The following is a 57,671-nucleotide window of genomic DNA, read 5'->3' as shown; positions in this document are numbered from 1 at the left end:
GGTATAATACTGTTGTGTGAGCTTTACCAAAACACTGCTCGTTTCAGTACTGGTGTCCAATGAAAAATTACCACTTACCTTAGTGGTTAAATTTGAAAATTTTAAGCCCATTTCTAATGCCAATTCTTCTTTAGAATTTATGGCGACAACATCAAGTGTAAAATTTGCAGGAGTAATATCACCGCTTTGCGCTATAATATTGTTCATGGCCTGTTGCACGGTTCCTTGGTCCACAACATCAACATCTACTGTAGCTACAGGGTTACCAGTAACCAAGTTATAGGTAATTGTACCACCAGCACGTTTTACGACGATATCCGATGGGGTTGCATTATCCAAGGTTTTTCCTTGTAAAAGGTTACCAGGCCAAATGACTGATGCATTTGTGTTGTATAATGGAAAGGTATGGGTTCCACCGGTAATGTCTACTTCTTTTTCTGTACAGACCCAACGTTGTTCGATAGTAGGTCCTTCGGCACTTTCTTTTCTATCATAGTCTTCGTTTTCAGTCGTTTCCGTTCCGACAACCTCATTTTCGGTTGTATTAGGTGGAAAGTCTTCAAAGGCATCTCCACTTGCTACTACCTGGGCTAGGGTAAGTCCAGATGCATCTTCTGGGCATCCGTTATTACTTGCTGGACCTGATTCATTTGGGCAACTATCATTTGCATCTACGATACCATCACCATCAGTATCTAATACCGGGTCGGTAGTTGGGTCGTCTTTACTACATGCTATCGCTATAACTAACAACAGCAATACAAAAATTCGATTTAATAATTTAAAATTTGTTTTCATCACTTTTTGTTTTGTGGTTAAACTTTAGATTTTGTTTTGTGTGACCTACTCGATTTAGATCTGCAGTATCGAACCGAGCAAGACCACAAAACTTGATTGTTGAACTAACAACACCACAAACCTAGGCCCTTGAATTCAGGCCATAAAAAAAGGATGGGGTACAAAGGGGGTACAGCCTATGAAACTAATGTTTATAGGTGTTTCAAGAAGATGTTTAAATTGGATTAAATCGCTAAAACCGTATTTTCAAGCGAATCATCGGGTGTTAACCTCATCTTTTTACGGAGTCTTTGCCTTGCTTTTTTGATACCGTCGAGCGAAATATTCAAGATAGTAGCAATCTCTTTTGAAGACATATTCATTTTTAGCAAGGCCATAAATCGGAGTTCATTTTTAGTAACCTCAGGATACTTGTTTTTGACGTTTTTGGCAAAATCTTTATGTACCTGTTCAAAGTATTGGGTAAAGCTCTCCCAGTTTTTATCATCTTGCTGGTCAAAGTTAATGGTCTTAATCAGTTCTTGATAGCCTTTAGTATCACCTTGCAATTTTAAGTCTTTGGCCTTTAGTTTTACGTTTTCCAGCACCTCGTTTTTTTTGGCCAGATGTAGGGCGTGAGTAGTGAGTTCTTTCTTTTTAAAAGCCAATTCGGCTTCTACCTTATCTTTTTCGAGTTGATTGCGCTTTGTTTTTTGGCGAAAGCCATAAAAACCAAAGCCAAGTGCTAGTATTGAAAGTGACATACCACCACCTAAAAGTAATTTTTGTTGGTTACTGATTTTGACTTCTTGCTCCAATACCGTAATCTCTTTATCTTGAAGTGCTAATTGCTGTTCTTTCTTTTCGGTTTCGTAGATGGTGCGTAATTCTTCTATTTGCCTAGATTTATTGGTGTTAAAAATGGAATCATTTAGAATCTGAAATTCTTTTTGATCGGCAAATGCTTTATTAAATTCACCTAATTTTTCATAAACCAAAGCTCTACTTTCATATCCGGTTTTTAATTCATTTATACTCCCAATAGAATCAGATATTTTAATGGCATAGGTGTAGTTTTCAATTGCCTGTTTATAGTTATTTTTTGCATTGTAAGCATCTCCTATTATGGTATAGATGTTTGATTGATTGGATTTTGAATTTTCATTTAGTTTTAGACTTTTATTTAAATAATCTAACGCTTGTTCGGGATTGCCATTTTCAACCAATACCATACCAATATTGGCATACGAGATTGCAATAAAATTATCACGTTCCATCTCTATAGAGAACTCCAAAGCTTTTTTAAAGTGCTCTAAGCTCTTGTCATATTCTTTCATTTTAAATAAGGAAAGTCCAATTTCAGTATTTGTGATACATTCGTAAGTGGTATTTTTTTCAGCAATAAAAATTTCTAACGCCTCGTTTAAATAATCTACGGAAGTATCATAATTTTCTCTTAAGCCCTCTATTCGACCAATACCTATTAAAACATCGCCTTTCTGTTTTTGATTATTTCCTTCTAAAGTATCTAAAACCTTTAAGGAGAAAAGAAATTCTCTGAGTGCTAATTCATAGTTACCCTTTTCCATATAAACAGTTGCCTTATCTCTTTTTGCCCAAAATAATTCTATACCATCACCAATTTCCATAGCCATTTCTATAGCTTCATCATACATTTCTAATGCCTTATCATAATTTCCTTCAAGTTGCTCAACCTTGATTAAACTATTTTTCATAGAAAGTAGCTCTCCTTTATCACCTAATTTTTCCCATAGTTTACATGATTTTTCATAGTAATATCTGGCAGAGTCAAGTACATAAGTACTATTATATATAATGCCTAAATTGCCTAAAGCTTTTGCCTTACCTCTTTCGCTATTCAATTTTTCAGCTAGTTTTAATTGAATTTTCACATAGCGTTTGGCTTCACTAATTTTACCATTACGGAGCTGTTGTATAAATATTTTATGAAGCGTTGTGAGTTTATCAATATTGTCAGCTTGTGTTTCATAAGACTGAATTAAACTATCAAGTTTTTGATTTTCTTGCCCCCAAGAGTAGAAGGAAATACAAAGAAAAAAGAATACGAATATGGTGAGGATTTTGGTTTTCATCTGGTTTGGTTTGTGGGGGGATGTGCTTCTAAGATACTATTTTTTGACAATTCTCGATCTTGTTAAAAACATATCGTAAATATCCCTCTAGAAATCTTTCTCAATTTTTCGATTTTCCTATTTTTGCCCATGCAAAACAAAGTCCTAATTCTAGACTTCGGCTCTCAGTATACTCAACTCATTGGTAGACGTGTTCGAGAGCTGAATATTTTCTCTGAAATTAAACCTTTTAACAACCCCCCAAAAGACCTCTCTGAGTATAAGGCGGTAATACTTTCAGGCTCTCCTTTTTCTGTTAGAGCTGATGATGCACCGCACCCAGATTTGTCGGAAATACGTGGTAAAAAACCATTGTTAGGTGTTTGTTATGGAGCTCAATATTTGGCCCATTTTAATGGTGGAAATGTTGAAAAATCAAACACTAGAGAATATGGTCGCGCAAATCTATCGCATGTAGAAATTGGCAATCCGTTTTTAGCAAAGGTCAATACCGGAAGCCAAGTATGGATGAGCCATGCGGATACCATCAAACAACTTCCTGAGAATACCCAGCTTTTAGCAAGTACGCATGATGTAGAAAATGCCGCTTTTAAATTTGATGGGGAAGAAACGTACGGTATTCAATTTCATCCTGAAGTATACCATTCCACCGATGGAAAACAGTTGTTAGAAAATTTTCTAGTCAACATCGCGGGAATCGAACAGACTTGGACTCCTGATGCTTTTGTAGAAACTACAGTTGCTGATCTTAAAGAAAAACTTGGAGATGATAAAGTGATTTTAGGCTTATCTGGAGGCGTCGATTCTTCGGTTGCTGCAGTTTTGCTTCATAAAGCTATTGGCCCCAATTTGCATTGCATTTTTGTAAACAATGGCTTGTTGCGTAAAAATGAGTTTAGCGGAGTATTAAAACAGTACGAAGGCATGGGTCTTAACGTTAAGGGTGTTGATGCTTCGGCACGCTTTTTGGATGAATTGGCAGGGGAGAGCGATCCCGAGAAAAAACGTAAGATTATCGGTCGTGTTTTTGTTGAGGTATTCGATGATGAATCGAAATTGGTTGATGGTGCTACATGGTTGGCCCAAGGAACTATTTATCCTGATGTGATTGAGTCGGTTTCGGCCACAGGTGGCCCTTCGGCAACAATTAAGAGTCATCATAATGTTGGTGGATTGCCCGATTATATGAAATTAAAAGTAGTGGAACCTTTAAAAATGTTGTTTAAAGATGAAGTGCGAAGGGTAGGAGCTAGTATGGGATTGGATAAAGAACTTTTAGGAAGACATCCCTTCCCAGGACCTGGTTTAGCAATCAGAATTTTGGGTGACATTACTCCAGAAAAGGTGTCTATTTTACAAGAGGTAGATGCTATTTTTATTGATGGTTTAAAAAGTAATGGCCTTTATGATAGCGTTTGGCAGGCAGGTGCTATGCTTTTACCCGTAAATAGTGTGGGCGTAATGGGTGATGAACGTACTTATGAAAAATGTGTAGCTTTAAGAGCTGTTGAAAGTACAGATGGAATGACGGCAGACTGGGTGAATTTACCCTATGAATTTTTGCAAAAAACGTCAAATGACATCATTAATAAAGTCCCTGGAGTGAATCGTGTCGTATATGATATTAGTTCAAAACCTCCAGCGACTATAGAATGGGAATAATGAAAAGATTAGTTTTTAAGATAGTTTGTGTATTTGCCGTAGTATTTTTTATCAGTAACAAGGTTGCCGCACAACAAAAATACACTACGCATAATGTAAAGAAGGGAGAGACTTTAACCAGTATTGCAAAGCAATACCGCGTAACACCATATTCTATACTTCAACTAAACAAAGAGCTGAAAAACTCTGAGGATATCAAGCCAAATACAATTTTGGTAATACAGGTTGCCGGTAAACCCATTGTTCAAAAAGAAGAACCAAAAGAAAAAACCAAAATAGAACAAGAAGCTCCTATCGGATACGAAAGACATCGTGTTAAAAAGAGAGAGACGATGTTCGGGCTCACCCAGCGCTATGGGGTTACCGAAGAACAAATAAAAAAGTACAATACCCAATTATATTCGGAACAGCTTAAAAAGGGAATGGTACTGCAGATACCACAGTACCCTGAAGTTGAAGAGGAAAAGGAACTGGAGGCTGAAATTTATACCGTAAAAGCAAAAGAAACACGGTGGAGTATTGCCAACAAATATGGTATTACAGTAGATAGCTTGGTAATTTTGAATCCTGAACTGCCTAAAAACACGACCTATTTGGCCAAAGGGCAAGAATTAAAACTGCCCAGACCTAAAGGTGATGGACTTAATGAGCAAGAAGTGGTGCTGTTTGAATCATACACCGTGCCTAAATCTATTGGTATTTTTAGGATAAGTCAAAACTATGGAATTTCAACTGATTCGGTTATCAAGTTGAACCCAGAGATTAATGAGCTAGGTGGTTTAAAAGAAGGGATGGTACTGCGTTTGCCAAAAAAGAAGCCTGCTACCGAGATCGTAAACACGGATAACTATGTTTTTTATGAAGTAAAACCAAAGCAGAATATTTTTAGGCTAACACAAAACCTTAAAATTTCACGTGATTCGCTTTTCGCCCTAAACCCAGAGTTAGAAAATGGCTTAAAAGCAGGCATGGTGATAAAATTGCCTAGAGTTAAGGCCAAACAATTGGACGTAAAAAACTCACTTGTTCTTGATAAAATAAGCCTTGTTGATAGTATAAATATTGAAAATAGGCCAAGTCTTCTTTTTTTATTGCCATTTCGATTAGATAGGGTTGATTTTACGAACACAGCGATGACAAAAAATCAATTGAAAAGAAAAGATTGGAAATCTGCTTTGGGTATGTATACTGGGGCTATGATTGCTTTTGACTCGGTTAAGAGAATGGGGCTTTCCGTTGATGTGAAAATTATAGATACCCAAAGAAACTTTGAAAGAACCAAGATGATGTTACAACAACAATCGTTGGCCAATTTTGATGCTATTGTAGGTCCAGTTGATTCGAGGTTGTTGGGAGAGGTTGCTTTACAGGCATCTAATTATAATGTTCCTGTTGTCGCTCCTTATGCCTCTAAAAGTGATTTAAGTTTGAGCAACGTCTTTTTCTCAATGCCAGATGATGAAAGTTTGCGTAAACGTATTTTAGATTATGTGGCAAAGGAAAAAACAAAAGAAAGAGTATTGGTTATTGCCGATGACAAACATCAAGCGGCAAAAGATTCTATTATTTCTAGGTTTCCTAGCGCAAGGGTAGCCAAAATGAGTAAAGACGGTTCGTTACATCTCGAAGATTTTTTACTCATGCTTTCTGAGAACCAAGAGTATTGGGTCTTTGTAGAAACAGAAGATAAAAATCTAGTCGCGAGTATAAGTTCTATTCTTAATGCCGCAAACTCAGAAAAAGACTACACGGTGCGCATGTTTACGACCAATCATAATAGTGCTTTTGAAGGTGATGAGGTTTCGATGCCCCATTTATCCAATTTAAAGTTTACGTACCCATCTGTTTACAAAGAAACTTTAGGTGATAGTTTTACAGAAGCTTATCAAAAAAAGTTTGGCCATGAGCCTGACCCTTATGCAACACGAGGTTTTGATTTGACCTTAGATTTACTTTTAAAGTTGGCATACAAAAAGAATTTAGAAGCTACCGCACAGTTAATTGGTTTAACCGAGTACAGTGGTAATAAGTTCAACTACTACAATAAATGGACAAAAGGTTACTTCAATAATACTTCTTATCTTATACAATATGATCAATTGCAAATAAAACAAATCGAAGAATAGCAATGATGTCTAAAGTTACTTATACCGGTGAATTGCGAACTACATGTCACCATACACGTTCGGGAAACGAGTTTATTACTGATGCCCCAGTAGACAATAATGGTCTGGGCGAAGCATTTTCCCCAACGGATACGGTCGCTACAGGTTTGGCAAGCTGTATGCTTACCGTAATGGGAATAAAAGCAAGAGATTTGGGTGTTGATTTGACCGGGGTTACTGCAGATGTCACAAAACATATGGCTTCAGAGCCTAGAAGAATAGCTAAAATAGAAGTGCATATAGAACTTCCTTCGGCTGTTTCTGATAAACATAGAACTATACTAGAGCGCACGGCAAATACCTGCCCAGTGCATCATAGTCTGCACCCCGATATCGAAAAAGAAATTACCTTCAATTGGACAAAGGCCTGATTATAACATATATTTTTCTAGTTTTTGGGATAAGTTGTTTTTCTCAAGATTTAGAGGAGTCTTATGTCTGGAATGCCAATAAAAAACTTACCTGGAAAGATTTTAAGGGAGAAGTGCCTCCTGATGCTGTACCGGCCGCTACAACTGCAAGCGGTATCAGCTATAAGTATTCTGCGAATTTTTTACATCATGAAGTAAAACTTGATTTTGAGGTCAATGCATTTTTCTACCCCAATGAATCATGGTATAAGCCTTCGGTTTGTAATAATCTCATCTTGAGTCATGAACAGCTTCATTTTGATATTTCAGAATTGTTTGCAAGAAAAATGCGGAAACGGTTAAATGAAACTTCATTTTCTGATAATGTGAAAGCAGAGGTTCGAGCGATCTATAAAGAGACCCTGAAAGAACTTTCAGATTTTCAAGACCGTTATGATTGGGAAACCAGCTTTTCAAGAAATCGAGAACAGCAAATTCGTTGGAATGAGCAGATAGCGCTGGCTTTGGCTAAAGAAAATTAGACATCACAGCGTAAAAAGGCATCTTTTAAAGCCGCTATTTTATCTTCCCAAGTCACGATAAATTCTTGCGCTACATACCCCTTAAATCCGGTATCCAAGATGGCTTTCATAATGGCAGGGTAGTACAGCTCTTGGGTTTCATCAATCTCGTTTCGCCCTGGTACCCCGGCAGTATGGTAATGCCCAAAGTAAGGATGATAATTCTGAATACTTCTGATAATATCACCTTCTTGAATTTGCATGTGATAAATGTCATAAAGCAACTTAAAGTTTTCGCTACCAAGATGTTTGCAAAGTTCTATTCCCCAAAGTGAGTTGTCGCACATATAATCTGGGTGGTTCACCTGATTAAAAAGTTCCATTTGAATTACAACGCCATGTTCTTCGGCCAAAGGAATAATTTTTGAAAGTCCATCTACACAATTTTGAAGACCTACATAATCGTTCATGCCTCGTCTATTGCCGCTAAAACAAATTAGGTTGGTATAACCCGCCTCCGCCACTTGGGGTATAATATCAGTATACTGCTTAATTAATTGTTCATGATATTTTGGGTCGTTCCATCCTTCTGTCAAACTGATTTCTGCACCATTGCACATTGAACAGTGAATATCATATTTTTTAAGCAGCGGCCAGTCTTTTGGTCCAATGAGATCTATGGCCTTAATGCCTAATGTATTCAACTCTTTTAAAAAATCCTCTAGGGGAATATCCCCAAAACACCATTGACAAACACTATGGTTTATATTGTTCTTGAGTTCAAAATCTTTTTCTACGGTATTTGTTTGTGCTAAACCAGATGTGGTGACCATACCTGCTGCACCTATTGCTGAGGCAGCTACAAAATCTCTTCTTTTCATTAGTGACTTTTCTAACATGAAAGATAGTATTTTTAGCGAAATAAATGGAAATTAAACCAGACAAACAAGAACTGCTAAAGTTGGTGCATTACAAAATGCCCTTTGGTAAATACAAGGATAGGTATTTGGTCGATTTGCCTATTCCCTACCTAGTATGGTTTAAACAGAAAGGGTTTCCTGAAGGAAAATTAGGTGACTACCTACAGACCATTTTAGATATAAAATCAAACGGTTTAGAACCCATGATCAGAAAGCTGAGAAAAGAATTCCCGAAGGATTAGCCGAAATATCTACCTATAATACGTACCTTTATGCCCCGTAATAGTAGATACAATCATGTCACAAACCAAGTACATTTTTGTTACGGGAGGCGTAACATCTTCATTAGGTAAAGGTATTATCGCCGCTTCTCTGGCTAAATTACTTCAGGCTAGAGGTTACAAAACAACCATACAAAAATTAGATCCTTATATCAATGTCGATCCAGGTACATTAAACCCTTATGAGCATGGGGAATGTTATGTAACCGATGACGGTGCGGAAACAGATTTGGATCTTGGGCATTATGAGCGTTTTTTAAATGTAAAAACATCTCAGGCCAATAATGTTACCACGGGTAGAATTTATCAAAGTGTTATAGAAAAAGAGCGAAGAGGGGAGTTTTTGGGCAAAACCGTTCAAGTAGTGCCCCATATTACTAATGAAATCAAAGAGCGTATCCAAATTCTTGGTAACAGTGGCGAATATGATATTGTAATTACTGAAATTGGAGGTACTGTTGGTGATATTGAATCTTTACCTTATATAGAAGCGGTTCGCCAACTTCTTTGGGAATTAGGGGATAACAATGGTATCGTTATACACCTCACTTTGGTACCTTTTTTATCGGCAGCAGGAGAGTTAAAGACCAAACCTACACAACACTCGGTAAAAACCCTGATGGAAAGTGGAATAAAAGCGGATATTTTGGTCTGTCGTACCGAGCATGAAATATCAGATGATATTAAAAACAAGTTGGCACTTTTCTGCAATGTAAAAAAAGAAGCCGTAGTTCAATCAATTGATGCATCTACTATATATGACGTACCTATTCTAATGCAAGAAGAAGGTTTAGATACCGTTGCGCTTCAGAAACTGGCTCTGCCCGATAATTCTAAAACCGATTTAGACAACTGGAAGCAGTTTCTTCAAAGACATAAAAATCCAAAAAGTGAAGTTACCATTGGTTTAATAGGTAAATACGTTGAACTGCAAGATTCTTATAAATCCATTTTAGAATCATTTATTCATGCAGGTGCGGCAAATGAGGTTAAGGTAAATGTGCGGTCCATACATTCAGAACATATTACTTCGAAAGACTTAGCTAAAAAGATGATGGGCCTCAACGGTATTTTGGTGGCACCTGGTTTTGGAGAAAGAGGTATAGAAGGCAAAATTCTTGCCGTGCAATATGCTAGGGAGAATAACATTCCATTTTTAGGTATTTGTTTGGGTATGCAAATGGCGGTCATTGAGTATGCAAGAAATGTTTTGGGTTATACCGATGCAAATTCGACCGAAATGGATGAGCAAACTCCAAATCCAGTAATCAACTTAATGGAAGAGCAAAAGACCGTGACCAACAAAGGAGGTACGATGCGTTTAGGTGCATGGGACTGTAATTTGAAAAACGATACACTTGCCAAAGAGATATACAACGGCAAAACAGAAATATCGGAACGTCATAGACACCGCTTTGAATTTAATAACGAATACAAAGAAGAGTTAGAAGGTGCTGGGCTTATTGCCTCGGGTATAAATTCAAAAACCAATTTAGTAGAAATAGTAGAGATACCTTCGCATCCTTGGTTTGTAGGAGTGCAATATCACCCAGAATATAAAAGTACTGTTGCCGACCCGCATCCACTGTTTATCGGATTTGTGAAGGCGGTCTTACAACAGAAACTGCAACAAACTAATGCCAGTTTGGCATAAAAACCACATTTGGATATATATTTGCCAACCTAAGTTCGTAGATAAGCACCACTAAATAACTTTCATGGAAGAAAAGAAGTTTGATATTAATACGGTTATTGGCTTTGTATTAATTTTTGCCGTAATGATAGCGATGTTCTACTTCAATCAACCCACACCTGAGGAAATTGAAGCGGAAAAGGCCAAACAAGAGCAAGTAGCAGCAGAGGCTAAAACCAACCAAGTTGAGAAAATCGAAGAACAAAAACCAGCTGTTATCGATTTGCAAGATTCCACAGCAGTCGCGAATTATAAAAGTGCTGTAGGGGCATTTGGTTTTACAAAAACTTCAGAAGGAACTACTAAATTGGAAAACGAAGTTTTATACTTAGAAATTTCCAATAAAGGTGGGCAGATTGTTGAGGCAAAGATGAAAGACTTTGTTACTTATGACTCTATACCCGTGCATTTGATAAAAGATGGTAACGCGAACTTCGCCATTTCTTTTTCAACAAACGACAACAGGGTTTTAAGCACGGCGGATTTGTTTTTTGAGCCTATACTTAGCAGTAGTGGTGATAATCAGATTCTTTCTTTAAAGGCCAAAGTTTCAGATAACCAGTATTTAGAATATCGGTATGAAATGAAACCAAAAGATTATTTGGTAGATTTTACCGTAAGGTCCCAAGGTTTAAACAGGGTTTTGAATTCTTCGAAACCGCTAAACCTGGAATGGAAACTGAAGGGTATACGACATAACAAAAGTGTACAGTACGAAAGTCGCTACACTGAAATGATGTACAACTATGAAGACGGGAAGATAGATTATCTTTCAGCTAATAGTGATGATGAAGAAACTGAAGAAGATGTGCAATGGCTTTCTTTTAAACAACACTTTTTCACTTCTATTTTAGCGACAAAAAAGAACTTCAAAACCGCCGAAATCAGCTCGGTTAATTTAGTCGAAGAAGAAAGTAAAGAAGTGAAGTTCACTAAAGATTTTTCTGCAACTATCCCCTTGGCCCTCGAGGGTGGTGAAATTTCTGAGAGTTTAGATTGGTATTATGGCCCTACTGATGTTAAAGTACTAAGCCAGTACGATGAATATCAGTTAGAAGATACCATTTATTTTGGATGGGGTATTTTTGGTTGGATCAATAGGTACGTTTTTACGCCTTTTTATACTTTTTTAAGCTCTTTCTTACCATATGGTATCGCTATTATCATAATGACTATTATTGTTAGATTGGCATTATCACCTGTAACATACAAGTCATACCTGTCACAGGCAAAAATGAAAGTATTAAAGCCGGAGATAACGGAAATCAACGAGAAGTATAAAGACAATGCCATGAAAAAACAGCAAGAGACCATGAAGTTGTATGGCAAGGCTGGGGTAAGCCCCATGAGTGGTTGTGTGCCGGCATTGTTACAATTGCCCATTTTCTACTCACTGTTCATGTTCTTTCCTACGTCATTTGCCCTAAGACAGAAATCCTTTTTATGGGCGGAAGACCTAAGTTCATACGATACTATTTTTAATCTTCCATTTACAATTCCTTTTTATGGGGATCACGTGAGTCTATTTCCAATATTGGCCTCGGTGGCTATTTTCTTTTATATGATGATGACAACTGGCCAAAGCATGCAAATGCAACAGCAACCTGGTATGCCAAATATGAAATTCATCATGTATTTGTCGCCATTAATGATGTTGTTCTTCTTTAATAACTACGCGAGTGGGTTGAGTTTGTATTATTTTGTTTCCAACCTAATTACGATTGGTATCATGTTAGTCATCAAGAACTATATTCTAGATGATAAAAAGATACATGCCCAAATACAAGAGAATAAAAAGAAGCCTAAAAAAGAGAATAAGTTCCAGAAAAAGATGCGTGAGATGATGGAGCAAGCTGAAGCTCAGAAGAAGGCTGGGAAAAGGTAGGGATTAAACCTTTTTGGGGTAGTGAGGTCTAAGAGTTATATAAACCATTTCTTATATATATTATGAGACTTTTAATACTTGTATTTTTTGTTTTATTTCTTGTTCCAACGTCAAACATTGAAGCCCAAACTGCTCGTCAAAGTGAGATTCGAAAATCCAGAAAAGAACGACGTGTAAAACGAAGGGTAGTACGTCGTGTGAACAAACGGGTGGCCCGAAGAACCTTACGCCGTCTTCCAGCCAATACCAGACCTTTGGTGTACAGGAACACTACTTTTTATCCTGTTGGTAGTATGTATTATGTGCAGAGAAATAGGTCCTACGTTAGGGCATTTCCACCAAGGGGATTCCGTTTAAGACGATTGCCCGCCGCTGCCATAGCCTTAACAGTTAAAGGAGTTCGTTACCGATATGCTGCAGGGGTTTTTTATAGGGCTCAAGAAAATGAGGAATTTGAGGTGACCGAAGCCCCAATAGGTGCCGTTGTTCCGGAATTACCGGAAGATTCTTTGGAAATCGATTTTGAAGGAATCCCTGCTTATGAACTTAACGAAGCAGTCTATAAAGCCGTAGAGGATGGATATGAGGTTATTGATGTTGTTCTTGAGGACAAACCGTAAACTTTTTATTGCAATGTAATGCAGCGCAACAGCGCTAGAATAAGAAATCCTTAGGGGAACTTTTGTTAAAAAAAACTTCCTCCTTTCGGAGGAAGCTTTCGCCATAATAGGCATAGTTTGGAAAGATTCGGGACTCCAAAGATGCGACCTAATTCCTTTCAAAAAAATTAATAGTTGTCAAGCGGTGTTTTTTGTATGGTAAAGGATACCCTTTTGATGTCTCATCGACGAACGGTTAATACCATAGACGAAAAAAGCCTTTCATTGTATAATGAAAGGCTTTTTTGTAGTCCTTAACCTACTAATAGCTAAGCTTTTTTTAGTGTAGTGCGTCCAAAACTTCTTGTGGAAGTAAAACTTTGTTGATAACATGTACTATACCATTGCTAGCTACATTATCAGCACCAACAACTTTAGCATCAACATGTGTTTTATCCCTAATAAATACTCCGTGGTTCAGTATTGCGAAAATTGACTCACCCTGTAAAGTTGTAAACTCTTGGTGATTGCTTAAATCTCCGGATGCCACAGCGGCGCCGGCAACAACATGATAGGTTAGAATTTTCGCAAGAAGTGCTTTCTCTTCTTCGGTATCAAAATCTTCTAAGCTATTATAGTTACTACCTAAGGCATGTAATAAATCTGTAAATGCTTGATTGGTCGGGGCGAATACGGTGAAAGGACCTTCGCCGCTCAAAGTTTCCACCAATCCAGCGTTAGCGGCAACAAGTGCATCGACAAGAATGCTCAAGTCATCGGTGGCGATAGCGAGCTCTACAATATTTTTCATCTGAAGGCTAGCTACAAAATCAACAGCTTCCTGCGGTAACAATACTTTGTTGATTACATGTACAACTCCGTTGCTGGCATCCACATCAGGAATTACGACGGTAGCATTATCATCGGTAGCGTCAATAATGTGAACAGTATGGTTTGTAATATTGATGCCTACTGAAGCTCCATTTACCGTTGTGATGGACTGCCCATCGGAAAGGTCTGCTGCGAAAGCTTCGGTTCCCGCCACTACGTGGTAGGTAAGTATTTTAACCAAAAGGTCTATTTCTTCCTGAGTATCGAAATCTGAAAGCGCGTTATAGTCATCACCTAGGATATCCAATAGACCAACAAAAGCCTCGTTGGTAGGAGCGAATACGGTGAAAGGACCTTCACCGCTCAAGGTTTCCACCAATCCGGCGTTAGCGGCGACAAGTGCATCGACAAGAATGCTCAAGTCATCGGTAGCGATAGCGAGCTCTACGATATTTTTCATCTGAAGGCTAGCTACAAAATCAACAGCTTCCTGTGGTAACAATACTTTGTTGATTACGTGAACGACTCCGTTACTGGCATCCACATCAGGAATCACCACGGTAGCATTATCATCGGTAGCGTCAATAATGTGAACGGTATGGTTCTTAATGTTTATCCCAACGGAACCACCATTTACCGTTGTTATGGACTGTCCATCGGAAAGGTCTGCTGCGAAAGCTTCTGTTCCCGCCACTACGTGGTAGGTAAGTATTTTGACCAAAAGGTCTATTTCTTCCTGAGTATCGAAATCTGAAAGTGCGTTGTAGTCATCGCCCAAAATATCCAATAGACCGACAAAAGCTTCGTTGGTAGGAGCGAATACGGTGAAAGGACCTTCACCACTTAAGGTTTCCACTAATCCAGCGTTAGCGGCAACAAGTGCATCGACAAGAATGCTCAAGTCATCGGTAGCGATAGCTATTTCAACAATGTTCTTAAGCTCAAGGGTTGCCAAAAAGTCAATGGCCGATTGAGGTAATAACACTTTATTGATGGTATGTGCTACACCATTAGTAGCTATGATGTCCGTACTCGTTATTGCAGCATTGGTATCAGAAGCATCACCAATCACAAAAGTTTCACCTTCGGCAATAATTTCAATAGTATTTTCAGCTAAAGCAGTTGCAACGCTACCTTCAGCTAGATCAGCAGCCAACACTTTGGCGGGAACAACGTGGTATAAAAGAATATCTTTTAGTAATGCGATTTCTTCTTCAGTATCAAAATCCTCTAAAGAGTTATAGTCATCTCCCAAGGCCATAAGAAGACCTGCAAATGCATCATCGGTTGGAGCAAAAACGGTAAAAGGACCTTCGCTCTGCAAAGTCTCAACTAAATCTGCTTTTATAACAGCTGCTTCAAGAGCGGATAAAACTTCAGTCGCTACTACTAGGTCTACCAAATCTTGAGGCGGACTAAGTATATTAAGAACCTCTTGGGGCAATAATACTTTATTAATAACATGTACTATACCATTTGAGTTAGGTACATCGGCAAGAATGACCTTTGCATCATCTTCGGTAGCATCACCGATAAATACGCCACCATCAAGGCTAACCGAAACACTTTCTCCTTGTACAGTGGTTATGGTCTGACCTTCTGACAAGTCTGTAGATGCTGCGGCAACACCGGCAACAACATGATATTGTAGAATCTTGGCCAATAATGTCTTTTCTTCTTCGGTATCAAAATCTTCAAGAGAATCAAAACCTTCTAAACCTTGTAAAAGCGCTGTAAAGGCTTCATTTGAAGGAGCAAATACGGTAAATGGACCATTACCGCTTAATGTGCCGATTAAATCTGAGTCTTCATTCTCATCGGCCTTAGATAGAGCTGCCACAAGGGAACTTAAACTTTCTTCACTTTGTGCAGTTTCTACAATAGTAGTTTGGCTTTCCATCGAAGCCATCAATTCTTCTTTGTCATCATCGCAGGATACTGCAAATACCGACAGTAGCAGTATAAGAAATACGTTTTTAAATGTGAGGTTTTTTTTCATTTTTATATAGTGTTAAAGGTTAATTAGAAAAGGGCCACCGATTAAGATGGCCCTATTTGTATTAATTTGTAGTGTCTGGCACTAGAACAGTATTTAAAACATGGATTACTCCATTTTTAGCTTGTACATCTACTGCAATAATGCCTATTCCGTCGTTACCTGCACCGTCGGTCACATCTGCGATATTACCATCTGTTCCTGGTAAGGTGATTGTAAACGTATCTCCTTCTAAAGTTGCAGGAGTGGTTGTTGTGCCATCTGCAGTTAAATCACTAGAACGAATATTAGCTCCGGCAACAACATGATGTTGTAAAATTGGGATTAAATCCTCTTCAGCAGGAATAGCACTCAACGCAGCAAAAGCATCATTTGTAGGGGCAAAAACCGTAAACGGATCATTACCATTTCCATCTTGGGCAGAAAGTACTTCGACAAAATTTACACTAGGCGTAAGATCTGTCAACGCCTGAACCAGTGTTGAGAAATTGGGGTCAGCAGCAGCAAAAGTAACTACCGATGGTAAGTCTATTACTGCATCTACCGCATGTACTACGCCATTTACAGCAACGATGTCTGCAATGGCAACATTACTGCTTGCATTAATACTTACACCATCATCGGTATTAATATACTGGCTTAATGCATCACCGTCTGCATTGGTTGCAGCTGTAGAAACATACATGTTCATTAATTCATCGGAAAAAGCTGCGTCTCCTGAAATTACATGATATGATAAAACATCATTGATATCATTACTATTTGGGTTTGTGTACGCCCCAAATGCCGCATTTACAGGTGCAAATACAGTAAAGTCTGTAATAGTGCTGGAAAGAAGTGTAGTAAATGTAGTATTGTTATCAGCAGTTAAAGCTGTTACCAAAGAAGACAACTCACTATTGGATACTGCATGGTCTACAATTGTAGGCAGCCCGATAACAGCATCAACAATATGCACTACTCCATTGTCTGCCTGAATATCTTCAGTTACGACATCGGCAACTCCATTAATGGTAACTCCAGTTGATGTATTGATATAAAGACTTAAGTTTCTACCTTCAGCTCCAGCTGTTGATAAGCTAGAAATATAACCTGTAGAAAGTGAAGAAGATAAATTTTCTCCGCTTACTACGTGATTTAATAACACTTGCGTTAAAATGTCATTGGGTACTTCTTCTAAAGATGCAAAATCATTTGCTTCCAAAAATGCTTCAAAAGCGCTGTTGGTAGGGGCAAATACTGTAAAAGGGCCATCACCTTCCAGGGTTCCGGCGAGATTGGCACTGGTTAGGGCATCGACCAAAATACTTAGGTCGTTAGTAGCCACTGCAAGGTCAACAATAGTTGTGGTTTCCATGTCAGTTCCACCTCCGTTGTCGTCATCCGAGCAAGAAGCTAGTACGAATGCAAATAGGACTAAGCCGATTTTAAAGAAATTTGTTAGTTGTTTCATGAAAATTGATTTAGAATAATTGTTTAACAAAAATTGATAAATTTTAAACCTTTTATTGTTTGAAAATCAGACACTTATACATCCTTTAAACATAAATAACTGATAATCAGTGTGTTTTTAATTACTTCCTTAAGATATTTTGTTTGATAAAAGGTTGCTTTGGTTAAACACTTTTTAATAAATGTTTAACATTTGTGTTAAATTTTGAAACAATATTTACAATACAAAGCCCAATTGCTAATACCCTGATTACCTGATTGAAGAGCACTGGTATTGCCTATTTTTAAAGCCTATTTTGTACTTTTGCAACTGAGATTTAAAATGATGAAAAAGAAAGTTATTGTTGGATTATCTGGTGGAGTAGATTCAAGTGTTACGGCATATCTGCTTAAACAGCAGGGATATGAAGTAATCGGACTTTTTATGAAGAACTGGCATGATGATTCCGTTACGATTTCAGATGAATGCCCGTGGTTGGAAGATAGCAATGATGCCTTGATAGTAGCGGATAAACTAGGTATTCCTTTTCAGACTGTTGACTTAAGTGTTGAATATAAAGAGCGTATCGTAGATTATATGTTCAATGAATATGAAAAAGGCAGAACTCCCAATCCTGATGTGCTGTGCAACCGCGAAATTAAATTCGATGTTTTTTTAAAAATTGCTTTGGGTCTCGGTGCCGATTATGTGGCTACCGGGCACTATTGTAGAAAGGGGACAATTAAAAATAGTGATGGAACGGAAACTTATCAACTTTTGGCGGCAGCTGATACTAATAAGGACCAGTCTTATTTTTTGTGTCAGCTTTCACAAGAACAGTTGGCAAAAACACTTTTCCCTATTGGAGAGCTAACGAAACCAGAAGTGCGTAAAATTGCTGCGGATAATGATTTGGTAACGGCCGATAAAAAAGACTCCCAAGGATTATGTTTTATAGGTAAAGTACGTTTACCAGAATTTTTACAACAAAAATTAAAGCCAAAAAAAGGTGTAATTGTAGAGGTGCCGGCTAGCGCGGAGTATTACGTAAACGGAACGAAAACTTTTACTGAGAAACTAGAAGAACTTAAATATCAATCAGAAAAAATTGCCTATTCAAAAGATAAAGGGAAAATTGTTGGAGAGCATTCTGGAGCCCATTTTTTTACCATCGGACAACGAAAGGGCCTTGACGTAGGAGGTACCAAAGAGCCCTTATTTGTATTGGAGACCGATGTAAATGAAAACGTTATTTATACAGGACAGGGAAAATCACATCCTGGTCTTCTACGAAAAACCCTTTTTGTTAATGAAAAAGAACTGCATTGGGTAAGAGAAGATTTAGCACTGAAGGTTGATGGGATAATGACTGTTATGGCTAGAATCCGTTATCGTCAACCTCTACAAAAAGCAACTTTATATCGAGTTAATGGAGGCCTGTATGTTGATTTTGATGAAAAACAATCAGCAATAACGGAAGGCCAGTTCGTGGCCTGGTATATTGAAGATGAGTTAATCGGTTCTGGAGTCATATCTTAGCTGCATGCAAAATAGAATTACAGATTTATTCCATATAAAATACCCTATAGTTCAAGGAGGTATGATTTGGGCAAGTGGTTGGAGATTGGCTTCAGCCGTTTCTAATGCAGGCGGACTAGGCTTAATAGGTGCAGGTAGCATGTATCCAGAGGTATTGGTCGAGCACATTCAAAAGTGCAAAAAAGCCACTGACAAACCATTTGGGGTTAATATTCCCATGTTGTATCCGGATATTGATAAATTGATGTCCATAATTATTGGTGAAGGGGTCAAAATAGTTTTTACATCTGCTGGAAACCCTAAAACTTGGACGGCTTTTTTAAAAGAAAAAGGAATTACTGTGGTGCATGTGGTGAGTAGTGTAAAGTTTGCACTTAAGGCCCAAGATGCAGGAGTAGATGCGGTAGTCGCCGAAGGTTTTGAAGCAGGTGGCCACAATGGCCGAGATGAAACGACGACACTGGTGTTGATACCCGCCGTAAAAGAGAAACTAGCCATTCCTTTAATAGCTGCCGGAGGTATAGCGACCGGTCGTCAAATGTTGGCGGCTATGGTCTTGGGAGCAGACGGGGTTCAGGTCGGCAGCCGTTTTGTTGCCAGTAATGAAGCTTCTTCACATCTTTCTTTTAAAGAGGAAGTTGTTAAGGCCAAAGAGGGTGATACCCAGTTGACTTTAAAAGAATTAGCTCCCGTGAGGTTGCTTAAAAACAATTTTTATCATCAAGTTCAAGAGGCCTATGAAAAAGGAGCTTCTATTGAAGAATTAAAAGAAGTTCTAGGTAGGGCAAGGGCAAAAAGAGGGATGTTCGAAGGAGATTTAAAAGAAGGAGAACTTGAGATAGGTCAAGTATCTGCTTTAATTCATAATATTAAACCTGCAGCTAAAATTGTGGAAGAAATGGTGACCGAATTTCAACAAGCAAAAAAAGAGATTATAAACTAAAGAACTGAGCTGCTCAGTTCTAAGTCAGAATGTTCCCAAGCTTTTTCGAGTTCTAGTTTTACTTTTTTAGCCTCTTCATTTTTACCTTGAGCTTCTAAACTTTTGTAAAGCCCAGTAAGCGACCAACCATTTTGACGTAACTCTTTTAAGTCATCACGGTAAATTGCTTCAGCCTCTTGGTACTGCTTAACCTTTAGTAACATTGCTCCCAAGTTTTGTCTAGGTGGTATATACCACGCCGAAGGCTCATTGTAAGTGAGATTGTCTTCAAGTTCAACGGCCTCTCTAAAATGTTTTATTGACTTTTCATTTAAACCTTCAAGAGAGGCTACTTCACCAGCAACAACTTCATAGGCTAATTCTGCAATGGCAAAACTAGAGTCAAAACCTACTGCCATTATTTCTTTCATTTCTGGATCTTTTAAGATGTTTTCAATAGCATCTAATTCTTCTTTAGCTTCTTTTAGATTGTTTTTTCTAGTAAAGGCTACACCACGAGCATAATGCCAAATTAATTTAAGATGCTTAATTTCAGAATTAGGGCTTGGCATAGTCAAAATATCATTCCATTTTCCAAATCGAACGTAGGCTAAAAGTGGGGTGGAGGCAAAATTTTGAAGAAAATGTAATTCTTTCATTTCTCCGATTGGTACTTTTTCGGCAGTTTTTTTGGCGGCATCTAGGGCAATCTCACTATTACCTAGAAGACTTGCCGCTGACCATAAAAAATGAATATTGTGCGGGTAATACCCTAATGGATACATACCTTGAGAATAGCATTGAGAGATGTAGTCTTCATCTGCTAGTATGGCTTTTTGATTCACTTTTACGGCATCTAAATAACGCCCCACCCTAATATATATGTGTGAGGGCATATGCACGATATGACCTGCTCCTGGCATTAATTTGCCCAATATATCTGCGCTTGGTTCAGCTAAATCAGGCTTCGGAAGTTCTACCATATGTATATAATAATGATGTGCTCCAGGGTTTTCTGGATTTAGCGCTATGGCTTTTTCTAAGGCAGCTTTTGCTTCATTTATGTTTGGTGACGGATTTCCATCTTTGTCCCAATAATTCCATGGTACGGTATTCATTACTGATGCAGCATATAATACTTGTATATCCGCATCTTTAGGAAACTGTAAGGCCACTTTTTCCATGGCTTTCATATAAGCCATGTTCAACTTTGCAATATCAGAAGTACCATCACTAGAATATCTTTTAGATAGGGCCTCTATTAAAGCTTGCTCTTTTGCTGTGGACTTCCTAAGGTTTTTTTTGGCATTCAGAATAGCTTCCCAAGCTTTTTGCCTCCTTTGGTTATCTGGTAAAGGGTCGTTAATATTTGGTCCTAAAACGTAGGCCTGCCCCCAATAGGTCATTGCAGACTTTGAATCTAATCGGGCGGCCTCCATAAACGAGCGATGAGCTTCAGCGTGATTAAATGCATAGGTTAGTCTCAATCCTTGATTAAAGAAAGTCTGCGCATCTTTTTTTGCAGTTGTGATAGTAAAACTATGATTGCCTAGATTTTCAAATAGAGGAGATATCTGTTTTGTACTATCAATATTACCTAACAAAAATTTTGCAGTAGTGCACTTAATGAAGTTTAGCGAAGCATATTGTGCGTCTTTATTTTTTAATTGTTGGGTTTCTTGAACCGAAATGTAAAGTATGACACCGGCGGCCAAAATCCCTATCAATATTTTTTGATATACTTTCATGAGGATATGAATAAAACATTGGTTAAACTAGAAAAGGGGGAATTATTTAAAAATAGGAGGGAACTGGATGCTAAATATAGGGTTATTATGTAAATAACTGATTATTAATATGTTAAATTGCTGGTTTATAACTTTCATAAATAGTATTAGCTGCTTCACCAAAGTTGATTGTATTTTTAAATAAAATTTGAAAAATGAATTCAAGAGAAGGTCAACTCAAAGCTTTTGATAGGTTGCTTACGATTATGGACAAGCTCAGAGCCCAATGTCCTTGGGATAAGAAGCAGACACTTCAAACGCTAAGACATTTGACGATTGAGGAGACCTATGAACTGGGGGATGCCATTCTTGACAATGATTTGGAAGAGGTAAAAAAAGAGCTGGGCGATCTGTTATTGCACATTGTTTTTTATGCCAAAATAGGTTCTGAAACAAAAGACTTCGATATTGCCGATGTAGCCAATGAAATATGTGATAAACTCATTAATCGTCATCCGCACATTTATGGAGACGTAAAGGTTGAGAATGAAGAACAGGTAAAGGAAAATTGGGAAAATATAAAACTTAAAGAAGGTAAAAAAAGTGTGCTTGAAGGCGTACCGAATAGTTTACCAGCTTTGGTCAAGGCAAATAGAATACAAGAAAAAGTTGCTGGGGTCGGTTTTGATTGGGAAAAACCCGAGCAGGTTTTCGAAAAGTTGCAAGAAGAATTAGCAGAATTTCAAGAGGAAGTAAAGGTTGATGATACGGATAAAATGGAAGCTGAATTTGGCGATGTTCTTTTTTCTATGGTCAATTACGCCCGTTTTTTAAATATAAGTCCTGAAAACGCCCTTGAACGAACCAATAAGAAGTTCATAAAAAGATTTCAATTTTTGGAGACAAAGGCAAAAGAGCAAAACAAAACACTTAAAGAAATGACCTTGGCCGAAATGGATATTTTTTGGGAGCAAGCCAAGAAACTGTCTTAGGTCAATGTTCCAATTCTTGTAATATTCCTGCTAATTTACCTGGTTCTATCGGCTTTATGATATAGTCTGATATTTCACTTATAGATTTCGCCTTGTTAACATCTTCGGGGCTTACTGAAGAGGATATCATGTAAATTATTATCTTTTTACCAACCCTTGGTTTTATTTTAATATACTCCTCCATAAACTCAAAACCGTCCATTATAGGCATATTAATATCCAAAAAGATGATATCGGGTAGTGCTTCACTTTTCCCAAGATTTTCAGTCAAGTATATTAGAGCTTCCTCACCATCCGAGAATAATAAAATTTTTTGTGAGGGTTTGTACTCTTTTAATGCCCTGATGACCGTAAATTTATAAATATCATCGTCGTCGATTATACTAACTGTTAAATGTTTTTCCATTTTATCTTTTATAATGTTACCGTAAACGTAGTTCCTTCATTTACAGAACTACTGGCCAGAATGGTTCCTCCCAGTGCTTCTATTTGAGTTCTTGTCATAAATAAACCGACACCTTTCGCTTCCGGGTGTCTGTGAAATGTTTTATTGAGCCCGAATAGTTTTTTACCATGTCTTTTTAAATCGATACCGAGGCCATTGTCCTTAAAAGTTAATTGCACTTTGCCATTTACCTTTTTAGACAGAACGGTTACTTCCGGCTTCCGATCAGGGGAATGATATTTTAAGGCGTTACCGATTAAATTTTGAAAAATACTTTCTAGATACACCTTATCGTAGACTACACTTTTTAGTTCTGAAAAATTATGATTGATTTCTGCCTTGGTGTTCAATATTTTACCAGATAGATTTTCGACAGTGGTATTCAAAATATCTTCTAATGCAATAGTTTCTAAACGGTACTCATCTCTATTTTGGGTTTTTAATGCTTCGACCAGCGTATTCATGGTCGCATTCAGATTTTGAATTACAGTTTCAAATTTGGTAAGCAGTCCTTTTTTTTCTTTCTCATCCTTTTCATTATTCACTAAAAAAAGTAGGCTATTCAAATTACTTATAGGAGCTCTTAGATTATGTGAGGTGATATATGCAAAATCAGATAACCTTCGGTTGGCTGTTTCCAGCGCTTTATTTTTTTCAAACAGATCATTAAAGAAAGGGATAATTATAAATATGAATTCGCCCAAGAGTACGAGAATCGAAACAATGGAAAGGATTAAAGCTATACTTTTCGTATTCGATAATTTGGCTTCAGCTTCTTTCTGATATTCAGAAACCACATTTTCCATACTCATTAAAAAGGGCAATTCGGATTTCGATACACTAGAAATTGCTAATTGAATATTTTTATCAGATGGGTTCTCGACAACCAATTTTCCATTTTCAATGATATTGGTAATTAACGGACCGGTCTCTTTTAGAAGGTTTTTTGCTTGATTCTCATTGGCATAGTTTTCTTCTAGAAAAATATGTGCTTTTTCAAACTCGGTGATAAGTATTTCTAGGGTGTCACTTGAATAATTATGGCCTAGCTGCTGATTGGTATTGCCCATATACAATAGATGTTTAGCTATTCGCTGACTGAGCATTCGTTGGCGTCCCGCTATGTTTATCACTCTTGCATCACTTTTCTGAAGGTCAAGTTTATATTGCAGTATTACTTCATTGGTGATAATCGTAATTATTACGGTAAGAATAAAAATGATATATCTTTTTTTATAGCGCGATTTGGTCATCTAAATTAAGGTTGTGTTTGATTGTTTAAGATGAGAAGAATCTCATCGTCAAGATTTTTGTAAATACAGCAATAAGAAAAAGAAAACACGTATACAATCTATTGTGAATTTTATAAACACCAAACGTAAAAATAGTATTTTTCTTACATTTATAAAGAAATATTATTACCTCTATAATTTTTAAAGAACTTCTCGAACTACTATTCCCTTTAGTTAAAATGATTTTTTCAATTCTTTAAAAGTATCTTTAAGGCCTTTAAATTTTCACCCTTTGTTGCAAGAGTATACCAAAGAATTTCGCTATAATTTAAAATTGTCCTATCCTGTTATTTTGGGTATGTTGGGCCATACATTCGTTGCTTTTGCTGATAACATCATGGTGGGACAATTAGGCACTGCTGAGCTTGCAGCGGTTTCATTGGGCAACAGTTTTGTTTTTATTGCCATGTCTTTGGGAATAGGGTTTTCCACAGCGATTACACCTTTGGTAGCGGAGGCCGATGGTGCTGGAAACAGGGCAAATGGTAAAAGTGCACTTAAGCACGGTTTAGTGCTCTGTTCTTTTTTAGGTATGTCCCTTTTCGGTATAATTTTACTTTGTAAACCGCTGATGTATGTTATGCAACAGCCTAAAGAGGTTGTAGAATTAGCTATACCCTATCTTGAGTTAGTAGCCTTTTCATTGGTGCCCTTAATTATTTTTCAAGCGTTCAAACAGTTTTCTGAAGGCCTATCACAAACAAAATATCCGATGTACGCGACGATTTTGGCCAATGTGGTAAACATCATTTTAAATTATTTGTTGATTTTTGGTTCTTTCGGATTCCCCAAAATGGGTATAGTAGGGGCTGCAATCGGTACATTGGTATCAAGGGTAATAATGGTAGCCTTTATATGGTATTTATTAAAGAACAAGAAGAAGTTCCATGAGTATGTTACCGGTTTTAATTTCAAAAAGATAGAGAAGAGTGTAATGCAGAAAATCATTAATCTCGGTTTTCCATCTGCCTTACAAATGTTTTTCGAGGTGGCCATTTTTACCGCGGCAATTTGGTTAAGTGGTGTTTTAGGAAAAAACGCGCAGGCCGCCAATCAAATTGCTTTGAATCTAAGCAGCATGACATTTATGGTGGGTATGGGCTTGGGTGTAGCGGCCATGGTGCGAGTTGGCAACCAGAAAGGCTTAAAAGACTTTAAGGCTTTGCGACGCATAGGGATATCAATTTTCTTATTGACCTTTTTGCTTGAAATTGTTTTCGCGACCATATTTCTTCTGGGTAGAAACTGGTTGCCTACCATTTATTTAGATGTTGATGATGTTGCGAACCAAATAGACAATACCGAGGTGATATTTTTAGCGGCTAAACTTTTATTGGTAGCAGCAGTATTTCAAATTTCAGACGGTATTCAAGTCGTTGTCTTGGGTGCTCTACGTGGCTTGCAAGATGTAAAAATCCCGACACTCATTACCTTTATAGCCTATTGGCTGATTGGTTTTCCCGTAAGTTATTATTTAGGATTATTTACGGAATATAAAAGTACGGGCATATGGATTGGACTATTATTGGGACTTACTGCATCTGCCGTAATGTTGTATCTTCGATTTAATTATTTAACAAAACGATTGATTTTAAATTCGTAAAGAATGGATTTGCCAAAGTTTCTCTTAGGGGATAATACAGATTTTCCTAACGGTATTTATATCGTGCATACCGAGTTCCCCAGATTTATCATAAACCTAGAAGATGATGAAGTAGAGTGGTTAGAAGAGTTTTCTAAAGAAGATGAAAAAGAACTTGAAGAAGAAACTGAAAATTTAATTGAAGCCGCTACCGCCTTTTATGATAGGGAAGTGGAACGTTACGATAGTTAGTAATGTTAGAACAGCTTTTACAACTAGATAAAGACCTTTTTCTGTTTTTAAATGGATTGGGGACAAAAAGTTGGGATGGTTTTTGGCTTTTCATCACTAATAAATGGAATTCTATTCCCTTGTACGTAGTTCTTCTTTGGTTAGCTTTTAAAAATTTAAAACTTAAAAAAACCATTCTTCTCTTGGTCACCGTTGCCCTATTAATAACCGTTACGGACCAATTGGCCAACTTTTTTAAGTATGGAGTTCAGCGTTTTAGACCTTGTCATGATATAGAAGTGTCCGCAGTTATGCGTTTAGTGAAAAGCTATTGTGGTGGTAAATTTGGTTATTTTTCGGCCCATGCCGCAAGCTCTTTTGCCTTGGCCACTTTTTTTGGTTTGCTATTTAAGGGCAAAATAAAATTTATTGGGGTCCTTTTGGTGATTTGGGCACTAATGGTCGCTTACAGCAGAATATATATTGGAGTACATTTTCCGTTAGATGTGATTACAGGTATTGGAATAGGTATTCTTTTTGGCTGGTTATTTACCAAGTTATATATCTTTACTACTTTAAAAATTAAGGCTTGATTTCTACAACCAGATATTGGTTTTTAATTGCTTTGGTTATTCTGGTGTATATCATCGGAATGTTTTCTCCGCTATTTGAGTATGATTCTGCACAATTTGCCGTAATGGCAATGCGAATGGTACAAGAGAATGATTTTATCAATCTTTTTAAAGGAACCAATGAGTATTTAGACAAACCTCATATGCATTATTGGTTAGCGGCATTGTCCTATAAAATTTTTGGTATTAATCATTGGGCCTATCGTATACCGGGGATATTGGCCACACTTCTGGGGGCTTATAGCTGTTACGGATTAGCAAAGTTGCTCTACAATACCGATATTGGAAAGTTCGCTGCACTAATTTTTATGACCGCTCAAACCATTGTGCTATCGAATATCGATGTAAGAACGGATGCGGTCTTGACCGGTTTTACAATTTTTGCCATCTGGCAGTTGGTTGCATACATTGAAAATAATACAATTAAGAATATTGCGCTTGGGGCATTTGGGGCCGGTATTGCTTTTTCTACAAAAGGTCAGATTGCTTTATTGGTAATAGGTATCTGTATTTTGTGCCACCTCGCTTATACCCGCAAATGGAACAAGCTTTTGAATTGGCGTGTATTTATAGCATTGCTTGTTTTTGCAATTACTATTACACCTATGTTGTATGCCTATTATCTTCAATTTGACTTGCATCCAGAAAAGGTTATTAGGGGTAAAAGTAATCGCAGTGGAATCTTCTTTATTTTTTGGGAACAGAGTTTTGAGCGCTTAAGTGGCGAAGGTCATGGAAAAAATAGTAGCGATTATTTTTTCTTTTTTCACACTTTTCTTTGGGTCTTTTTACCTTGGACGGTATTAGCGTTAATAGCGTACTGGTGGCGTTTAAAAGTCTTTATAAAGTCTAATTTTCAGTACCACAAGAAGTTTGAATTTTTAACAGTTGGTGGTATAACAATAATCTTTTTCATCATCAGCTTTGCACAGTTTAAGTTACCGCATTATATGAATATTATGATGCCCTTGTATGCCGTTCTCACTGCGTCGTACTTACACAGTTTGTATAAGCATACCAAAAGAAACACGATAAAATTTCTGCTGGGCGTACAATATTTTATTTTAAGCTTAGTATTCATTTCTTCAGTGTTAATATGCTTTTATGTCTTTAAGTTTGAAGAATGGTATAGCTATGTAATTTTAATACTGGTGCTACTGGCCATAACATATTTCTGTTTAAAACGTGAAGAATATTATATGCGGATTATAACATTATCCGTTTGTAGTTCTTTATTACTGAACGGGGTTTTAAATACGCATTTTTACCCGAATCTATTAAAGTATCAAGCTGGTTCTACAATTGCTGAACGGGTTGAAGAAAATAACATACCAACGGATAAAATCTATAAAATCTCTGAAATGCCTACATGGGCTCTTGATTTTTATAACAAAAAGCCCGTTATACCCTCATCCTTAACAGAGATAGCCAATAAGAAAGATATTTGGGTTTACGTTGATGATATCGGTTTAGAAAGTTTAAGAAAATCAGGTTTTGATTGGGATAGGCGGTTTACCGAAAAGCAATTTAGAATTACCCGTCTACAAGCAAAAATTTTAGACCCTACAACAAGAAAAAAAGTTCTTAATGAAATGCACTTGGTGCATATTTACTAAACTTCGTTAACTTCTAATGTAGGTTTTTTAAAGTGGTAATACATGCCGCCAAGAGAGACTAAAGCCGTAATTAAGAAGAAGACAAAGCTTATGCTTACCGATGAATCTGTTTGTAAATTAAGCCATTCTGCACCGTATAAAAAGGTAAGTTCTCTACTGCCAATACCGCCTATTGTTAACGGAAGTACCGAGACAATTGAAGAAACCAAGAAAATAAATAGATAGGCAATAGTGGCGAGCTTTATCGATAGGGCTTTTAGTATAAACCAAACAGCTATAAGTTGTGATAATTGTACTATCGAAGAATAGGCAAAAGATTTCCAAAAAACAGGAAGGGTATAGGTGAAAAACCGTTTGACTAAGTACCAATACACACTAATACTCAGAGGAATACAGGATATAAAAAGCCAATTAAAGCGACTTGAAAAATCGTTTTTTATAAAAACGGCAAGCACACAGGCGTATAGAAAAAGAAGAAGCATTCCACTTAATCTGTCCAGCACCAATACTACGGCACTTTTCTTTACACCCACTTGATAATTCTTTTGTATCAAGTATCCTTTATACGCATCACCTCCTATACCACCTGGTAGAAAAAGGTTGTAAAACATACCTAATAGGTAAAGTTTAAGATTGCTCTTTTGCTTGAGTTTTACACCTATTTCATGAAAATAGAGATTTAGCCGAAAAGAGGCCATAATTTTTGAAAATACAACCAAAACAAAAGCTATGAATAGATAAAACGGATTGGATGTTTTTAAGATAACCAAGACATCCTGTAAATTTATTTTGGTGAATATGAAATAAATTAGTGCAGCACTAATTACTAACTTTAAAAACGTAATTAGATGTTTACGCTGTTTTTTGGTCACCAATTGATATTTTTTTGATACGGTACGGTCTTTTTTGTTGTGATTCATAATAGGTTCTAATGAGCAACTCCATGACTATACCGATGGTAAAAAGTTGAATTCCTCCTAAAATAAACATCATACCAAAAATCAATAAAGGTCTGGTACCGATATCTTGTCCAAATCCGAATTTTACAATCAAGAGATATACTTCAATAAAGGTGCCCAGTATAATCAATAAAACGCCCAATATACCGAACAAGTGAATGGGGCGTTGAAAATATTTTCTAATAAAGAGCAGCAACATCATATCTGCAACCACTTTAAAAACACGCTCCAGTCCGTACTTCGAGACTCCTGCATGCCTTGCATGATGTTTTACCGGAACTTGTTTTATTTGCGCTCCTTCCAAAAAAGCCAAAAGCGTAATAAAACGATGCATCTCGCCATAAAGATTAAGACCTTTTGCGATATCCTTGGTAAATACTTTTAAGGCACATCCATTGTCCTTTATATCTAATTTGGTAACCCTTCGAACCAAAAAATTGGCAATTTTTGAAGGTATCTTTTTTACCAATGAATCTTTACGTTTTTGCCGAATACCCGTAATTAAATCGTAGTCATCACTTTGTGCAAATTCAAGCATTTGGGGAATATCGGAAGGGTCATTTTGCAAGTCGCCGTCCATTGTTATAATGTAATCGCCTTCAGCGTAATCGATACCGGCTGCAAGTGCCAGACTTTGCCCGTAATTCTTTTTCAGTTCTATTAAATGAACTTTTTTGTCATCCATTCCCTTAACAACGTTCTTGGTATCGTCGGTTGAAAAATCATCGATATAAATAATTTGATAGTTATAGGTACCTAAACTCTCATGGATTTTTTGGGTAAGAAGAACAACATTATCTTCTTCATTATAAAGTGGAACAACAATGGATAATAAAGTATCGGTCGGTAAACTCATTAATAGGGAATAACTGTGGGCAAATTTAGGCTTTTTATTTAAGGTTTATTTTGTAGGGCTAAGAGCTTTCTAGCTGCAAAAAAAGGAGAAATCTGGTTTTTTTGAATTGCCAGTAATAGCTTATCCAGTTCATGTTTTACTTCAGGGTTGGTATAGAAGTTTTGATAAATGTTATGATTTACAGTTTCAAGAAACCAATTTTGGTTTTGTTGAATCCGATTTCTATCAAATGACCTACTTTTCTTTGCAATGTTCGTATAATCGGTAATCATATCCCAGATATTGGTAATTCCTTCATTATGAAGGGCAGAACAGGTCAATACTTTGGGATACCAGTTATTTTCTTTGGCTGGATAAAGATGAAGTGCACCTGTAAATTCTACTTTGGCTTTATCGGCTTCAGTTTTATTGGCCCCGTCAGCTTTGTTGATGACAACCCCATCAGCCATTTCCATAATACCTCGTTTTATGCCTTGAAGCTCGTCACCTGCTCCTGCTAACTTTAGCAGTAGAAAAAAATCGACCATGCCATGAACTACCGTTTCGCTTTGCCCTACGCCAACGGTTTCTACCAATATTACATTATAACCAGCGGCTTCGCATAACATAATACTCTCTCTGGTTTTTCGCGCAACACCGCCCAAAGATTCGCTAGATGGTGAAGGGCGTATAAATGCGTTAGGGTCTTTTGCCAGAAGTTCCATCCTCGTCTTATCACCAAGAATACTGCCTTTCGTTAATGAGCTTGTAGGGTCTACTGCTAGCACTGCTACTTTATTTCCTAAACCGGTTAGCATTTTACCAAGCGCTTCAATAAAAGTACTTTTGCCGACACCAGGCACTCCTGTAATACCTACACGAATACTTTCTTTATTATTCGCCAAACAACCTTCTATAATTTCGTTGGCTTTTTTCGAATGATTTTGATTTGAACTTTCAATTAAGGTAATTGCTCTTGCTAAATGCGCTTTATCTCCAATTCTAATACCCTCTATTAGGGCAGAGACCGAGGGTTCTTGTCTACGAAGCTGTTTAATTTTATCAATGCGTTTGCCGGCACTGGTTTCTTTTTTCTTAGGAATCATAATATGGCAACTACTTACGAAGGTAGCAAGTTTTAACTATATTACTATTCATTTTTATTGCGGAAATTTTCATGTTGAGATGATTTATTTTCTCTATTAAACAACTGATTAACAGGGTTTTTTTGTAAACCGATTGGTAGTGGGCTTATTTTTTTTCATTTAAATTCCTGTTATTTTGCCACATCGTTTTTTTTATCTCGTCTTTTAGATAACAACTAATTACACAAACCAAAACTGACCACATTGCAATTAGAACTTGTAGAACAATGTAAGTTGAACGACCGTATGGCGCAAATGAAGCTTTACAAACAGTATTGTGATGGTATGTTTTGTGTTGCGATGCGATTTTTAAAGAATGCCGATGATGCAGAGGATGTTTTGCAAGAATCCTTTATCAAAGCGTTTCAACGCATTCATCAATTTAAAGGAGAAGTAACCTTTGGAGCATGGTTAAAAAGGATTGTCGTTAACGGAAGTATTGATTTTTTAAAATCTAAGCATCAAAAAACTATTGAATTGGACGAAGGATATATGCATATAGCAAATGATGAGAGTTGGGATGTTGATGAAAACATAGATATAAATGCGGTTAAACGTAAAATTGAAGAATTACCAGAAAAGTATAGATATGTTGTACAACTTTTTTTGGTAGAGGGTTATGATCATAGAGAAATTTCAGAGATTTTAAAGATTTCTGAAACCGCAAGCAGAACCAGACTATTACGAGGTAAAAGTTATTTAAAAGAATCTTTAAGCGAATTGAAATATGGCACAAGATCTTAGAAAACTGTTTAAAGAGCAGCGAGAAAAAGAAACACATCAAATGAACAAAGGTCATGAAGACCGTTTTTTCGCAAAACTGGAAGAAGAATTACCTGAAAAAGTAAGACCAAATTCATATTTCTGGTTAAGAATAGCCGCTTCGTTGGTAATATTTGTTAGTGTGGCAACTTACTTTTTTATGAATTCGAAAAAAGATAATGATTCAACCGAAACCATTGTTAACAATAACAATGAAACGGAAAGTAGTATTTCTCTAGGTGATCTTTCACCAGATTTAGAGAAGATAGAAAACTATTATGTGGCCAATATAAATCTAGAACTGGCAAATCTTGAAGTATCAGAAGAGAATAAGGGGGTTGTAGACGGATATATGGAACAATTGGCGGAGTTAGATGCAGAATACAAAAGATTGAATAAAGAGCTGAATGAAGTAGGCCCTAATGATCAAACGATTGAAGCATTGATTCAAAATTTGCAATTACGCTTACAATTATTAAAGAAGTTAAAAGAGAAGTTAAATCAATTAAAATTATCAAAAAATGAACAGACAGCTATTATTTAGTGCAATTACCTCGGTGTTCATCACCACCGGGGCATTTGCCCAGACCAAATCCAAAACATTTAAAGAGACCTTTAATGTGGGTGACAATGCAACACTTAATATTAATACCAGTAATGCGGATATCGAGTTTGAAACTTGGGATAAAAATGAAGTGGAAATCACCGCGGTCATTGAATTGGAAGGAGCCAAAGAAGAGGAAGCCGAGCGTTATTTTAGTAAAAGCGGAGTTACGATTAAAGGAAATAGTAAGGAAATTGACATTACTACTGGAAGAGAGGGCAAGGGTTTATTCAGTTATAATAATATAAGTAGATGGGACGATACTAATATAGATTTTGATGTTGAACCACTTTTTGAAGATTTACGCCTGCCAGAGCTAGCTGAACTTTCAGAACTCTCTGAACTCTCTGAACTTTCGGAATTATCAGGGTTGTCCGAATTATCCAAGCTATCAGAACTTTCTAAATTGGCTGAGCTTGCCGTGATACCAGAGATGCCTGTAATACCTGCGTTGCCTAGTATGCCAAACTTTACCTTCGACTATGGTGAATACAAGAAAGATGGTGAGAAATACATGAAAAAGTGGAAGAAACAATTTGATAAAGGTTTTGATGAAGAGTTCAAAAAGAATTTTGAGGAATGGGGTAAAAAGTTCGAAGAACTTAATGAAGAACGTAATGAAAAGTTAGTAGAGCGTTTAGAGCAACAGAAAGAGATGCTTAAAAAACGCAATGAAAAGTATCTACAACAAATGGCTACTAGAGAGTTGCAACGTGAAGCAGCAAGAATCCAACGCGATTCTATGAGAGCAAAAAGAGATTCTTTACGTTTTTTCTTAAGAGATAGTCTTAGAGCCTCTAAACCCAACATCTTTTACTTTTCTTCGGATAAGGACAGCAAACGCTATAAGGTCAAAAAAACAATCAAGGTAAAAATGCCTAAATCTGTAAAATTAAAAATGAATGTTCGCCATGGCGAAGTAAAATTGGCCCAAACTACTAACAATTTAGATGCAAGCTTGCAGTACGCAAGCTTGCTCGCTTCAACGATTGAAGGCAGCGCTACCAATATTAGGGCTTCTTATTCTCCCGTTTCTGTACAAAAATGGAACTATGGACAGTTGAAAACAGATTATTCAGAAAGGGTAAATCTAAAAGAAGTAGGGGAGTTACGTTTAAACGCTATTTCTTCCAATGTGATTATTGATAAATTGAACAATAGTATACTGCTCACCAATAAACTGGGGGCTGTTGAAATTAATTCGGTATCCAATAACTTTAAAGATATTGATGTAACCGTTCAAAATGGGGAGTTCACTTGTAAAGTCCCTAAAACACCGGTATCACTTTATTTAAATGGAACACGTTCTAATTTAGTTTACCCAATATCATGGAAAATGGAACGAACCAAAAACTTTGACAACGAGGTTTGTAAAGGGTATCAAACAAATGGTAACTCAGGCAAGTCTATTCGGGTGAACTCAAAATATAGCGAAGTTGTATTGAAAAACTAACTTTGGAGTCCCGAATAAACCTACCTACGACCTAATGCGCATCTTCTTTCAAATAGTCCTTAAAATTCTCTTTAAATCGGTTATATCTAGGTATTGAAACAGCTTTGATATAAGAATTATTCGGATTTTTTCTTTCGTAATCTTGATGATAATCTTCTGCATCGTAAAAAACATCAAACTTTTCTACTTCGGTAACTATAGGCCTGTCATAAACACCTTCAGAAACCAATAGTGTGATATAATCATCTATTATTTTCTTTTCTTCCTTAGTTTCATAAAAGGCTATGGAGCGGTATTGTGCACCCCTATCCGGACCCTGTCTGTTCAGGGAAGTAGGGTCATGAGAACCAAAAAATACTTTTACCAACTTCTGAAATGAGATTATTTCTGGGTCGTAATATACTTTAACCGCCTCGGCATGTCTTGTTCTGCCATAGGCTACCTGTTCATATGTCGGATTTTTTTCTGGTCCACCAGAGTATCCAGAAACTACTTCTTTAACTCCTTTTACACTTTCAAAAATGACCTCTACACACCAAAAACAACCACTTGCAAAGTAAGCAGTTTCATATTGTTGCAAGTCTTCTTGAGACAATAGCACTTTTTCAGGCATGGGTTCAACAGCAACTTCTTTTTTGGTTTTTGATTTCGGTTGACAACTGAACGATATTAAAAGAACGGGTATTAAAAATAATTTTTTCATCAACATAAAATTTTATGATTAGTAGTAAAAGACCAATAAAACTTACCTGTATTGGGTTAGAATCTTCTAGTTTTTAAATATGGATGAACTCGCCAATTGCGGGTAGTAAAAGTTCTTTTCCTTTGTTCTTAAAATGGTCTACGGCCTCTTTTTTATTTAAAGCAATAGGAGGGAAGGTATCGTAATGGCAACCAAGCACTTTATTACATTCGACAAAATCGCTAGCTATAGCTGCATCCTCATATCCCATTGTAAAGTTATCTCCTATAGGTAAAATGGCAAGATCAATTTGCTTGAACATTAAGGGTAATAATTTCATGTCCATGGTCAAAGCAGTATCTCCTGCTATATAAATGGTTTTATCTTTTGAAGAGACTACAAAACCACCAGGGTTGCCACCATTGCTGCCGTCTGGAAAAACACTCGAGTGAATTGCGTTTACATATTTTACAATGCCAAAGTCAAAATACTTTTTTCCGCCATGGTTTAAGGGGTGACCTTGAATTCCTTTTTTATCGAACCACTGAACAATTTCGTAGTTTGAAATAAGTTTGGCCTTAGGGTTGTTCTTTACAATAGTCTCAACATCAAGTATATGATCTCTATGAGCATGGGTAACAAGAATATAGTCAGCCTTTAAATCATTTAAATTTATTGACTCCGCTTTTGGATTTCCACTAATAAAAGGGTCAACGATTAAATTAATATCATCAATTTTAATATGTAATGAGGCGTGGCCTAAAAATGTAATCTCCATTTCTTATTTAGTTTTGTAATAGCTTTCAAGCGCTTTAAATTACTAAGATGTAAACTATATTTGAAATGAACCTTTTAGTTTTAACTTTTTAAATAGAAATTAACGCTTTGATTTTTTCAAATTTAAAGTTTAGTAAAGCCCCCATAGCTATACTGGACAATAAGATACCCCTTGAATTCTATACGAGTATTGATTTGTCCTCTACGAATAAAGAGCTTAAAGGAGTTAATATCACAAACCCTGATAGTTGCCAAAAGTATATTAATGAAGTTTTAGCACGAAATCAAGCATTGGTAGCCTATGGCGGCTATTTGGAGAAAAGGAATCTATATGACGCTGCTGACCGATTTTCAAAGGGAGGCACTAGAAATATTCATTTAGGAATCGATTTTTGGTGCGAGGCAGGTACACAAGTGATAACACCAATTACAGGCACGGTCCATAGTTTTAGCAATAATGATGATATCGGCAACTATGGACCAACACTAATTTTAGAGCACAAATTCGAGAATATTCTGTTTTACAGCCTGTACGGTCACCTTTCCATTGAGTCTTTAGAGGAATTATTTATTGGTAAAAAATTTAGAAATGGAGAAACACTTGCTACTTTAGGCACACCCGATATTAATGTTAACTATGCACCTCATCTTCATTTTCAAATTATAAATGATTTGGGAAGTTATCAAGGGGATTACCCAGGTGTTTGTAGTGAAAGCGATTTGGATTTTTATAAAACCAATTGTCCAAATCCAAATCTTTTACTTCAACTATATTAATATGTCATCGATGAAATGCATACGAAATCGATGTGTAGTTCATCGGATCAAAAACCGTTGCCGATACTTTTTTACACTTTATCCTACTATTGGTTTTTAAGCGAAAAATTAGTGCCCTAGACCGAGTTATATCTGTCCAAGCTTTCATGTGAAATTACATTTACGGTGTAAAACAAAACAAACATGAAAGCAAGTTTAACTTTAATCGCAATAATCTTCTTTGGAACTTTTGCAGTAGCACAAACCACTATTAAAGAGATAAAGGTGGAAACTATTACTGAAAATGTGATTTTGATTAAAAAAGTTAAGCAAGAGCTTAACTTAGAAGGTAAGGTTGCCCGATTGTATATGTTCAAAAACTCTAGAATCAAAAAAGAGTTAGCGTTCAAAACAAAAAGAAACCGTTCTAAACTTGCGTAATCGATTAGAAAGATTGGCTTTGCCTAAACCATCATTCTAAATGCAAGTCTTGGTGGTTCAAAAAGAACCAAAAGCTTGTTTTTAAATGCTGATGTGGTTTTAAATTAAAATTCTAGTAATTCTATTTACTGTATCTTACCGATTAAATGCATTTCAAATCGATGAGGTGCTTTTTGGGTTAAAAACGTTTGTCGAAGATAAAATACATTTTATCTGTATAAATACCTTTTAGCGAAAATTTTGTGTCGCAGAGCGAGCAAAATCTATGGACCGCCATGGGTCGAAGTACATTTACCATGTAATAAAAACCCAAATCATGAAAGCAGTTTTAACTTTAATTTTTATAATCTTTTTAGGAACAGCAGCAATGGCGCAAACTCCTTCTAAAGAAACTAAGGTTGAAACAAAAACTGCAACCGTCGTATTGAACGTTAAAATTGAAAAATCTGAAACACAGGTCGTACGATTGTATATGTTCAAAAATTTTAGAGTTAAAAAAGAATTGAACTTTAAGACCAAAAGAGACGGTGCAAAATTAGCCTAATTATGATACTATTCCTATTAATCGTTACTACTGTAATTGCACTTACCTTAACAAGCATTGCTTTTGCAATGGTAAATTCTAAGCGTAGAAAAGTACGAGTTACCTCTAAATAAAAAGATAAGCTCAACTGTTTAAGTCTTGATTTTGTTATCCTTTCACAATCTAGATACTGAAGTCTCTAGGTTTAAGTGCATTTTATATCGGTGAAGTGTTTCCTATGTTAGGGTTGCTTATCGGTAAATTAGCGCAGTTTGCCGTATGTAATCATTTATAACGAAAAATTAGTGCTTTTCAACGAATGAAACCGTATTCAGATATGTATGCTGCGTTATAGTTATAACAAAGCCCAATATTATGAAAGCTATCTTAACCTTAACATTTGTACTTTTCTTCGGAGCAACTGCAATCGCTCAAAATGTAAATACCGATAAAAAGATAGCTACTATAGAAATGGGTGTTGTATTGACTACTAACGTTAAAGTTGAAAACAAAATAACTACTACAACAGAAAGCAAAGTTACTAGAGTCTACAAATTCAAAAATACTAGAGTAAAAAAAGCTTTAGTTTTTGAAACTAAGGCCGCTTCTAAAATTGCTTAAGCAGTTATTCTTTAATGCCGGGCTGCTTTAAACTATAATCTATTTTTTCTTTTTCATTTGCCACCGTTCTTTTTACATCTTCTAAAAGGGCCTTTGAGTTAAAGATAATACCATCTTTAATAGTGTATTTTACACCACCTACCCGAACAACTTCATTATCATTGGTTAGTTTAATGGCTCCAGTGCCATAAAGTACTTTTAAATTTTTCAACGGGTTTTCTTCAACGATTGCAAAGTCTGCCAATTTCCCAACCGCTACGGTACCTACTTTGTCTGAAATTCCTAAAGCTTCTGCTCCATTAAGTGTTGCAGAACGAATTACCTCTAAAGGATGAAAACCAGCTTCTCTAAGGAGTTCCATTTCTCTAATGTAGGCGAACCCATATAGTTGAAAAATAAACCCGGAATCAGACCCTGTGGTTACCCGACCACCTCTATTCTTATATTCGTTAATAAAAGTCATCCAAAGTTTATAATTCTCCCTCCAAGCTACTTCTTGCTCCGTGCCCCAATCATGCCAGTAGGAGCCATGACTAATTTTACTAGGTTGGTAAAACTCCCATAACGAAGGCAACGTATAATCTTCATGCCATTCGGCTCGTCTTGCCCTTTGCAGGTCTCTACTGGCCTCGTAAATATTAAAGGTTGGGTCCAAAGTGAAATCTAAACTTATTAGTTCGTTCATTACATTGTTCCAATGTTCAGAATAGGGTTTTGCTGCCTGTTTCCATAATTTCCCTGCTTCTTCAAAGCGGTTTTGTTCATTTTGGTAATTATAGTCTAGTGGATAATCTTGAACGGTTCTATCTTCAAAAAGTGCTTCGGGCAGTCCATACCAGTGTTCCATGCTCGTTAAGCCTGCTCTAGCGGAGTTGAGCACATTCCATCGGGCTACATCTAATTGTGCATGATGGCATGCAGAACGCAGTCCCAGTTTTTTATTTTCATCAAGAGCGGCCGACATAATCTCCGGTGAGGCTCCAAAGAATTTGATACCATCTGCGCCACGTGCAGCGTTCGCTCTAACCCATTTTCTTGCTTGTTCAGGGGTTGAGATAGGCGCGTCGTTCAACGGATTGAAATCTTTCGTCTGCTGTCCAAAACCAGTATAGGCAAAGATTCTGGGGGCAATTATTTCGTTCTTTTGGCTCTTTCGCTTTAAATCTAATGTCCAATCTATTCCGCGTCCGCTTGGCTCTCTAACTGTAGTAATGCCGTGCGCCATCCAAAGTTTAAACACATAATCTGCTTCAGCCCCTTGGGCAATGCCTCCAATATGACCATGCATATCAATAAACCCAGGTAGTAAATACATACCTGAACAGTCAAGTTCTTTTCCACCAGGTTTTAATTTAGGTCGTTTGGTATCATCAATTGCAACTCCAGGGTAGCCGACAACTTGAACTTTTACAATTCTATTATTTTCTACGACGATGTCTATCGGACCTCTTGGGGGTGCTCCATTTCCATTTATCAGGGTTACTCCCCTTATTATTAGTTGGTTAAAGGGCCCTTCGCTCAGTTTCTCTTGAGAGAAGACAGTTTGGCTCAGTACAACGGCTAAAAAAAAATTGAGTAGTTTTTTCATTTGGTTCAAGGTTATTTTTTATCTAATTCCTAATCCCATATCTTCGATTTTGTACAAATGATTATGGTCATGCATCAATAAATGCCTAAGCATGATATATGGCGTATAGGTTTTGTATTCTGGATGAACGGCCTGCTTAGACCAGTCGTTTAAACTAAACATTTTAGCTAATTCAATAGTTTTTTTCCGTATTTGAAAAAAGTCATCAATAGTCTTTTTTAAGTTTAAGTTCAAAAAAAATAATTCGTCAAAATTATCTCCAGAGAGCGGTTCAAAAGTCGGTTTTTCCTCATCGCCGAACATTTTCAGTCTTTTTTGAAAACCATAAATATCCCCTACCGCTATATGGGTTGCATGTTCATGAATAGACCATTTGTCTTTTATAATCTTTGCCTTGTAAAGTTCTGGGTCAATTTCATCAATTAACTCACTTAGCAATCTAGGCGTTTCATTTAAAGCATGTAGTAGTGGCTCAATTTCTCTATTCATTATTCTATTCAAGACCCATTTTGGAATTATTTGGGCATAAAACATATATATTTTAATCTGGCACATCTATTTTATCTCCTAAGAACAAGGCATTCAAAAATAGTCGGTTGGTACCATACCAAGACCCTCTAAAGTTGGGATTGTCTGCAAATAGCACAACACGCCCTCGACCAACTTTGCTAACCACTAAAGAGGCAGATTTTTTTAAGTATTCATTACTATTTTTCTTTGTGATGAAACCGTCAATTAGCGGATTTTTTGAATATTGTGCGACCGTTGAATATTCATTTTTGCTTGGAGCTATCCAGACGGAATTATTCTTATAAACGGGAATTTGAGTATCTCGATAGCCAAAAGCTAAAGGATGGGTAAGGTCTAAATCTACCTTAAAAATAACACCGCCAATAGCCTCTTTGCCAATATTTTCAGGGGCATCGACATAAGGCTTCCTTTTAACAGTTTCAGTAGAGTCTTTTTTATCGTTACTGATCAATTCTTCTTTAACCAGTTTTTTATCGATAGCCCATTTTGACGCCATACTGATGGTAATTAGCGTATTTCCTTTACCGACCCAATCTTTGATTTTTTGTTGTTGGGTTTTGGATAGATTATACCTACCCGAGACCATGACCAAGGTATTGTATTTATCGAAATTGATGCGATTAAAGTTTCGCATCGGAATTTTGGTTATCGGCATATGAACGCGAGTATCCAATAAATGCCATACTTCTCCCGCTTCATAAGAACGGACACCATCACCAATTAACATTGCAGCTCTTGGTTTACTAATGGGTGATACATAGCGACTACCTAAATCTATACCCTTTAAGCTGTAGCCGGTTTCAACGGAATAAGCAGGCACCTTAAATTTATTTTGCGCTTGCTTCATTAAAGCGTAAACTTCGTTATCATCTTTTTTCTGTAGACTTACCGGAACGACTAGGGCTCCATAGTTAAAAGTGATATTACCGCCCCTAGTTTTAGCAGTAAAAGGCTTAAAGGATGAAGAGACTTTAATATTGTTTTGTTGAAGGAAGTTCAATGCTGCTGTAGCATTGTAGTCATCATAATCAATGATATAGGCATATTCTGACTTCTGTAAGGCTTTTGCCTCAATAAAACTGTCCGTGCTAATGACTTTTTTACCAAGGTTTAAACCGGTCACTGCTTTATATTTCATATTGTAGAAATTAGCAACGGACCAAGCCGAAGCATCGTAGTAGACGCTGTCCCGATACTTATTATAGGTTTCAAACATGGTCTGGACCATACGGTATTGTGGTTGTTTTGTCGGCACTACAAAACTGTTTTCGGACTCATATACATCAATTTTATGAAGGAGTAGTTTATCAATAAAAGCCTTAACCCTATTTTTGTCGTAATCATCACTAAAGGAATATCCTCTTACTTTTGATTTTCCTGAATTGGTTAATGCACTTTTAAAGAACTCTTGCTGATATTTTCTCAAGTATGCCTTGTTTTCAACAGCAGCTTTTACTGTAGTAATGCTAGAGATGTATTGATTTCTTATGGTGAAAGGAAAAGTAATTTCTCCGAAGGCCGTTTTTTGTTTGTGTCCTCGCGAGCTCGCTTGCTCAAAAAGAAGACCTAAACCTCCTTGCAAATCAGGATAGGAAGAGCCATACCCTGGATAAGTACCATCAAATACTTCTTTTGTAAAGTAAAAAGAGCCGATGCTATCTAAAGCCTTTGAAAAGTAATTGCCAAAGAGATTATTTAAGTCCTCATAGTTTTCCTTGGGCATAATAGGATTTAAAGATCCATTGGTTTTCATAGGTTCAAAGAAGTAGGAGCTTTGACTGCCCATTTCATGAAAATCTGTTACCACGTTTGGATACCATTCATGATACCAATTTAATTTCCCTCGACTTTCGGGGTTTATGCCTAAAAGCCAATCACGATTTAAATCGAACCAATAATGGTTGGTTCGGCCCATAGGCCAATATTCGTTATGTTCAGCGTCTTGCGGGTCAGCAACCAGTGGACTACCCTGATAGGTGTTTGCCCACTGTGTATGCCGATCTCTACCATCTGGATTAATGGTAGGATCGATAAAAATGACAGAATGTTTTAAGTATGTATTGATTTCAGGGTTTTGCGATGCAACCATGGTATAGGCTGTTAGCAAAGCAGCTTCTGAACTAGAGGGTTCATTACCATGAACGTTATAGCCTAAATTGATGAAAATAGGAACATCATCAAAATTCGTAGGTGATTTTGACGGGTCCGTAAATGCTAAATGTTGCTTTTTAAGCGCCTCAAGATTTTTAAGATTTTCAGGTGTAGTGATAGTGAGAATAACCAACTTTCGACCTTCGTGAGTTTTTCCATACTGATATATACTTGCTCTTTCTGAGACTTCTGCCAATTTGGTCAAATAGCTTACTATTAAATCGTGTCTGGTATGGTGTTCTCCGATACCGTATCCCAAAAATTCTTCCGGCGAAGGTATATCAGGATTAAAGGGGTGAAATTTTTTATAAAAGTAATCTTGAGCAGAAAGCGTACCACTAAAACATAGCGCTACAAGAAGTAGTTTCTTGAACATTTGGTTGGTCCCATTTTTAGTTATCCTTTAAAGATAAAAAAACAAAACCAGTTAATCGACCGAATTAAACTCTTCGATGATTTCCTCAAAAACAATACGGTAGTAGGTTCCTTTTGTTTCTATATCCCTCTCGATAGTGCCCCTAAGCTGGCGAGATAAATTGTGGATCAATTTTAAACCTAAAGATTTAGAATTTTTTGGATTAACACTTTCAGGAAAACCAATGCCGTTATCACCAAGATACAATTCGTATTTTTTCTCTTCTTGGGCGCTTAGCTCGATGAGTATTTCTCCTGAATTCCCTTCCGGGAAGCCATATTTTAAGGCGTTGGTGACCGTTTCATTTATAATTAGCCCTAATGGGATAACGGTATCAATACTCAATTTAATATCGGCAACATCTAATTTTAGATCAATTGTATTCGTACCACCCTTAATTGAACGGATTAAGTATTCACACAATTCTTCTATATATGGTTTAAGTTCTATTTTAGATAAGTAGTCATCTCGTTTGTAAAGCATTTCGTGAACCATGGCCATAGATACCACTCTATTTTGACTACTTTTTATGATGCTACTTATTTTATCGTCTTCGATAGATCTTGATTGTAAGCTTAAAAGACTCGATACCGTTTGAAGGTTGTTTTTAACCCGGTGGTGTACTTCTTTTAAAAGGGTTTCCTTTTCTTCGATACGGGCCTGTACTTCACGCCGAGATTTATAAAGTTTATGATGCGCCTTTAATAGATTTCTTCCAAAAACTCCTCCTAAAAGGTACACTGCAAATAGAATACTTAAAAAAGCGAACCAATCTTTTGAGGTCTCTGGTATCGTATCATGACCATGATTAAGGTTGCTTACATCATGTAAAAAAATAAGACCGACTAAAAGAAGATTTATAAAAAGATAAATTTTGCCATAAACCCTAGTGGTTACGTAACCTGCAAAAACCACTATGGCCAAAACAAAAATAAAGGGACTTCTGATTCCACCACTGTATAAGGTGATTATAATACCGCAAACCATTGCCAGAATAGAGGTGATATTATAAGTAAGTGTTAGGTTTTTATGTGATTTGAATAACAGTGTATTAATAAAATTTAAACCCGAAAAAGCGAAAAAGAAGTAGGGTACAACTCCCTCTATATCCAATAAAAAGAAACATATTAACCCAAAGAATAAAGAAAAAAGACAGGCAAAGTAGTTTACCTTTAAAACCAATTGGGTTTTATCCTGCAATCTATAGTTATCCTTATTTGGAATGTTCATGCTAAATTGGTTATTTCAATAAGCTTAAAAATAAGCCTAAATCTTAGGTTTGGGGGCCGAATTATAATGTAAATCTAAATATGTTTTGCTACATAATCAAAAACGGCAACCTAAATTTGGTCACCGTCTATTGATATTACAATTTTTTACAAAATTCTAATCTTCTATAATAACCCACTCACCTTTATCAATAAGGGGTTCCGCCTGTTTATACTTAACAACTTTACTCTCTCCAGACATTACATTTTTAATAGTGACTCTTTCGTTTCGCCCAATTTTGGGTCTTTCCCTAACAATAGTTTCGGTTTTTTGAGGTCTTTGCCCTTGAGATTGACCTGCAGCTCGGTTTTGTGCTGCTAGCTCATCGCTATTCGGAATTTCCTCTTTCGATATTTGCAATTTCTCTTTTGGTCTTCTAACGTTTCGAGCTTCTTGAATCTGATTTGTATTTTCTGAAGGCAGTTCTCCTTTGAATAAAAAGGAAATCACCTCTTTATTTACCTTGTCGATCATGCTCTTAAAAAGTTCAAAAGCCTCAAACTTGTAAATAAGTAGGGGGTCTTTTTGCTCATGTACAGCTAATTGCACAGATTGCTTCAATTCATCCATTTTACGCAAGTGCGTTTTCCAAGAATCATCGATTATTGCAAGAGTAATGTTTTTTTCAAAGTCTGTAACCAACTGTTTTCCGTTACTATCATAAGCCTCTTTTAAGTTGGTGACCACGTTTAAAGATTTTATGCCATCTGTAAAGGGAACGACAATACGCTCGAACTTGTTGGTTTGGTCTTCGTAAACTTTTTTGATTACCTGAAAAGCAGTTGTGGCACTTCGCTCCATTTTTTGCTGGTAATGCTCGTATACAATTTTATAGACTGTATTCGCAATTTCTTGAAAACTTAATCTATTAAAGTCTTCTTCTGAAATTGGAGAGGTAATTGAAAAATATTTGATGAGTTCAAATTCAAAATTTTTGAAATCATCGGCCATTTTATTGGTCTCTGCAATCACTTCACAAGTATCGTATATCATGTTGGCGATATCGACTTTTAGGCGCTCACCTTGCAATGCATGTCGCCTTCTTTTGTAGACTACTTCACGTTGGGCGTTCATGACATCGTCATATTCCAATAAACGTTTACGAATACCAAAGTTGTTTTCTTCTACTTTTTTCTGGGCACGCTCTATAGACTTGGTCATCATAGAATGTTGGATTACCTCACCTTCTTCAAGCCCCATTCTATCCATCATCTTCGCTACTCTATCAGAACCGAACAGACGCATTAGGTTATCTTCCAAAGAAACATAAAATTGAGAGCTTCCAGGGTCTCCTTGTCGTCCAGAACGACCACGTAATTGTCTATCTACACGTCTAGAATCATGTCTTTCAGTACCAACGATGGCTAAACCACCGGCAGCTTTTACCTCTGGGGAGAGTTTAATGTCGGTACCACGACCCGCCATGTTTGTTGCGATAGTTACAATACCACCTTGACCTGCTTCAGCAACAACATCAGCTTCCTTTTTGTGCAGTTTTGCGTTGAGCACGTTATGCGGAATCTTACGAACGCTCAATAATTTCGAAAGTAATTCTGAAATTTCTACTGATGTTGTACCGATCAATACTGGTCTACCCGCTCTTGAAAGCTCAGTAACTTCTTCAATTATCGCGTTGTATTTTTCGCGTTTCGTCTTGTAGATTAAATCATTTCTATCATTACGGGCAATAGGTCTATTAGTAGGAATCTCTACAACATCTAATTTGTAAATTTCCCAGAATTCGCCGGCTTCGGTTACGGCAGTACCTGTCATGCCTGACAGTTTATTGTACATTCTAAAATAATTCTGAAGGGTTACCGTGGCAAAAGTTTGGGTTAAGGCTTCAATCTTTACATTTTCCTTAGCTTCAATAGCTTGATGTAACCCGTCTGAATACCGACGACCATCCATAATACGTCCGGTTTGCTCATCAACAATCATTACCTTATTGTCCATCACAACATATTCCACATCTTTTTCAAAGAGTGTATACGCCTTTAGCAATTGACTCATGGTATGAATGCGTTCACCTTTTACAGCGAACTCTTTAAAAAGCTCTTCTTTAAGCTCGGCTTCTTTTTCTATATCAAGGTCTTGATTTTCAATCTTTGCGATTTCGCCACCGATATCTGGCATTACAAAGAATTCTTTATCCATATCACCAGAGATATAGTCAATACCTTTGTCGGTAAGTTCTATTTGGTTGTTTTTCTCTTCAATGGTGAATAACAAATCTTCATCAACCTTAGGCATTTCACGGTTGTTATCTTGCATGTAGAAGTTTTCGGTCTTCTGTAACAACTGTTTTACCCCCTCTTCACTTAAAAATTTGATGAGCGCCTTATTTTTTGGTAATCCACGATGAACACGTAGCAATAAAAATCCGCCTTCTTTGGTGTCGCCAGCGGCTATAAGTTTTTTAGCCTCTGCCAATACGCCTGTAAGATGTTGACGTTGTTTTTGAACAATATCCGCAACCTTAGGTTTTAACTCGTTGAATTCGTGTCTATCGCCTTCTGGTACCGGGCCAGAAATAATCAAAGGAGTACGTGCATCATCTACCAAAACCGAATCGACCTCATCTACAATCGCATAATGATGTGGTCTTTGTACCAAGTCACTTGGTGTGTGTGCCATATTATCCCTTAGGTAATCAAAACCAAATTCGTTGTTGGTACCGTAAGTAATATCTGCATTGTAGGCGGCCCTTCTACCTTCTGAGTTAGGTTGATGTTTATCTATACAATCTATGGTAAGCCCATGAAATTGAAAGATAGGGGCCATCCAGGCACTATCTCGTTTTGCTAAATAATCATTCACCGTAACCAAATGGGCACCTTTACCTGAAAGTGCGTTCAAATACAGTGGTAAGGTCGCTACTAAAGTTTTACCTTCACCGGTCTGCATTTCTGCAATTTTACCTTGGTGCAAGGCAATACCACCGATAAGCTGCACATCGTAATGAACCATATCCCAGGTTACTTCTTTTCCGGCAGCATCCCATGAGTTTTTCCAAACGGCCTTTTCACCTTCTAAACTTACGTAATCGGCAGAACCGGACAAAGATCTATCAAATTCATTCGCGGTTACAGTTAGCGTTTCGTTGTTGGCAAAACGTTTAGCAGTCTCTTTAACAACGGCAAAAGCTTCTGGTAGAATTTCATTTAAGGTTTCTTCAGAAATTTTGTAGGCTTCTTCATTAAGCTTGTCAATTTCAGTATAGATTTCCTCGTTTCTATCGATATCTGTAGACGCTTCAACTTCTTTTTTAAGTTCAGCTATCTTATCATGGATGTCTTTGCAGTTTTCTTGAATTTTGGCTTTAAAAGAAATTGTCTTTTGACGCAGCTCGTCGTGACTTATAGCTTCTAATTCTTGCTCAAAAGACTTGATTTTTTTGACCAAAGGCTGCATCGACTTTACATCTTTCTCTGATTTATCTCCTACAAAAACCTTTAATACAGAATTTAAAATACTCATTAGGTGATTTTTTGTTTAATTCAGCAAAAGCTATTCCATAGTTCGGAATGGCTAAAACTTACTCGTAAGGCTGCCAAAATTACATAAAAAAAGCCTCAAAAAGAGGCTTTTTATTAGGGTTTTGTTTATTGAAAATTAATACTCATCCTCATTCCAGAGGTAATCTTCCTCAGTGGGATAGTCAGGCCAAATTTCCTCGATGGACTCGTAAATTTCACCACCTTCTTCTTCCATTGATTGCAGGTTCTCTACAACTTCTAACGGAGCTCCAGTTCGGATGGCATAATCTATTAATTCGTCTTTGGTGGCTGGCCAAGGCGCATCACTTAAATATGAAGCTAATTCTAATGTCCAGTACATAGTAACGGTTTGATTTTAAATTTTTTGCAAAAATAATTTTTAAACCCAAATAGCCAAGCAATTTTCTATTTATTTAAAAAAATATTTTAAACAATGTTATTGTGTAACGCTGAAAATTGAAATTTATTAGTCCAACTTTTCAGGAATCCATTTGACTTCTTGAGCTTGTAAGTCTTTTGACAATTTTCGTGCCAATACGAAAAGGTAGTCTGAAAGCCGGTTTACATAGGAAAGTACAGTATCAGGTACGGGCTCATTTTCATGTAAATAAGATATCATGCGTTCAGCCCTTCTGCAAACCGTTCGGGCCACATGACAGTATGACACCGTGGTATGACCGCCAGGAAGTATAAAATGAGTCATTTCTGGAAGTTCTTCATTCATTTTATCAATTTCCTGTTCTAGTAATTGAATATCTTCTAAATGAATTCTAGGTATTTTTAAGCGATTATCTTTTGAGGGTTCTGTGGCTAAGATTGCACCCAGAGTGAACAATTTATTCTGAATAAGTGCTAAAACCTCCTTAGAATTGGCATCCATTTCTTGGTCTCTAAGCAGGCCTAGGTTGGAGTTTAATTCATCTAGTGTGCCATAACTTTCGATACGGATATGGTGTTTTGGAACTCGCTTACCTGTAAAAAGTGCTGTTGTGGCTTTGTCACCTGTTTTGGTATAGATTTTCATAGTTGATTATTCGATAGTTGGATTTTTGGATAATTTGCTAACTATTCAATTCCATATTTTGTAGAAATCTGATTTCTTATACTCTCATCTGCAAGTTTAACTCCAGCTTGACTACCATAAATTTGATAACCTTCTTTTTGATGGTAAATACGATCAATCAACATTTTAAATGGTATCATGCTTAATTCTTCTTCATGAACAGCTTTCTGTATTGTAGGTAAATAACGTTCCATCATTTCTAAATTGGAATGTTGAATAACAGTCCACATGGTAGAATCAAATTTTTCTCCAACTAATGATTTCCCTATGTAAGTTTTATAGATGGAATAAATTGAATCTATAGATGTTTGATTTTTTTTGTCAATTTCCTCTTGTTGTAACATATTTCCATTGGATTCTTTGCGATATAATTTATCACTTTTAGATATTTTTTCCATCAAAGAAGCCAAGCTTATTTCCAAAGAGTTTTCTTTTGCGTATTGTTTAATGTCAAAAGGAGTATTCTTGCTATTCTGAGTTTTTTTCTTGCATTCTGATTCATGAAAAGCATACAGTTCAGGTATTTTTTTATTAAAATGGTTGGTTTGATTCTTAAATGATTCAAAATAATCACATACTCCATCCGATTTTACTGATTTTAAGAAAGCAATTTTTATGTTTTGTTTGTCCTCTCCTAAGCTATTAAATGCTGTAGCTATATTCCAATAATCAGCTACATTAAAATTCTCAGTTCTATTTTTAACTGCTTTTTTAGTCTCTTTAATAATCATGTTACTAAAACTAAAAGCCTTATCTGAAATACCTTTTCTTTGACTAGGGACGTATGCTAAAATTTCTTTTTCAAAGTTGTCATAAGTGAATTGGTTTTGACAAAGAACTAGAGAAGAAAAAGAGAAAAATACAATAGTACAGATTAACTTCATTTCAATTTATTATTTTTTGATAACTGATAACTGATAACTGATAAACGTCAACTGTCCTTACCATGTCTTTTTTTACCCTCCATAAAGGAACGCGATTTGCGCTTTTTATTGTTTCGTTTGTTTTTGAACAGAATGGCAAAATAAATCAATATCAAAACGCCTAAAATATAGAAAACGGTATTGTTCATTTCAAGAAAACTTTATCCTTACAAATTACTTTTTTAAATTCGAATGAAGAAATGTTCTTTCTGTTGCTCCCTTCGAATGAAAATAACTCCGCAATAGTACATGTTTAGGCTTACGGTTACTTTTTCAGATTGCACAAAATTCAACCAATTTGTTCTAGACTCTTTGTCCTTATTGATGCTGTTGAAAATAATTAAACTTTCATTATGCAAATTAGTGTTTGAAAATAGTTGTTTTGGATTCAAATTTTTAATTGATTCAAAAAACAGCATATCGGTTTCGTTTGGGTCGAATATGCTATTTGGAAAACTCAATTTTAATTTTTGTTTATAAACAGAATTGCCCTTTATTTTTATGTTGTTAAAATCAAAATAGAGAACGCTTTTAATCAAAACATCTAAAGTTTTATCCTTTGATTTTCTTGGTTTCTTGTACAAACATTTTGTCAGGTAATTAAATACAAAAGGCGAATGTACACCATGATGGTTGGTAGAGTTTAATAGAAACTTTAAATATGTGAAAAATGGAAAATACATTAGCCTTTTAAAAGTGCGCCCAGTTCAAACCATCTTTCGGTCTTTTCTTCGATATTGGTGTCTAATTCACCTAACTCCATAGAAAGAGCATTTATTTCATCCCCTGACAAACCACTTTCTGTAAATTTAAGCTGAAGCTTTTGTTTTTTCTCTTCTAATCGCTGTATTTCCTTTTCAAGTTTGTTGTACTCCTTCTGTTCATTGTACGAAAGTTTATTGCTTGAATCTTTCTCTTTCCTATTAACTTTTTCAGATTTTTCAGCTCTATTTTTTGTTTCTCTTTCTTCGATAAGTTTACTGCTTTCGTAAGAACGATAATCTGAATAATTTCCAGGAAAATTTTCCACCAAACCGTTTCCTTCGAAAACAAAAAGATGGTCTACAATTTTGTCCATAAAGTACCGGTCATGGGAAACCACTATTAAACAGCCCGGAAAGTCTAATAGAAAACTTTCTAAAACATTAAGTGTAACAATATCAAGGTCATTGGTAGGTTCATCTAATATCAAGAAATTAGGATTTTGAATCAAAACGGTACATAAATAAAGGCGCTTGCGTTCTCCACCACTTAATTTCTCTACAAAATCATATTGTTTTTTTCTATCAAATAAAAAACGCTCTAAAAGTTGTTGTGCCGAAATTTGGCGGCCTTTTTTTAAGGGAATAAAATCTCCGAATTCCCTAATTACATCGATTACTTTTTGTCCCTCTTTTGGATTTATACCTCGTTGGGTGTAGTACCCGAATCTGATGGTATCTCCAATAACAATTTTACCAGAGTCTATAGATTCACTTCCTGTGAGAATGTTTAGAAAGGTTGATTTTCCAGTTCCGTTTTTACCAATAATACCAATACGTTCTCCTTTGGTAAAACTATAGTCAAACTTATCTAAAATTGTCTTTTCACCGTATGATTTATTGATGTTGTGGAGTTCCACTATTTTACTGCCAAGGCGCTCCATATTCAATTCTAATTGAACTTCATGTGCTGTTCTACGTTGACTGGCCCTAGCTTTTATTTCATGAAAATCATCTATTCTAGACTTTGATTTTGTGGTTCTAGCTTTTGGCTGTCTGCGCATCCAATCCAACTCTTTTTTGAAAAGGATTTTACTTTTATGCTGTTCAACAGCTTCACGTTCAAGTCGAGCATCTCTTTTTTCTAAATAATACGAGTAGTTACCTTTATATCCATAAAGTTGATTGTCGTCTAACTCTATTATTTCATTGCATACTCGTTCTAGAAAATAACGGTCATGCGTTACCATAAACAAGGTTATGTTCTCTTTTTTAAAGAACTCTTCTAGCCACTCTATCATTTCTAGATCAAGATGGTTGGTAGGTTCATCTAAAATTAAAAGGTCAGGCTTGTTTATCAATGCATTTGCAAGTGCTAAACGCTTTTTTTGCCCACCGGAGAGCACTCCTACCTTTAAATGAAGTTCAGTAAGATTTAACTTGAAAAGTATTTGTTTGTACTGTGTTTCGAAATCCCAGGCGTTCAAACGTTCCATTGCCTCAAAGGCACTTTGGTAAGCGTCTTGGTCATCTGGATTTTGAACCGCTTCTTCATAGTCGGCAATAACCTTCAATACTTCGTTGCCGGAATCAAATATGGTTTCTTCTATAGTTAATTTGGGGTTTAAATCAGGTTCTTGTTCCAAAAAAGAGATTTTGATTCCTTTTCTAACCGTAATTTGTCCTGTTTCAGCTGAATCTTTTCCTGAAATAATATTTAGAATAGAGGTCTTGCCACTTCCGTTTTTGGCGATTAGCGCTATTTTTTGATCTTTATTGATTCCAAATGAAATATTGGAGAACAATACCAATTCACCGTACGATTTCGAAATATTCTCTACAGTAAGTAGATTCATAAATATTTAATTAAGACTTAAATTTTCTTCAGTAAGAATAAATACCTTGTGACCAAAGCAAGCATTAAAGGGATGTTGAGTGGTGATAGAATTTGAATTTTTAAAATCCATATTAGAATAACAATTGCAATGCATGTCAATGCAAACCACAAATAGCGCCGAAGCCAGGTAGGTCGCTCTTTTTTTGAAATAAGACTAAAAGCTACAAAAAGGTTTGCGGGCATTAACCATAAAAAGTTGAAATTTTTAATGGTAACAATGTGGTCGGTAGCTAGCCATAGCATTAAAATTAGTAGCCCCGCAATTCCTGAAATAAGAAATAATATAAAATCGAGCCATTTATTGTTGCCGTGATGTCTGTGGTCTAAAATGGTAATGGCAATTACAAAAGACAAGAACATCATAAACCAGAACAACGGAGAAGTAAGAAGCGAATCTTGGTCATTACCCGAGTCTTCAGGATAGTTTAAAATAGTACGTTCGCGCTTTAAAATTGGTTTGCCACTCTTTTCGGTATTTTTTAATTGTTCCATGGCGTAATAAGGCATAAACATATGTTCCCTGAGGGTTGCCGTTCTGTCTGTAATGCCTCCAAATGCCAAATCAATACCAAACGCACCCCAAGAATTTAGGGGTAAATACTGTCGTACCAATTGTCTAAAAGTAAATCTTTCTTTTAGGTGCTTGTTGTTGAATTCAATTTGATCTTTAAATTGATTTTCTAAAATATCGCCTGTAATCGTCGAGCAATTGTTAAAAAGGGGGTCGTAGGCATAGTCCCTATTTTCAGGTAGATAATTCGTTTCTAAAAATTGAAAAAGCTCTCTCGTCTCTTCTGGGGTCAAGTCCAAAATTTGCTCTTTTACCCATCGTTTTTCCAATTCATAATCATAAAGAAAGTTTTCAAATCTCCTTCGGGAAAGGGAATAAATTAATTTTCCTTTTGCAAAATTAAGATAGAAATTAGGTTTGTTAAAATCAAAAGTTCCATAGTTGTAGACGACATCGATGCCTAATTGAATGTCTTGTACCCTAAATGCGGTATGGCCGAATGACGAGAATAATTCATTGCCTGTGGCGCAGGTAATAACGCTTATTTGGGCTTTGTCGGATAGTTCCGGGATTTGGGAAAATATCCCAAGGCTATAAAAGAAAAAAGAAAATAGGAGTAACTTTAGTTTCATTGGTTGTAATACGTGCGCAAATATCAAAATAAAAACTAGCAATAGAATGACTAGCAAATATAAAAATGGATTTTTAGCTTATTTTTACGAAAATCAAGTGTTTTCATGAAGCGACATATACCTAATTTCATAACTCTATTAAATGTTTTTTGCGGGTGTGTGGCAACAGTTTTTGCAGTATTAAATCAATTAGAATTTGCTGCTATTTTTGTGTTTTTAGGTATTTTCTTTGATTTTTTTGATGGCCTTGCTGCTCGTCTGCTGGATGTTAAAAGTGAACTGGGGGTACAGTTAGATTCCTTGGCAGATATGATTACCAGTGGTTTAGTACCAGGTATCGTAATGTTTCAATTAATAAATGATGCAGTGGATTTAAATATTATGTCTTCTTGGGAAGGAACGCTATATGCTTTCCCTAGTGGACCATTTGATACCAACTCTAATGAAATTCATTTTCTTGGCTTTTTTGGTTTTATAATAACATTGGCATCGGCCTATAGACTGGCCAAATTTAATATTGATGAGAACCAAGTTTCTTCATTTATTGGTTTGCCTACACCAGCGAATGCCCTATTAATTTTATCGTTACCACTCATTTTACTTTATCAAAATAATGAGGTTTTAAATGAAATAATTTTAAATCAATGGTTTTTAATCGGAGTGACCTTACTGAGCGCGTTTTTATTAAATTCAAAAATTGAATTGTTTTCTTTTAAACTGAATAATGCAGGTTTTAAAGAGAATGGAATAAAATACCTTTTTTTAATAGGTAGTTTGGTTTTGCTGCTCACCATGAAGTTTCTTGCGATACCTTTGATCATAGCCTTTTATATTTTGGCTTCTCTTGTTGAAAAGCAGTTTAAAACTGCCTAAAAATCCAGTTTCTTTTTACGGAGTTCAAAATTCTGACCCAAATATACCTGTCGTACCATTTCGTCTTCGGCTAAATCTTCTGGAATACCGGCTTTTAAGATTCCACCTTCAAACATAAGATAAGAGCGCTCAGTAATGGCTAAAGTTTCTTGTACGTTGTGGTCCGTAATTAGAATTCCAATGTTTTTGTCCTTTAGCTGCGCCACAATACGTTGTATATCTTCTACAGCGACTGGATCCACCCCAGCAAAGGGTTCGTCCAATAAAATAAATTTAGGGTCCGTAGCCAATGCCCTGGCTATTTCTGTACGCCTTCGTTCGCCACCAGAAAGCAAATCTCCTCTACTTTTACGAATATGGCCCAAACCGAATTCGTCAATTAGGGATTCCATCTTCATATGCTGCTCTTTTTTAGTAAGATTGGTCGTTTGCAACACGCTTAATATGTTTTTCTCGATGCTTAACTTTCTAAAGACAGAAGCTTCTTGGGCTAAGTAGCCAATTCCGTTTTGTGCCCTTTTGTACATGGGGAAGTTGGTGATTTCCATATCATCCAAATAAATATTTCCTCCATTTGGTTTAATAAGACCAACTATCATGTAAAACGAAGTCGTTTTGCCAGCACCATTAGGCCCCAGTAATCCTACAATTTCTCCTTGGTTGACCTCTAGGGATATGCCTTTTACTACTTTTCGACCCCTGTAAGCCTTCATTATGTTCTCAGCACGTAACTTCATGTGGCACCAAATCTAAACATATTCTGTTTTAACAAATTGGTCTTTGTGATATTTTTAAGCCTTGGCATTTTCCAATTCTTCCCAATATTCATAGGCTCTTCTCAAATGAGGGATAACAATGGTGCCCCCTATAAGAGTGGCAATGCTCAATGTCTCCATTACTTCATCTTTAGTAGCCCCTTTTTCTTGTGAGCTTTCTAAATGGTATTTTACGCAATCGTCACATCGTAAAACAGCCGAAGCCACTAAACCAAGTAACTCTTTGGTTTTAACATCAAGTGCTCCCGGCATAAAAGCATTGGTATCTAAATTAAAGATGCGCTTTATTACTTTATTATTTTCTGAGAGTAACTTATCGTTCATTTTTGCCCTATAGGCATTGAACTCTTCAACTTTATTTGGCATTTTTAAACTCTTTTTCTTTTTTGGCTTCTCTTTTTAAAACCAGTTTAGATATGTAAATACTGACTTGGTACAAAATTAAAACAGGGATGGCAACCACGATTTGACTTGCAACATCTGGAGGAGTAATGACCGCGGACAAAATCAATACAATGACCAACGCTATTTTTCGGTATTTCTTTAATATTTCAGGTGTAACTAGCCCTACTTTTGTTAAAAAGAAGATGACAATGGGTAGCTCAAACATAATACCGCAGGCGATAACTGCGGCCCGCACAGTGCCTACATATGAAGCCAAGTCAATTTCATTGGTTACTTCTTGACTAACCTGATAAGTTCCTAAAAAATTTATAGATAATGGGGCTACTACATAATACCCGAATAAGACACCTAGAAAAAACAGAAATGAAGCGACAAAAATAAAGCCTTTTGAATACTTCTTCTCATTGTCTTTTAGCCCAGGGCTAATAAAACGCCATAATTCCCATAAAACATAAGGGAAACCAACTATGAAACCGACCCAAATAGAAGTCCAGATATGGGCTGAAAACTGCCCTGACATAAGTCTACTTTGAATTGTAAAAGGGAGTGAGTCACCACAAAATTCGGAGTCAATTCCAAAAAAATTAGCAACATTACAAAAGAACCTGTAGGTGGGAAAATCGAGATTTTTTGGACCGAATAAAACAGTGTCAAAAATAAATCCTCTCATTGTAAATGCCACACAGCCTACAATTACAACAGCTAAAGTGGAACGAATTAAGTGCCATCTTAGCTCTTCCAAATGGTCTAGAAAAGACATTTCGTCTGGACTCTTTGCTACTTTTGCCATTATAAAATACCTTCTTTTATAAGGTTGTGAATATGAACCACGCCTACATATTCTTCTCCATTTAAAACTAAAAGTTGCGAGATACCCATGTCTTGCATGGTCTCTAGCGCTTTTACAGCTAATATGTCTGCTTGAATAACTTTAGGGCCCAAGGTCATGATATCTTTTGCTTTTAAGCCCGCAATATTCTCATACTTATTAAGCATTCTTCGAATATCGCCATCAGTAACCACACCAATCACTTTATCATTTTCTATTACTGCGGTAACACCAAGCATTTTCTCTGAAATTTCAACGATGACACCTTTAACATCTGCATTGATGTCAACTTGAGGTTTAAGATTGGTACCTACAATATCATCGACCCTTAAATATAGTTTTTTCCCCAAAGAACCACCAGGGTGATATTTGGCAAAATCTGAGCTGCTAAAACCTTTTAATTCTAAAAGAGATATAGCCAATGCGTCACCCATGACCAATTGTGCCGTTGTGCTGGTTGTAGGAGCTAGGTTATTGGGGCATGCCTCCTTTTCTACATAGGTATTAAGCACGAAATCTGCTTGTTTAGCAAGCACAGAGTCCATATTACCCGTTATACCGATTAATTTGTTTTTCCCTCTTTTAATAAGTGGAATAAGCATTTTTATTTCTTCAGTATTTCCACTTTTAGAAATACAGATTACCACATCGTCTTTTAAAACCGTTCCTAAATCACCATGTATGGCATCAGCGGCATGCATAAAAATTGCAGGAGTTCCGGTAGAATTAAATGTTGCGGAGATTTTAGTTGCAATGATGGCACTTTTGCCAACGCCGGAGACAATTACTCTTCCTTTTGACGCTAAAATACACTTGGTGGCCGCTTCAAATTGAGAATCGAGATTCGAAATCAAATTTTTGATTGCATCCGCTTCATTTTCAATCGTTCTTTTGGCAATCGATAAAATAGACTTGTCGTTTTTCAAGGTAATATTGGGCTTATAATTGTATTCCTCAAAGATTGTCTTATCTTTAAGATTACAAAATTAAACAAACTATATTTTATAAATCATGATGAAGGGTTCAATTATTGATTCCTTCGTTTAGAAATCTTTAAAATGCACACCCTTTTAAATCTTTGTATTTATTAGGTCGATTTAACAAATATCGGAACCCTCGTAATGAGTCTTATAACTTCGGATTTACATACTTCTTTAAAAAAATATTTTGGCTTTTCTAAATTTAAAGGGCTACAAGAACAAGTTATTTTAAACGTACTTGAACAGAAAGATACCTTTGTGATAATGCCTACGGGCGGCGGAAAGTCTTTATGTTACCAGCTGCCAGCCCTGATGCAGAAAGGAACCGCAATCGTTGTTTCACCGCTGATAGCACTGATGAAAAATCAGGTAGATGCCATACGTGGTGTGTCTTCTGAACACGGTGTTGCCCATGTTTTAAATTCTTCCCTTACCAAAACAGAAGTAAGACAGGTAATGGAAGATATAACCAATGGTGTCACAAAATTACTTTATGTCGCACCAGAATCTTTGACTAAGGCTGAATATGTTGATTTTTTAAGAACGGTCACTATTTCATTCGTTGCTGTTGATGAAGCACATTGTATCTCTGAGTGGGGGCACGACTTTAGGCCAGAATATAGAAATCTTAAAAGTATTATCGATCGCTTGGGAGATAACATCCCTATTATTGGTCTTACCGCTACTGCAACACCTAAGGTTCAAGAAGATATTATAAAGAATTTAGGCATGACCAATGCGAAGGTCTTTAAAGCTTCTTTTAACCGTCCTAATTTGTTTTATGAAGTTCGGCCAAAAACGGTAAATGTTGACGCAGATATTATTCGTTTTGTAAAACAAAATCAAGGTAAATCAGGTATTGTGT

At 36.4% G+C, this 57,671-nt stretch carries 52 protein-coding genes (2 of these 52 only partly in view); 24 read left to right on the top strand and 28 right to left on the bottom strand.

Annotated features, from left to right (window positions below):
* Both ACZ1GR_RS04675 and ACZ1GR_RS04670 read right to left on the bottom strand, forming a co-directional pair.
* Window positions 1–798 carry the 5' end (the start) of a thiol-activated cytolysin family protein gene (locus tag ACZ1GR_RS04675; protein ID WP_472611063.1) on the bottom strand. Its footprint begins 1,251 nt before the window's first position, so 798 of the gene's 2,049 nt are visible here — the first part of the coding sequence; the start codon lies at window positions 796–798; its stop codon lies off the left edge, out of view.
* 224 nt (window positions 799–1,022) lie between these two features.
* Window positions 1,023–2,891 (bottom strand): tetratricopeptide repeat protein, encoded by a 1,869-nt coding sequence (locus ACZ1GR_RS04670; RefSeq protein WP_472611062.1) that lies wholly within the window; start codon window positions 2,889–2,891, stop codon window positions 1,023–1,025.
* Between the two features lie 129 nt (window positions 2,892–3,020).
* Here ACZ1GR_RS04670 and guaA point away from each other — a divergent pair, with 129 nt between their 5' ends.
* The 4 genes from guaA to ACZ1GR_RS04650 are packed head-to-tail and all read left to right on the top strand — an operon-like array spanning window position 3,021 to window position 7,610.
* Complete coding sequence (gene guaA / locus ACZ1GR_RS04665; RefSeq protein ID WP_472611061.1) at window positions 3,021–4,553, top strand: glutamine-hydrolyzing GMP synthase; 1,533 nt, start codon at window positions 3,021–3,023, stop codon at window positions 4,551–4,553.
* Window positions 4,553–6,679, top strand: coding sequence for a PBP1 and LysM peptidoglycan-binding domain-containing protein (locus tag ACZ1GR_RS04660; protein ID WP_472611060.1), 2,127 nt, complete (start codon window positions 4,553–4,555; stop codon window positions 6,677–6,679). Before guaA ends, ACZ1GR_RS04660 begins: the two co-directional genes overlap by 1 nt.
* Before the next feature lie 2 nt (window positions 6,680–6,681).
* Window positions 6,682–7,089: an OsmC family protein gene (locus ACZ1GR_RS04655; protein ID WP_472611059.1), complete on the top strand. Its 408-nt coding sequence runs from the start codon at window positions 6,682–6,684 to the stop codon at window positions 7,087–7,089.
* Window positions 7,074–7,610, top strand: a complete 537-nt coding sequence (locus ACZ1GR_RS04650; RefSeq protein ID WP_472611058.1) for a DUF922 domain-containing protein — start codon at window positions 7,074–7,076, stop codon at window positions 7,608–7,610. The genes ACZ1GR_RS04655 and ACZ1GR_RS04650 overlap by 16 nt, the downstream gene beginning before the upstream one ends.
* Here ACZ1GR_RS04650 and ACZ1GR_RS04645 read toward each other — a convergent pair.
* A complete protein-coding gene (locus ACZ1GR_RS04645) occupies window positions 7,607–8,470 on the bottom strand; it encodes a hydroxypyruvate isomerase family protein (RefSeq protein WP_472611057.1) in 864 nt (287 codons plus the stop codon). The two genes, ACZ1GR_RS04650 and ACZ1GR_RS04645, sit on opposite strands and share 4 nt — an antisense overlap.
* Window positions 8,471–8,514: 44 nt before the next feature.
* Between ACZ1GR_RS04645 and ACZ1GR_RS04640 the strand changes: the two genes are divergently transcribed.
* The 4 genes from ACZ1GR_RS04640 to ACZ1GR_RS04625 all read left to right on the top strand — a co-directional run bounded on the left by ACZ1GR_RS04640 (window position 8,515) and on the right by ACZ1GR_RS04625 (window position 12,988).
* Window positions 8,515–8,751: a DUF3820 family protein gene (locus ACZ1GR_RS04640; RefSeq protein ID WP_377765262.1), complete on the top strand. Its 237-nt coding sequence runs from the start codon at window positions 8,515–8,517 to the stop codon at window positions 8,749–8,751.
* A 55-nt stretch (window positions 8,752–8,806) separates the two neighbouring features.
* Window positions 8,807–10,444, top strand: coding sequence for a CTP synthase (locus ACZ1GR_RS04635; RefSeq protein ID WP_472611056.1), 1,638 nt, complete (start codon window positions 8,807–8,809; stop codon window positions 10,442–10,444).
* A 64-nt stretch (window positions 10,445–10,508) separates the two neighbouring features.
* Window positions 10,509–12,368 (top strand): membrane protein insertase YidC, encoded by a 1,860-nt coding sequence (gene yidC, locus ACZ1GR_RS04630; protein WP_472611055.1) that lies wholly within the window; start codon window positions 10,509–10,511, stop codon window positions 12,366–12,368.
* Between the two features lie 62 nt (window positions 12,369–12,430).
* A complete protein-coding gene (locus ACZ1GR_RS04625; RefSeq protein WP_472611054.1) occupies window positions 12,431–12,988 on the top strand; it encodes a DUF6515 family protein in 558 nt (185 codons plus the stop codon).
* A gap of 319 nt (window positions 12,989–13,307) precedes the next feature.
* Here the strand turns inward: ACZ1GR_RS04625 and ACZ1GR_RS04620 are convergent, their stop codons facing one another.
* Both ACZ1GR_RS04620 and ACZ1GR_RS04615 read right to left on the bottom strand, forming a co-directional pair.
* Window positions 13,308–15,797 carry a fasciclin domain-containing protein gene (locus tag ACZ1GR_RS04620; protein ID WP_472611053.1) on the bottom strand — a complete coding sequence of 830 codons (2,490 nt, stop codon included), beginning with the start codon at window positions 15,795–15,797 and terminating at the stop codon, window positions 13,308–13,310.
* A 61-nt stretch (window positions 15,798–15,858) separates the two neighbouring features.
* Complete coding sequence (locus ACZ1GR_RS04615; protein WP_472611052.1) at window positions 15,859–17,247, bottom strand: fasciclin domain-containing protein; 1,389 nt, start codon at window positions 17,245–17,247, stop codon at window positions 15,859–15,861.
* 324 nt (window positions 17,248–17,571) lie between these two features.
* Between ACZ1GR_RS04615 and mnmA the strand changes: the two genes are divergently transcribed.
* Both mnmA and ACZ1GR_RS04605 read left to right on the top strand, forming a co-directional pair.
* On the top strand, window positions 17,572–18,765 hold the full coding sequence (gene mnmA, locus ACZ1GR_RS04610; protein WP_472611793.1) for a tRNA 2-thiouridine(34) synthase MnmA: 1,194 nt from the start codon (window positions 17,572–17,574) through the stop codon (window positions 18,763–18,765).
* Window positions 18,766–18,769: 4 nt separating this feature from the next.
* A complete protein-coding gene (locus ACZ1GR_RS04605; RefSeq protein WP_472611051.1) occupies window positions 18,770–19,708 on the top strand; it encodes an NAD(P)H-dependent flavin oxidoreductase in 939 nt (312 codons plus the stop codon).
* On the opposite strand, the gene ACZ1GR_RS04600 is transcribed toward ACZ1GR_RS04605, so the two are convergent.
* Window positions 19,705–21,435, bottom strand: coding sequence for a tetratricopeptide repeat protein (locus tag ACZ1GR_RS04600; RefSeq protein WP_472611050.1), 1,731 nt, complete (start codon window positions 21,433–21,435; stop codon window positions 19,705–19,707). The two genes, ACZ1GR_RS04605 and ACZ1GR_RS04600, sit on opposite strands and share 4 nt — an antisense overlap.
* Window positions 21,436–21,629: 194 nt before the next feature.
* On the opposite strand from ACZ1GR_RS04600, the gene mazG reads away from it, so the two are divergent.
* Complete coding sequence (gene mazG, locus ACZ1GR_RS04595; RefSeq protein ID WP_472611049.1) at window positions 21,630–22,406, top strand: nucleoside triphosphate pyrophosphohydrolase; 777 nt, start codon at window positions 21,630–21,632, stop codon at window positions 22,404–22,406.
* 1 nt (window position 22,407) lies between these two features.
* On the opposite strand, the gene ACZ1GR_RS04590 is transcribed toward mazG, so the two are convergent.
* Window positions 22,408–22,812, bottom strand: coding sequence for a response regulator (locus ACZ1GR_RS04590; protein ID WP_472611048.1), 405 nt, complete (start codon window positions 22,810–22,812; stop codon window positions 22,408–22,410).
* Window positions 22,813–22,820: 8 nt separating this feature from the next.
* Window positions 22,821–24,104, bottom strand: coding sequence for a sensor histidine kinase (locus tag ACZ1GR_RS04585; protein ID WP_472611047.1), 1,284 nt, complete (start codon window positions 24,102–24,104; stop codon window positions 22,821–22,823).
* Between the two features lie 271 nt (window positions 24,105–24,375).
* On the opposite strand from ACZ1GR_RS04585, the gene ACZ1GR_RS04580 reads away from it, so the two are divergent.
* Genes ACZ1GR_RS04580 through ACZ1GR_RS04565 form a run of 4 tightly spaced genes read left to right on the top strand, consistent with a single transcriptional unit; the run spans window position 24,376 to window position 28,204 of the window.
* Window positions 24,376–25,746 (top strand): MATE family efflux transporter, encoded by a 1,371-nt coding sequence (locus ACZ1GR_RS04580; protein WP_472611046.1) that lies wholly within the window; start codon window positions 24,376–24,378, stop codon window positions 25,744–25,746.
* A gap of 3 nt (window positions 25,747–25,749) precedes the next feature.
* A complete protein-coding gene (locus tag ACZ1GR_RS04575; protein ID WP_472611045.1) occupies window positions 25,750–25,977 on the top strand; it encodes a hypothetical protein in 228 nt (75 codons plus the stop codon).
* A 2-nt stretch (window positions 25,978–25,979) separates the two neighbouring features.
* The gene (locus ACZ1GR_RS04570) at window positions 25,980–26,549 is read left to right on the top strand and encodes a phosphatase PAP2 family protein (RefSeq protein ID WP_472611044.1); all 570 of its coding nucleotides are present in this window, start codon (window positions 25,980–25,982) and stop codon (window positions 26,547–26,549) included.
* Complete coding sequence (locus ACZ1GR_RS04565) at window positions 26,546–28,204, top strand: ArnT family glycosyltransferase (protein ID WP_472611043.1); 1,659 nt, start codon at window positions 26,546–26,548, stop codon at window positions 28,202–28,204. The genes ACZ1GR_RS04570 and ACZ1GR_RS04565 overlap by 4 nt, the downstream gene beginning before the upstream one ends.
* On the opposite strand, the gene ACZ1GR_RS04560 is transcribed toward ACZ1GR_RS04565, so the two are convergent.
* The 3 genes from ACZ1GR_RS04560 to meaB are packed head-to-tail and all read right to left on the bottom strand — an operon-like array spanning window position 28,201 to window position 31,104.
* Window positions 28,201–29,124, bottom strand: a complete 924-nt coding sequence (locus ACZ1GR_RS04560; RefSeq protein ID WP_472611042.1) for a lysylphosphatidylglycerol synthase transmembrane domain-containing protein — start codon at window positions 29,122–29,124, stop codon at window positions 28,201–28,203. The genes ACZ1GR_RS04565 and ACZ1GR_RS04560 overlap by 4 nt on opposite strands.
* On the bottom strand, window positions 29,057–30,019 hold the full coding sequence (locus tag ACZ1GR_RS04555) for a glycosyltransferase family 2 protein (RefSeq protein ID WP_472611041.1): 963 nt from the start codon (window positions 30,017–30,019) through the stop codon (window positions 29,057–29,059). The genes ACZ1GR_RS04560 and ACZ1GR_RS04555 overlap by 68 nt, the downstream gene beginning before the upstream one ends.
* 38 nt (window positions 30,020–30,057) lie before the next feature.
* A complete protein-coding gene (gene meaB, locus ACZ1GR_RS04550; protein ID WP_472611040.1) occupies window positions 30,058–31,104 on the bottom strand; it encodes a methylmalonyl Co-A mutase-associated GTPase MeaB in 1,047 nt (348 codons plus the stop codon).
* Window positions 31,105–31,347: 243 nt separating this feature from the next.
* On the opposite strand from meaB, the gene ACZ1GR_RS04545 reads away from it, so the two are divergent.
* From ACZ1GR_RS04545 to ACZ1GR_RS04535, 3 genes are read left to right on the top strand one after another with little or no spacing between them, the layout of a single operon-like run.
* Window positions 31,348–31,887, top strand: a complete 540-nt coding sequence (locus ACZ1GR_RS04545) for an RNA polymerase sigma factor (RefSeq protein ID WP_377765240.1) — start codon at window positions 31,348–31,350, stop codon at window positions 31,885–31,887.
* Entirely contained in the window at window positions 31,871–32,449 is a 579-nt protein-coding gene (locus ACZ1GR_RS04540) for a hypothetical protein (RefSeq protein WP_377765239.1), read from the top strand. The genes ACZ1GR_RS04545 and ACZ1GR_RS04540 overlap by 17 nt, the downstream gene beginning before the upstream one ends.
* Window positions 32,427–33,962 (top strand): hypothetical protein, encoded by a 1,536-nt coding sequence (locus ACZ1GR_RS04535; RefSeq protein ID WP_472611039.1) that lies wholly within the window; start codon window positions 32,427–32,429, stop codon window positions 33,960–33,962. Before ACZ1GR_RS04540 ends, ACZ1GR_RS04535 begins: the two co-directional genes overlap by 23 nt.
* A 31-nt stretch (window positions 33,963–33,993) precedes the next feature.
* Here the strand turns inward: ACZ1GR_RS04535 and msrA are convergent, their stop codons facing one another.
* Entirely contained in the window at window positions 33,994–34,665 is a 672-nt protein-coding gene (gene msrA / locus ACZ1GR_RS04530; RefSeq protein ID WP_472611038.1) for a peptide-methionine (S)-S-oxide reductase MsrA, read from the bottom strand.
* 73 nt (window positions 34,666–34,738) lie between these two features.
* Window positions 34,739–35,422, bottom strand: coding sequence for a metal-dependent hydrolase (locus ACZ1GR_RS04525; RefSeq protein ID WP_472611037.1), 684 nt, complete (start codon window positions 35,420–35,422; stop codon window positions 34,739–34,741).
* A 107-nt stretch (window positions 35,423–35,529) separates the two neighbouring features.
* On the opposite strand from ACZ1GR_RS04525, the gene ACZ1GR_RS04520 reads away from it, so the two are divergent.
* From ACZ1GR_RS04520 to ACZ1GR_RS04505, 4 genes are all read left to right on the top strand, one after another.
* The gene (locus ACZ1GR_RS04520; RefSeq protein WP_472611036.1) at window positions 35,530–36,198 is read left to right on the top strand and encodes a peptidoglycan DD-metalloendopeptidase family protein; all 669 of its coding nucleotides are present in this window, start codon (window positions 35,530–35,532) and stop codon (window positions 36,196–36,198) included.
* A gap of 183 nt (window positions 36,199–36,381) precedes the next feature.
* Window positions 36,382–36,618: a hypothetical protein gene (locus tag ACZ1GR_RS04515; RefSeq protein WP_472611035.1), complete on the top strand. Its 237-nt coding sequence runs from the start codon at window positions 36,382–36,384 to the stop codon at window positions 36,616–36,618.
* Between the two features lie 316 nt (window positions 36,619–36,934).
* Window positions 36,935–37,162, top strand: a complete 228-nt coding sequence (locus ACZ1GR_RS04510) for a hypothetical protein (protein ID WP_472611034.1) — start codon at window positions 36,935–36,937, stop codon at window positions 37,160–37,162.
* A 354-nt stretch (window positions 37,163–37,516) separates the two neighbouring features.
* Complete coding sequence (locus tag ACZ1GR_RS04505; protein ID WP_472611033.1) at window positions 37,517–37,762, top strand: hypothetical protein; 246 nt, start codon at window positions 37,517–37,519, stop codon at window positions 37,760–37,762.
* Window positions 37,763–37,766: 4 nt separating this feature from the next.
* On the opposite strand, the gene ACZ1GR_RS04500 is transcribed toward ACZ1GR_RS04505, so the two are convergent.
* From ACZ1GR_RS04500 to ACZ1GR_RS04450, 11 genes are all read right to left on the bottom strand, one after another.
* Window positions 37,767–39,350, bottom strand: a complete 1,584-nt coding sequence (locus ACZ1GR_RS04500) for an amidohydrolase family protein (RefSeq protein WP_472611032.1) — start codon at window positions 39,348–39,350, stop codon at window positions 37,767–37,769.
* 18 nt (window positions 39,351–39,368) lie between these two features.
* Window positions 39,369–39,905 (bottom strand): DinB family protein, encoded by a 537-nt coding sequence (locus ACZ1GR_RS04495; protein ID WP_472611031.1) that lies wholly within the window; start codon window positions 39,903–39,905, stop codon window positions 39,369–39,371.
* A complete protein-coding gene (locus tag ACZ1GR_RS04490; protein WP_472611030.1) occupies window positions 39,892–42,408 on the bottom strand; it encodes a M14 family metallopeptidase in 2,517 nt (838 codons plus the stop codon). The genes ACZ1GR_RS04495 and ACZ1GR_RS04490 overlap by 14 nt, the downstream gene beginning before the upstream one ends.
* Before the next feature lie 51 nt (window positions 42,409–42,459).
* The gene (locus tag ACZ1GR_RS04485) at window positions 42,460–43,677 is read right to left on the bottom strand and encodes a sensor histidine kinase (RefSeq protein WP_472611029.1); all 1,218 of its coding nucleotides are present in this window, start codon (window positions 43,675–43,677) and stop codon (window positions 42,460–42,462) included.
* Window positions 43,678–43,833: 156 nt separating this feature from the next.
* A complete protein-coding gene (gene secA, locus ACZ1GR_RS04480; protein ID WP_472611028.1) occupies window positions 43,834–47,196 on the bottom strand; it encodes a preprotein translocase subunit SecA in 3,363 nt (1,120 codons plus the stop codon).
* A gap of 135 nt (window positions 47,197–47,331) precedes the next feature.
* Window positions 47,332–47,556 (bottom strand): DUF2795 domain-containing protein, encoded by a 225-nt coding sequence (locus tag ACZ1GR_RS04475; RefSeq protein ID WP_013551418.1) that lies wholly within the window; start codon window positions 47,554–47,556, stop codon window positions 47,332–47,334.
* Between the two features lie 126 nt (window positions 47,557–47,682).
* On the bottom strand, window positions 47,683–48,240 hold the full coding sequence (locus ACZ1GR_RS04470; RefSeq protein ID WP_472611027.1) for a cob(I)yrinic acid a,c-diamide adenosyltransferase: 558 nt from the start codon (window positions 48,238–48,240) through the stop codon (window positions 47,683–47,685).
* Window positions 48,241–48,281: 41 nt separating this feature from the next.
* On the bottom strand, window positions 48,282–49,163 hold the full coding sequence (locus ACZ1GR_RS04465) for a DUF6624 domain-containing protein (protein ID WP_472611026.1): 882 nt from the start codon (window positions 49,161–49,163) through the stop codon (window positions 48,282–48,284).
* 221 nt (window positions 49,164–49,384) lie between these two features.
* A complete protein-coding gene (locus ACZ1GR_RS04460) occupies window positions 49,385–49,786 on the bottom strand; it encodes a hypothetical protein (RefSeq protein WP_472611025.1) in 402 nt (133 codons plus the stop codon).
* Between the two features lie 98 nt (window positions 49,787–49,884).
* Window positions 49,885–51,759, bottom strand: a complete 1,875-nt coding sequence (locus tag ACZ1GR_RS04455; protein ID WP_472611024.1) for an ABC-F family ATP-binding cassette domain-containing protein — start codon at window positions 51,757–51,759, stop codon at window positions 49,885–49,887.
* Between the two features lie 17 nt (window positions 51,760–51,776).
* Window positions 51,777–52,943, bottom strand: coding sequence for a lipoprotein N-acyltransferase Lnb domain-containing protein (locus ACZ1GR_RS04450; RefSeq protein ID WP_472611023.1), 1,167 nt, complete (start codon window positions 52,941–52,943; stop codon window positions 51,777–51,779).
* Between the two features lie 105 nt (window positions 52,944–53,048).
* On the opposite strand from ACZ1GR_RS04450, the gene ACZ1GR_RS04445 reads away from it, so the two are divergent.
* Complete coding sequence (locus ACZ1GR_RS04445) at window positions 53,049–53,816, top strand: CDP-alcohol phosphatidyltransferase family protein (protein ID WP_472611022.1); 768 nt, start codon at window positions 53,049–53,051, stop codon at window positions 53,814–53,816.
* Here the strand turns inward: ACZ1GR_RS04445 and lptB are convergent.
* Genes lptB through ACZ1GR_RS04425 form a run of 4 tightly spaced genes read right to left on the bottom strand, consistent with a single transcriptional unit; the run spans window position 53,813 to window position 56,752 of the window.
* The gene (gene lptB / locus ACZ1GR_RS04440; RefSeq protein WP_472611021.1) at window positions 53,813–54,553 is read right to left on the bottom strand and encodes an LPS export ABC transporter ATP-binding protein; all 741 of its coding nucleotides are present in this window, start codon (window positions 54,551–54,553) and stop codon (window positions 53,813–53,815) included. The genes ACZ1GR_RS04445 and lptB overlap by 4 nt on opposite strands.
* Window positions 54,554–54,607: 54 nt before the next feature.
* A complete protein-coding gene (locus ACZ1GR_RS04435) occupies window positions 54,608–54,958 on the bottom strand; it encodes a carboxymuconolactone decarboxylase family protein (RefSeq protein WP_472611020.1) in 351 nt (116 codons plus the stop codon).
* On the bottom strand, window positions 54,948–55,787 hold the full coding sequence (gene tatC / locus ACZ1GR_RS04430; RefSeq protein WP_472611019.1) for a twin-arginine translocase subunit TatC: 840 nt from the start codon (window positions 55,785–55,787) through the stop codon (window positions 54,948–54,950). Before tatC ends, ACZ1GR_RS04435 begins: the two co-directional genes overlap by 11 nt.
* A complete protein-coding gene (locus ACZ1GR_RS04425; RefSeq protein WP_472611018.1) occupies window positions 55,787–56,752 on the bottom strand; it encodes a KpsF/GutQ family sugar-phosphate isomerase in 966 nt (321 codons plus the stop codon). The genes tatC and ACZ1GR_RS04425 overlap by 1 nt, the downstream gene beginning before the upstream one ends.
* Before the next feature lie 195 nt (window positions 56,753–56,947).
* Between ACZ1GR_RS04425 and recQ the strand changes: the two genes are divergently transcribed.
* Window positions 56,948–57,671: the 5' portion of a DNA helicase RecQ gene (gene recQ, locus ACZ1GR_RS04420; RefSeq protein WP_472611017.1), read on the top strand. The gene runs 1,478 nt beyond the window's last position; the window shows 724 of its 2,202 coding nt (coding positions 1–724); its start codon is at window positions 56,948–56,950; its stop codon lies off the right edge, out of view.

The organism is Croceitalea sp. W27, from assembly GCF_055693185.1.
This window is presented reverse-complemented; position numbering and strand designations above follow the sequence as displayed.

What these genes read in the sequence shown, in the direction of transcription:
- ACZ1GR_RS04670 (WP_472611062.1), bottom strand. Translation starts at nt 2,891, where the DNA reads ATGAAAACCAAAATCCTCACCATATTCGTATTCTTTTTTCTTTGTATT.
- guaA (WP_472611061.1), top strand. Translation starts at nt 3,021, where the DNA reads ATGCAAAACAAAGTCCTAATTCTAGACTTCGGCTCTCAGTATACTCAA.
- ACZ1GR_RS04660 (WP_472611060.1), top strand. Translation starts at nt 4,553, where the DNA reads ATGAAAAGATTAGTTTTTAAGATAGTTTGTGTATTTGCCGTAGTATTT.
- ACZ1GR_RS04655 (WP_472611059.1), top strand. Translation starts at nt 6,682, where the DNA reads ATGATGTCTAAAGTTACTTATACCGGTGAATTGCGAACTACATGTCAC.
- ACZ1GR_RS04645 (WP_472611057.1), bottom strand. Translation starts at nt 8,470, where the DNA reads ATGAAAAGAAGAGATTTTGTAGCTGCCTCAGCAATAGGTGCAGCAGGT.
- ACZ1GR_RS04640 (WP_377765262.1), top strand. Translation starts at nt 8,515, where the DNA reads ATGGAAATTAAACCAGACAAACAAGAACTGCTAAAGTTGGTGCATTAC.
- ACZ1GR_RS04635 (WP_472611056.1), top strand. Translation starts at nt 8,807, where the DNA reads ATGTCACAAACCAAGTACATTTTTGTTACGGGAGGCGTAACATCTTCA.
- yidC (WP_472611055.1), top strand. Translation starts at nt 10,509, where the DNA reads ATGGAAGAAAAGAAGTTTGATATTAATACGGTTATTGGCTTTGTATTA.
- ACZ1GR_RS04625 (WP_472611054.1), top strand. Translation starts at nt 12,431, where the DNA reads ATGAGACTTTTAATACTTGTATTTTTTGTTTTATTTCTTGTTCCAACG.
- ACZ1GR_RS04620 (WP_472611053.1), bottom strand. Translation starts at nt 15,797, where the DNA reads ATGAAAAAAAACCTCACATTTAAAAACGTATTTCTTATACTGCTACTG.
- ACZ1GR_RS04615 (WP_472611052.1), bottom strand. Translation starts at nt 17,247, where the DNA reads ATGAAACAACTAACAAATTTCTTTAAAATCGGCTTAGTCCTATTTGCA.
- mnmA (WP_472611793.1), top strand. Translation starts at nt 17,572, where the DNA reads ATGAAAAAGAAAGTTATTGTTGGATTATCTGGTGGAGTAGATTCAAGT.
- ACZ1GR_RS04605 (WP_472611051.1), top strand. Translation starts at nt 18,770, where the DNA reads ATGCAAAATAGAATTACAGATTTATTCCATATAAAATACCCTATAGTT.
- ACZ1GR_RS04600 (WP_472611050.1), bottom strand. Translation starts at nt 21,435, where the DNA reads ATGAAAGTATATCAAAAAATATTGATAGGGATTTTGGCCGCCGGTGTC.
- mazG (WP_472611049.1), top strand. Translation starts at nt 21,630, where the DNA reads ATGAATTCAAGAGAAGGTCAACTCAAAGCTTTTGATAGGTTGCTTACG.
- ACZ1GR_RS04590 (WP_472611048.1), bottom strand. Translation starts at nt 22,812, where the DNA reads ATGGAAAAACATTTAACAGTTAGTATAATCGACGACGATGATATTTAT.
- ACZ1GR_RS04585 (WP_472611047.1), bottom strand. Translation starts at nt 24,104, where the DNA reads ATGACCAAATCGCGCTATAAAAAAAGATATATCATTTTTATTCTTACC.
- ACZ1GR_RS04575 (WP_472611045.1), top strand. Translation starts at nt 25,750, where the DNA reads ATGGATTTGCCAAAGTTTCTCTTAGGGGATAATACAGATTTTCCTAAC.
- ACZ1GR_RS04570 (WP_472611044.1), top strand. Translation starts at nt 25,980, where the DNA reads ATGTTAGAACAGCTTTTACAACTAGATAAAGACCTTTTTCTGTTTTTA.
- ACZ1GR_RS04560 (WP_472611042.1), bottom strand. Translation starts at nt 29,124, where the DNA reads ATGAATCACAACAAAAAAGACCGTACCGTATCAAAAAAATATCAATTG.
- ACZ1GR_RS04555 (WP_472611041.1), bottom strand. Translation starts at nt 30,019, where the DNA reads ATGAGTTTACCGACCGATACTTTATTATCCATTGTTGTTCCACTTTAT.
- meaB (WP_472611040.1), bottom strand. Translation starts at nt 31,104, where the DNA reads ATGATTCCTAAGAAAAAAGAAACCAGTGCCGGCAAACGCATTGATAAA.
- ACZ1GR_RS04540 (WP_377765239.1), top strand. Translation starts at nt 31,871, where the DNA reads ATGGCACAAGATCTTAGAAAACTGTTTAAAGAGCAGCGAGAAAAAGAA.
- ACZ1GR_RS04535 (WP_472611039.1), top strand. Translation starts at nt 32,427, where the DNA reads ATGAACAGACAGCTATTATTTAGTGCAATTACCTCGGTGTTCATCACC.
- msrA (WP_472611038.1), bottom strand. Translation starts at nt 34,665, where the DNA reads ATGAAAAAATTATTTTTAATACCCGTTCTTTTAATATCGTTCAGTTGT.
- ACZ1GR_RS04525 (WP_472611037.1), bottom strand. Translation starts at nt 35,422, where the DNA reads ATGGAGATTACATTTTTAGGCCACGCCTCATTACATATTAAAATTGAT.
- ACZ1GR_RS04515 (WP_472611035.1), top strand. Translation starts at nt 36,382, where the DNA reads ATGAAAGCAAGTTTAACTTTAATCGCAATAATCTTCTTTGGAACTTTT.
- ACZ1GR_RS04510 (WP_472611034.1), top strand. Translation starts at nt 36,935, where the DNA reads ATGAAAGCAGTTTTAACTTTAATTTTTATAATCTTTTTAGGAACAGCA.
- ACZ1GR_RS04505 (WP_472611033.1), top strand. Translation starts at nt 37,517, where the DNA reads ATGAAAGCTATCTTAACCTTAACATTTGTACTTTTCTTCGGAGCAACT.
- ACZ1GR_RS04500 (WP_472611032.1), bottom strand. Translation starts at nt 39,350, where the DNA reads ATGAAAAAACTACTCAATTTTTTTTTAGCCGTTGTACTGAGCCAAACT.
- ACZ1GR_RS04495 (WP_472611031.1), bottom strand. Translation starts at nt 39,905, where the DNA reads ATGTGCCAGATTAAAATATATATGTTTTATGCCCAAATAATTCCAAAA.
- ACZ1GR_RS04490 (WP_472611030.1), bottom strand. Translation starts at nt 42,408, where the DNA reads ATGTTCAAGAAACTACTTCTTGTAGCGCTATGTTTTAGTGGTACGCTT.
- ACZ1GR_RS04485 (WP_472611029.1), bottom strand. Translation starts at nt 43,677, where the DNA reads ATGAACATTCCAAATAAGGATAACTATAGATTGCAGGATAAAACCCAA.
- secA (WP_472611028.1), bottom strand. Translation starts at nt 47,196, where the DNA reads ATGAGTATTTTAAATTCTGTATTAAAGGTTTTTGTAGGAGATAAATCA.
- ACZ1GR_RS04475 (WP_013551418.1), bottom strand. Translation starts at nt 47,556, where the DNA reads ATGTACTGGACATTAGAATTAGCTTCATATTTAAGTGATGCGCCTTGG.
- ACZ1GR_RS04470 (WP_472611027.1), bottom strand. Translation starts at nt 48,240, where the DNA reads ATGAAAATCTATACCAAAACAGGTGACAAAGCCACAACAGCACTTTTT.
- ACZ1GR_RS04465 (WP_472611026.1), bottom strand. Translation starts at nt 49,163, where the DNA reads ATGAAGTTAATCTGTACTATTGTATTTTTCTCTTTTTCTTCTCTAGTT.
- ACZ1GR_RS04455 (WP_472611024.1), bottom strand. Translation starts at nt 51,759, where the DNA reads ATGAATCTACTTACTGTAGAGAATATTTCGAAATCGTACGGTGAATTG.
- ACZ1GR_RS04450 (WP_472611023.1), bottom strand. Translation starts at nt 52,943, where the DNA reads ATGAAACTAAAGTTACTCCTATTTTCTTTTTTCTTTTATAGCCTTGGG.
- ACZ1GR_RS04445 (WP_472611022.1), top strand. Translation starts at nt 53,049, where the DNA reads ATGAAGCGACATATACCTAATTTCATAACTCTATTAAATGTTTTTTGC.
- lptB (WP_472611021.1), bottom strand. Translation starts at nt 54,553, where the DNA reads ATGAAGTTACGTGCTGAGAACATAATGAAGGCTTACAGGGGTCGAAAA.
- ACZ1GR_RS04435 (WP_472611020.1), bottom strand. Translation starts at nt 54,958, where the DNA reads ATGCCAAATAAAGTTGAAGAGTTCAATGCCTATAGGGCAAAAATGAAC.
- tatC (WP_472611019.1), bottom strand. Translation starts at nt 55,787, where the DNA reads ATGGCAAAAGTAGCAAAGAGTCCAGACGAAATGTCTTTTCTAGACCAT.